Raw genomic sequence first — 55,199 nt, forward strand, 5'->3', positions numbered from 1 at the left:
GCGCTATTTGCACTGGGCCGGCGGCCTGCTCAGCCTCGATTTCGGCCGGTCCTACACCTATTCGGTGCCAGTCATCGATCTGGTGCGTGAACGGCTGGCCGTCTCACTGCCGCTGGCGTTGATCGCGCTTGCGCTCTCCACGATCATCGCCATTCCGGTCGGCCTGTTTTCCGCCAGCAGGCGCGGCCGGGCAGGCGACACGATTTCCATGGGCGCGGCACAGCTTGGCGTCGCCGTGCCCAATTTCTGGTTTGCGCTGATGCTGATTTATGTCTTCGCCGTCTGGCTGCGGCTGGTGCCGGCCGGCGGCTTTCCCGGCTGGAGCCCCGGCATCTGGCCAGCGCTGAAATCGCTGCTGCTGCCGGCGGTGGCGCTTGCCTTGCCGCAGGCGGCGATCCTGGCGCGCGTCACCCGCTCGGCGCTGATCGAGGTGCTGAACGAGGATTACATCCGCACCGCCCGCGCCAAGGGCCTGCCCTACCGCGCCGTGCTGTGGCGGCACGCGCTGCGCAACGCCATGATCCCGGTGCTGACCATCCTAGGCCTGCAATTCGCCTTCCTGCTTGCCGGCACCATCATCATCGAGAATGTTTTTTACCTCCCCGGCCTTGGCCGGCTGGTGTTCCAGGCGATCACCCAACGCGACCTGATCGTCGTCGAGAGCGTCGTCATGCTGCTGGTCGCCGCCGTCATTGCCGTCAACCTTATCGTCGACCTTTCCTATGCGGTCGTCGATCCGCGCCTGAGAGGCCGGCAATGACCCTGCACATCGACATCCCTGAAGAGACATTGAGTGGGATTCTGGCCAAGGCGTTCCGGAACACCGCTTTCGTCACCGGCTTCGCCATCACCGTGCTGATCCTGGCGATGGCGGTCGTCTCCTATGCCTGGACGCCCTACGATGTGACGAAGCTGGTCATATCAGACAAGACGCAAGGCCCCTCGCTCACGCACTGGTTCGGCACCGACCATTTTGGCCGCGATATCCTGTCGATGATCATGGTCGGCGCCCGCAATTCGATCGCCGTGGCGCTGGTCGCGGTCGGCATCGGCATGGGCGTCGGCGTGCCGCTCGGCGCCTTTGCCGCCGCGCGTGGCGGCCTCGTCGACGAAGCGCTGATGCGCGTCAACGATCTCGTCTTCGCCTTCCCCGCGCTGCTGTCGGCGATCATGATCACCGCCATCTTCGGGCCGGGCGCCGTCAACGCCATCATCGCCATCGGCATCTTCAACATCCCGGTGTTTGCCCGCGTCGCCCGCGCCGGCGCGCTGGCGATCTGGCCGCGCGAATTCATCCTGGCCGCGCGCGCCGCGGGAAAAAGCAGCACGCAGATATCGATCGAACATGTGCTGCCCAACATCGCCACGCTGCTCCTGGTGCAAGGCACAATCCAGTTCGCGCTGGGCATCCTGGCCGAAGCCGGGCTTTCCTATCTCGGCCTCGGCGCGCAGCCGCCAATGCCGAGCTGGGGCCGCATGCTGTTCGACGCGCAGACCCGCATGGTGGTCGCGCCCTGGATGGCGATCTTCCCCGGCATGGCGATCGTCATCACCGTGCTTGGCCTGAATCTCCTGGGCGACGGCATCGCCGACATTCTCGACCCCAAATCGCGGCGGCAGCGATGAGCCTGCTGGAAATCGACAAACTGTCGCTGACCATCGGCGACACGCCGATCCTGAGAGACATGGAGCTCTCCGTCGCGTCAGGCGAAGTGATGGGGCTGGTCGGCGAATCCGGCTCCGGCAAATCGATGACGGCGCTGACGGTGATGCGGCTTCTGCCGCATGCCGCGCGCGCCACCGGGCGCGTCACATTCGACGGCATCGACATCCTCGGAGCAACCGAGGACCAGATGTGCGCACTGCGCGGCGACGACATCGGCATGGTGTTCCAGGAACCGATGACGGCGCTCAACCCGGTCAAGACCATCGGCGAACAGGTCGCCGAAGGCATACGCTGGCACACCAAGGCCACGCGCGCCGCGGCTGAGGAACGGGCGCGCAAAATGCTCGACCGCGTCGGCCTGCCCTCGGCAAAATTCCCGCTGTCGCGCTATCCGCACGAACTGTCGGGTGGCCAGCGCCAGCGCGTCGTCATCGCCATCGCCTGCGCGCTGAAACCGAAGCTCTTGATCGCCGACGAGCCGACGACGGCGCTCGACGTGTTGCTGCAGGCGCAGATCCTCGACCTTCTGCGCGACCTCGTCGCGGAAAGCCGCATGGGCCTGCTCTTGATCTCCCACGATCTCGCCGTGGTGACCGAGATGGCCGATCGCATCACCATCCTGCGGCATGGCGAGGTGATGGAGGCCGGCGACACCGCCCGCACGCTGTCCGAACAGCTCCACCCCTACACGCGGCAGCTGGCGCAGGCCTCGATGCATGTGCCGGCGCGCGCCAGGGCGCACGATGCAAGCCAAAGCAAGCCCCTGCTTCAGGTCGAAAGCGTGACCCGCGACTATCCCGGCCGCCGGAGCTCCCTCTTCAAACGGGCGGCCCCTATCCGCGCCGTCGACGATGTCTCGCTGTCGATGTCGCCGGGCCAATCCGTGGCGCTGGTCGGCCGCTCCGGCTGCGGCAAGTCCACGCTCGCGCGCATGATCCTGGCGCTGGATCGGCCGAGTTCGGGCACGATCCGCTTTCGCGGCGAGACCATCACCGGCAAAAGCGAAGCCGAATTGAAGCCGGCCAGGCGCGACATGCAGGTCGTCTTCCAGGATCCCTACGGCTCTTTCGATCCGCGTCAGCAGGTGGAAAAACTGGTCGCCGAGCCCTTGCACGTGCTGGACAAGAAGCCGACGCGCGGCGAGCGCCGCGAGCTGGTGGCGCATGCGCTGCACGAGGTCGGCCTCGATATCAGAGACATGGACAAGTACCCGCACGAATTTTCCGGCGGCCAGCGCCAGCGCCTGTCGATCGCCCGCGCCATCATCACCAGGCCGAAACTGGTCGTCGCAGACGAGCCGGTTTCGGCGCTCGATGTGTCGATCCGCGCGCAGATCCTCGATCTGTTCGCCGAACTCAACCAGAAACTCGGCATCGCCTATCTCTTCATCACCCACGACCTGACCGTCGCCCGCGCCATATCGGACGAGGTCCTGGTCATGCATGAGGGCAGGATCGTCGAGCGCGGCAAGACGAACGAGGTGCTCGATCATCCGCAATCCGAAGCGGCCAAGGCACTTGTCAGAGCCGCGCCCGATTTGCATCGGGCGATCGCCCGGAAGATGCAGGAGCAAGGGTGAGCGACCGGTTCGCGAAGCGAATCCATCGTGCCAGTGGCACGATGGGAGGTCGCGAACCGTGGAGCTGCCGTAGGCAGCGGGCCCCCGGGCCCGCCCTACTCTTCCGGCTTCACCACATCGACCGGACTGATGTCGAGCAGGTCGAGCGTGCGGCGCAGCAGGCGCACCTCGCTCTCGGCCAGTTGCGAATCCGCCTTGGCGATTTCCGCCATGTGCTGGGCCAGTTGCTTGCGCCGTTCGACATCGAGATCGCGAAACAGCGCGATCGCCTGCGAGCCGTTGGTCTCGTAGCCGAACTCGTTGAGATATTCGATGACGGCGTCGATGCTGGTTTCCTGAATGCCGAAGGCGTCCTTGCAGATGCGCCGGAAGGCAACCATCTCGCTTTCGCTGACCGTCCCGTCAGCCAGGATCATGCGGAACAGCATCAGCAGTTCAGCCGACAGGACCGGATCGTCCGCGACCTTGCGCACGCCCGGATCGCCGTCGAAGATGGAGCGTATCTGGTCCAACAATGCGAATGCCATCGGGGCCTCTTTCCGGGTTAACCAATCCAAGCGCGGCGCGCTTGGATAGAGGTAGCGCGGAATCGGCCTTGCGCAAACAGGGCTGTCGTGATCGAACGCCGTTATCCCGCCGCCCGGACGTCTCCCGCATCAGATGATCGATCTCACCGCCCAGACAATCGCCATGCTCGCCGTCGCCGCCTTTGCCGCGGGCTTTGTCGATTCGATTGCCGGCGGCGGCGGGCTGATCACCATTCCGGCGCTTTTGCTTGCCGGGTTTTCGCCGGTCGAGGCGCTAGGGACCAACAAGCTGCAAGGCATGTTCGGCTCCGGCTCGGCGACCATCCACTACGCCTCCAAGGGCCATGTCGACCTGCGCCAGCAGTTGCCCTCGGCTCTGCTTGCGGCTGCCGGCGGTGTCGTTGGCGCCTTGCTGGCCACCATCGTTCCGGGCGATCTCCTGCGCGCCCTGCTGCCCCTGGTGCTGATCGCCATCGCGCTCTATTTCGCGCTCAAGCCCAACATGAACGATGTCGATCGGGCCGAGCGCCTGTCGCCCTTCCTGTTCGGACTGACCCTGGTACCGGCGATCGGCTTCTATGACGGCCTGTTCGGTCCCGGCGCCGGCTCCTTCTACATGCTGGCCTTCGTCGCCCTCGCCGGCTACGGCGTGCTCAAGGCGACGGCGCACACCAAGCTGCTCAACTTCGCCTCCAACATCGGCGGCTTCATCGTCTTCGCCGCGGTCGGCGTCATCTCCTGGAAGATCGGCCTGATGATGGGCGTCGCCCAGTTCGTCGGCGCCCGCGTCGGCGCCAGCCTCGCCATGCGCATCGGCGCCAGGCTGATCAAGCCACTGCTGGTGATCGTCTGCCTCGCGCTGGCGGTGAAACTGCTGGCCGACCCAGCCAACCCCCTGCGTGTCATGATTGGTGTATGATCACGCGCCTGTTACCATGGCGCTGTTCGAATCATGTTGGAGGAGCCACGCATGAATCTCAGCGCGCCTACCCAGATCGTTTTCATCATTTCCCTCATCATCGCCATCATCGGCATTCTCGCCGCGCTTGGCGTTCTCGCCTTTATCCCGCTCGCATCGGTGTGGATCGTTCTCATTGCCTACATCGTGCTCGCCGCCGGCTGCATGATGCGCGGGGCCTGACAAGTTCCCTTGAAGTGGGGACAGAGAGCGCCCGGCCAAAAGCCGGGCGCTTTTGATTCCGGCGCTCGGCTGATAGGCTCCTCTCGGCGGAAGGATGGCCAATGCCGATCAAGATGCAGTGCCGGAAGGAAGAGGACCGCTCTGTCGCGGGGCGCTTCGAGATGCGCCGGCGCCTTCCCGATCCTGCGCTTGATGGCATCGTGTCAGACATTTGCGGCTATCGCGAAACGGCTGCCGGTCATTTCCGCAATGTTGAATACGCTTCGTTGACCGTTCCGCTCGTCATCAGTTTCGCCGAGCCCTTCGCCATCGGCCTGGGCAAGGCGCCCGGCGACAATGACCGCTTTGCCAGTTTCGCTGCCGGCCTCTTTGCCGGACCGGTGATGATCGAATCCTTCGGTACCGCCTGCTGCGTGCAGATCAACTTCACGCCTCTCGGGGCGCGCCGTTTCTTCCGCCTGCCGATGAGCGAACTGACCGACAGTATGGTCGTCCTCGACGACGTGCTGGGCGCCGAGGGCATGGCGCTGCGCGAACAGCTTGGCAACGCGCCGGACTGGGCGTCGCGTTTCGACCTCGCCGAAACCTTCGTCACCACCCGTCTTGCCAGCGCCGCCGAAACGCCGCTGGAAATCGCCTGGGCCTATGACCGCATCATCGCATCGGGCGGCCGGACCCGCATTGCATCGATCGCCGAAAGACTGGGCTGGAGCCGAAAACATCTCGCCGGCAGCTTTTCCAATGCGATCGGCATCGGCCCCAAGACGCTGTCGCGCATCGTCCGCTTCAACCGGGCGCTCGGCCTGTCGCGGCGACAGACCGTCGATTGGGCCGATATCGCGGCCGATTGCGGTTACGCCGACCAGGCCCATCTGGTGCGCGAATTCCGCGACCTCGCCGGCGAGACGCCGACGGCGCTTGTCGACAGGTAACATTTCTTCAAGACGTTCGAACGGCCTTCGAACAGAGTGGGTTATCGACCAACCCAACGTCAGGAGATCGACATGCCCACCACCACCGAAGCCCCGCGCCTCTACCCTGCCCTGCGCTACAGGAACGCGGCAAAAATGATCGACTGGCTGTGCGAGGCCTTCGGCTTCAGCGTCCGTGCCCGCTATGGCGAAGGCGATGTCGTGCACCATGCCGAACTGGTCTTCGGCGCCTCGATGATCATGCTGGGCAGTGCGCGCGATGACAATTACGGCAAGATGGTCGGCGAACCCGGCACCGGCGGCGGGAAGTCGATCTATGTCGCCGTCGAGGATGCCGATGCCGCCTATGCGAGGGCGAAAAAGGCCGGCGCGACGATCATCCAGGAACTGACCGACCGTGACTATGGCAGCCGCGAATTCATCTGCCGCGATCCGGAAGGCAGTGTCTGGTCTTTTGGGACTTACTGGCCGAAGGCTGCGGAGAAGGGCTGAGTTATGGCGCTGCAGGTTCGGGATTGAGCGAAGCCTCCCCCAACTTCGTCATCCCTGGGCGGAGCAGCCGCGAAGCGGCGTCGCGGAGACCCTGGATCCATTCCGTGACCTCAGTCGTGGAGTGCAGCGGTGCAGAATTCTGCACCGTAGCAACGCTTCCGAGTCCCGGCATGGATTCTAGGGTCTGCGCCGCGTCGCTTCGCTCCTTGCTTCGCCCTAGAATGACGAAGCCAATGTGCGCTTCGGCCATCACCAGCGCCGCGAAATTACCGCGCCAACCCGAAGATCGCGTCACAGTCGAGGTGGCTCTCCAACTCGGCCGCGACGTCGTCCAGCGCCCGTTCGACTTCGGCGCGGTAGTCGATGCCGGCGCCCTTTATGCCGAGACTTTCCAGGAATTTTCCGCGAAACGCGTCGGCGCCGAACAGGCCGTGCATGTAGGTGCCCAAGACCTTGCCATCAGCCGAGATCGCGCCGTCTGCGACGCCATTGATGATCGCCGATGGCCGCATCGTGTCGGGGCCGGTGGTGCGGCCGAGATGGATTTCGTAGCCTTCGAGCGGCAGATCGAATTGCACCGAGCGGGCGCTGACATTGCGCACCGTCTTCTCCGGCTCCATCACCGTTTCAATATCGAGCAGACCGAGCCCTTTGGCGTCGGTGACGCTGCCTTCAATGCCGTCGGGATCGCGCACGCTGCGCCCAAGCATCTGATAGCCGCCGCAAATGCCGACGACATGGCCGCCGCGCTTGCGATGCGCGGCAATATCCCGGTCCCAGCCATTCTCGCGGAATCTCAGGAGATCGCCGATGGTCGACTTCGAACCTGGAATGACCACCAGCCCGGCATCGGCGGGCAGCGGCTTCCCAGGCGGCACGAACACGACCTCGACCTGGGGTTCGGCCTTGAGTGGATCGAGATCGTCGAAATTAGCGATGCGGCCAAGCATCGGCACCGCCACCTTCAGCGCGCGCGCCGCGCCGGACACCAGCCGTTCCAGCACCACGGAATCCTCCGAAGGCAGCCGGGCAGCAGCCTTCAGCCACGGCACGACGCCAAAGCAGCGCCATCCCGTGAATTTTTCGATTGCTTTGATACCATCGCCGAACAGCGAGACGTCGCCGCGGAACTTGTTGATGAGGTAGCCAACGATCATGCGCCGGTCTTCTTCCGGCAGGATCAGATGCGTGCCGGCGACGGAAGCGATGACGCCGCCACGATCGATGTCGCCGACCAGCACCACCGGCACATCAGCACGCGTGGCAAAACCCATATTGGCGATGTCGCGGCTTCTGAGGTTGATTTCAGCCGGCGAGCCGGCGCCCTCGACGATCACCAGATCGGCGCCCTCGCCGACCTTGCCCCAGGAATCCAGCACGGCGTCCATCAGCCGGCCCTTCAGCGCCTGGTAGTCGCGCGCCCGTGCCTCGCCGAACACCTTGCCCTGGACGATGACCTGCGCGCCGACATCGGTCTGCGGCTTGAGCAGCACCGGATTCATGTGCACCGATGGCGCGACGCCGCAAGCGATCGCCTGCAGCCACTGCGCGCGGCCGATCTCGCCGCCGCCACTTTTGTTGTCGCCGGGAATGTCGGCAACGGCGGCGTTGTTCGACATGTTCTGCGGCTTGAACGGCCGCACCTTGAGGCCGCGCTTCTTCGCGGCGCGGCACAGGCCGGCAACCAGAACCGTCTTGCCGACATCCGAACCCGTGCCTTGCAGCATGATCGCTTTGGCCATCAGCTTCGGCCCTGCGTCGCGGTTCTGGTGATCGTCGATTTCTGCGCCAGCGGCCCGCCGCGCCAGATGTAGAGCGCCAGGAGCGGCTCGTTGCCGGTTCGCATGGCGTGGTTGACATTCGAGGCGTGGTGGACGACCTCGCCAGCCTCCCGCTTGCGAAAACCGCCCTCGCCCATGCGCCATTCCGTGCCGCCGGTCAGCGGAATGTAGATTTCCTCGGCGACATGGTGGTGGTCGGGATAGACGATCCCGGGCCCGAGAATCAGCAGGCCGGCGGCCACCTCGTCATTGGCGAAATGGCCACGCGTGCCGAACACTTCCAGCCAGCCATAATTGTCGATGAAAGCCTTGCCGAAATCGGCCTCGGTGTACGTCTGCCCCCAGCGCAATCCATTTCGATGCTCTACCAGCCACTGCACCAGCGGTTGCGCAGCTATCGACGCCAGGTCCGCCGCGCGATCGAGATGGCGCAGGCAGCCGAGCGGATACGGCGCCAACGGGCGTGCCGGCATGTCCCAGCCGATGCGGGCCACGGCGTCGCGCACCAGCGCGTCGTCCACGCAAGTGAGATAAGCGTGGAATCGCCCCAGCAGTTCATCGAATTTTGTCGTCACATCTCGCTCCGGACATGCATTGGTGCACAGCCGCTCCTCAGCGGGTCGGGTTGCGCGGCGGCATCATTGGTCTAGATTGATGCGCGCGCAAAGCCAAAAACGACAGGCCAGCGGGCTAGCTGGCATATAGGGAGAGAACGCCATGGACGCCGCGGTCGATGCGAGCACCAGCCAGTTCGAACTCAACGAGGAACAGCGCGCCATCCAGGAGATGGCGCAGGCCTTCGCCGCCGACCGCGTCGCGCCGAACGCGCTCGACTGGGACCGCAGGAAGCATTTCCCGGCCGACGTGATCCGCGAGACCGGGCCGCTCGGCCTCGGCGGCATCTATGTCAGGGACGATGTCGGCGGCTCCGCGCTCGGCCGGCTCGACGCCGTGCTGATCTTCGAGGCGCTGTCGCATGCCGATCCGGGCTTTTCGTCTTTCATCTCGATCCACAACATGGTGGCCTCGATGATCGACCGCTTCGGCAATGAGGAACAGCGCCAGCGCTTCCTGCCGAAGCTCACCTCCATGGAATGGCTGGCCAGCTACTGCCTGACCGAGCCGGGCTCCGGCTCGGATGCCGCGGCGCTGAAGACACGCGCGGTGAAGAGCGGCGGCGATTATGTGCTCAACGGCGCCAAACAATTCATCTCGGGCGCCGGCGACAGCGATGTCTATGCCGTGATGGTGCGCACCGGCGCCGACGGGCCGAAGGGCATTTCCACCATCGTCGTGCCGAAAGACGCGCCCGGCCTTTCCTTCGGCGCCAACGAGCACAAGATGGGCTGGCATATGCAGTCGACGCGCCAGGTCATCTTCGAGGACTGCAAGGTGCCGGCGGAAAACCTCTTGTCGGGTGAAGGCGCCGGTTTCGGCATCGCCATGGCTGGGCTTGATGGCGGCCGGCTGAACATCGCTGCCTGTTCGCTGGGCGGCGCCCAGTCGGCGCTCGACAAGGCGCTGTCCTACACCGCCGAGCGCAAGGCCTTCGGCTCGAAGATCAACCAGTTCCAGGCGCTGCAGTTCAGGCTGGCCGACATGGAGACCGAGTTGCAGGCGTCGCGCATCTTCCTCTATGCCGCCGCCTCAAAGCTCGACCGCAAGGCGCCGGACGCCGGCAAATGGTCCGCCATGGCCAAGCGTTTCGTCACCGACACCGGCTTCAACGTCGCCAACAATGCGCTGCAACTGCTCGGCGGCTATGGCTACCTGCATGATTACGGCATCGAGAAACTGGTGCGCGATCTCAGGGTGCACCAGATCCTCGAAGGCACCAACGAGATCATGCGCGTCATCATCGCGCGGGCGCTGATTGGCCGCTGAAGCCAGCAAGAATTTGGGAGAGAGACAATGACGACGATCGCCTTCATCGGCCTTGGCAATATGGGCAATCCGATGGCTGCCAATCTGGTCAAGGCGGGCCATACGGTGCATGGTTTCGACCTCGTGCCGGAGAATCTCACCGTTGCACGCGACCACGGCATCGTCGTCATGGCCAATGCACCTGCCGCAGTGAAGGACGCGGACGTGGTGATCACCATGCTGCCCGCCGGCAAGCACGTGCTGTCAGTCTATGAGGACATCGCGCCCAAGGCCAAAAAAGGCGCGCTGTTCATCGATTCCTCGACGATCGACGTCGAGTCGGCGCGCAAGGCGCATGCGATTGCCGCCAAACACGGCCTGCTCTCCATCGATGCACCGGTCTCGGGCGGCACCGGCGGTGCCGCGGCCGGCACCCTGACCTTCATGGCCGGCGGCGCCAACGACGCCTTCGCCGCCGCCGAGCCGGTCCTGAAGCCGATGGCCGGGCGCATCGTGCATTGCGGCGGCGACGGCGCCGGCCAGGCGGCAAAGATCTGCAACAACATGATCCTCGGCATTTCGATGATCGGCGTTGCCGAGGCCTTCGTGCTGGCGGAAAAACTCGGCCTGTCGCATCAGGCGTTGTTCGACGTCGCCTCGACTTCTTCGGGCCAATGCTGGTCCTTGACCACCTATTGCCCGGTGCCCGGCCCGGTGCCGACCTCGCCCGCCAACAGGGATTACAGACCGGGCTTTGCCGCCGCCCTTATGCTGAAAGACCTGAAATTGTCCCAGGAAGCAGCCCAGGGCGCGGGCGCCGTGACCCCACTTGGCGCCGAGGCGGCGCAGCTCTATGCCCTGTTCAACGCCCAGGGGCATGGCGGCGCCGATTTCTCCGGCATAATTAATTTTCTCAGGGGTAACCCAGCGTAATCCACGGATTTCATAGGTTTTTTCCGGATCTGCCCGGCAGAAGAACCGTAAATTTAGATTTGCTTAAGCTCTCGATAACTCTGCGGTAACGATGTCCCTATAAAACGGACAGCGAGGCGGACATATCGCATCCGCCCGGCGCTCCGGATCAGGTCTCGCGTACCGGAGCCCTTAAGTTTCGACAAGTGCCCATAAGTTTCGCAAATTGTTTGAGTAGCGAAACGCCATGCGTATCTGGCAAAGCCGCGTTCCCGATGGAGCGCGGTTTTTGCATTTCTGCCGTGCCCGCTCCAGGCCCATGTCTATATTCCGATCGCCGCGTTCGGGATTGGCACGTGATCTTCGTTGGTCAGCACGATCGGCGCGTCCACCCCATCCACCCTGACCACGAGCAGGCGGATGCTCCAAATGCCGGCATTGCGGACCAGATGGGAAAACACGGTGGCTTTGCCCTTGGCGCCGTGGACGGGAATGCTGAACTGGGCGTCGCCGGTGCCATTGGCGCTGACGTTGAGATGGCCGCCGACCCAGAACTTGTCGGTCACGTCGTCTCCAATGGCAGCCTTCACGCGGGTGTCGGAACGCACGGCGTCCATGGTCATGTGGTAGGCATCACTGCCTTTGAACATGAAGGGGATGCTGCCGACTGCTGTCGCACAGCCCCCGATGCTGAGCACCCAGACGGCAAGGCCGGCGATTGCCCAGTTGCGCTGCGTCTTACGGAACTGCTCCGCGTCACGCCAGGCCCGGTTCTGCCAGGCCCAGCGGCTGCCGCGTGCGCCGAGCACGAAGATCATGACGAGGTTGACGACCGGGATCAGGGCCAACAGCGCGATGAACGTGCTGTTGCCGATGCCCCAGATCCAGTTGAGGAAAAACGCGCCCCAGTTCCAGCGATCGAGCTCGGCCGGAATTTCTGCCGGCTGGTTGAGCGGTTGTCCGGCCATCATGTCCCCCATCGGTGCGTATACCGATTGGTTCTAGCCCATGATCTCGCCGCTGAGCAAAATCAAAGTTCCGCAGGGCCTATTTCAAGCCTTTGACGAAAGCCGGCGAAAATTCGCCTTCACCGCGCGGCTGGCCGGCTTTAGCGCGGCGCTGATCGACCGTTCTGCCGCGACACCATTGAACAGTGACGGTGTGCGGCCGGAAAGGAGTTCTGGCCAGAACCGCGAAGCCGACTGCAGGAACGACATTTGCGCCGCGAACGCGCCCTCGGCGATTGCCGCGGTCTTCTCGTTCACCGCACGCACGGTTTCGGTCCCCCAGGGCTGGCTACTGCCGGCATCCATCGCCATCAAAGGCAGACGCATCATCGCCACCATCGGCGCGAGCATCAGGTCAGCGCCGATGCCGGCCGCTTCATGCGCGCGTCGGCTCTTGCCGGGTTTTCTCATGGAAATGAACCCCTTGTCGCAGCCGGATGGCGGCTGCCCCACACACTACGCGCGGAGGATGAAGTTTGTTCCCATCGCGGCAGTATGTTTGTCGAGGCCGGGCGTTCCCTCCAGGCCACACCCGGCCGAGGTTCGCCTTATCGCTTGCGCAGATCGGCCTGCGCCAGATCCAGCGCCTTGCCGATACGCTCGCAGGCCATGTCGATCGTATCGCGGGTCCAGATCAGCGGCGGCGACAGGATCATCGTGTCGCCGGTGGCGCGCAGCATCATGCCGTTGGCGATGGCATGGTCGCGCACCGTCACCGCCGCACTTCCCGATGGCAGGAAGCGTTCCTTGGTCGCCTTGTCCTTGACGATCTCGATCGCGCCCATCAACCCGATCGAACGCACCTCGCCGACCAGCTCATGCCCGGCGATGCGCTCCTGCAAGGCCTTGGCGAAATAAGGCCCGGTGTCGTTCCTGACGCGGTCGACCAGGCCTTCCTGCTCGATGATCTCCAGGTTCTTCAAGGCGACGGCACAAGCCACCGGATGCCCGGAATAGGTGTAGCCGTGGTTGAACTCGCCACCCTTCTCGACCAGCGTCGAGGTGATGCGGTCGCCGACCAGCAGTGCCGACAGCGGCTGGTAGCCCGAGGTCAGCGCCTTGGCCGTGGTGATGGTATCGGGCTCGATGCCGAAGGTCTGCGCGGCGAACCATTCGCCGGTGCGGCCATAGCCGGTGATGACCTCGTCCAGCATCAAAAGTACATTGTATTTGCGGCAAATGCGCTGCACTTCGGGCCAGTAGCTCGCCGGCGGGATCTTGACGCCGCCCGCGCCCATCACAGGCTCGCCGATGAAGGCCGCGACCTTGTCGGCGCCGGCCTCGAGGATGGCATCCTCGACCGACTTGGCCGCGCGCAGGCCGAAATCATGGTCGCTCTCGCCGGGCAGCGCCAGCTCATAGGCATAGGGCATCATCACATGGACGATGTTGGGCACTGCGCCATTGAGCTGCTTGTGCATGGCGTCCATGCCGCCGAGCGACGTGCCGGCGATGGTCGAGCCGTGATAGGCCATCTTGCGCGAGATGATGCGGTTCTTCTCCGGCTTGCCCTCGATCACCCAGTAGTGGCGGACAAGACGCAATGCCGTGTCGTTGGCCTCCGAGCCGGAGGAGCCGTAGAAAACCTGGTTGACGTTCTTCGGCGCGATCTCGGCCAGCTTCTTGGACAACAGCACCGGCGTCGGCGTCGAGCATTTGAAGAAGGAATTGTAGTAAGGCAGTTCCTTCATCTGGGCGTAGGCGGCCTCGGCCAGTTCGTCGCGGCCATAGCCGATGTTGACGCACCACAGGCCGGCCATGCCGTCGAGCAGCTCTGCCCCTTCGGAATCGTAGATGAACGGGCCCTTGGCGTGGGTGATGATGCGCGAACCCGCCTCGCGCAATTCCTTGTGGTCGGTGAAGGGATGGAGATGATGCGCGGCGTCGATCTGCTGAAGCTGCTTCAGCGAATAATTCTGATAGGTCATGTCTGGATCTTTCCTCTGGATTCAAGCCGGCAGGAGCCGGGGCGAATGCATCAGAGGCTGGCAGGCGGTGAATAACCGATGCGGGCGCACAGCCGCAAAAGCTCCGCGCGCAGCGTGCGCGGCGACGGTGTCACCGCGACCCCGAACGTGCAGACAAAGGTCATAGCAGGAGCCATGCAGGGCACCTTAGAGCAAAGGCTGGCCAAGGTGAACCACCCTTTGCCTGGCCCATGACAGAATCCTTCTAGGCCTTGGCGCCTAGCGCCCGCTGCAGGAAGACATATTTCATCGCCGTCTGCGCCGCCTGCGGCCGGCGGTCGCCGCGTCCGCCATGGCCGCCTTCGGTTTCCTCGAAGAACAATGTCCTGGCATGGCCGGCCTCCTGCAGGCGCGCGGCCATCTTGCGCGCATGGCCGGGATGGACGCGATCATCGGCGGTCGAGGTCGTCAGCAGCACCGGCGGATAGGCGCTATCCGCCTTGACGTGCTGGTAGGGCGAATAGGCGGACAGCCATTTCGCGTCTTCCGGCTGCGACGGATCGCCATATTCGGCCATCCACGAGGCGCCGGGCGGCAATTCGGTGTAGCGCAGCATGTCGAGCAGCGGCACCTCGATGATGACGGCGCCGAACAGCTCCGGGCGCTGTGTCAGCGAAGCGCCAGTCAGCAGGCCGCCATTCGAGCCGCCCTGGATGCCGAGTGAGCTTGCCGTCGCGATGCCGCGCCTGACGACGTCCTCGGCCACCGCGGCGAAATCGTCAAAACCATTCTGGCGATTGCCTTTCAGCGCCGCCTGGTGCCAGGCTGGCCCGAACTCGCCGCCGCCACGGATGCAGGCCTGCACATAGGCATTGCCCTTCTCCAGCCACAGCCTGCCGCGCACGCCGGCATAGCCGGGCAAGAGCGGCACTTCGAACCCGCCATAGCCGTAGAGCAGCGTCGGCACCGGCCCCTTCTGCTCGCGCCGTCTGACGACGAAATACGGGATCATCGTGCCGTCCTTCGAGCGCGCTTCGAACTGCTCCGAGATCAGCGGCGCGGCATCGAAGCGCGCCGGCTGCGACTTCACCGTCTCCAGCGTCTCGCCATCATCATCCGACCAGATGATCGAGCTCGGCGTCAGGAAATCGGTGAAGGAGAAGGAAACGCTCGAGCCGAAATGCTCGGCATGGCTGATGCCGACAGTGCCGTTCTCAGGCAGCGCGACGGGTTTCAGCGACCAGGCGCCATCCCTGCGCTCGCAGACGAGGACCTTGCCGCGCACATTATCCATCAGGCTGATGAACAGCCGGTCCTGCGTACGGGCAATGCCGGCGATCGAGACGCGATAGGCCGGCGCCAGCAAGGTTTCGATGGCGCCGAAACTGCCGGTTTCGATCCAGTGCGCGAAGTCGAGCGAATAGAGCCCGTCCGGCTGGCACACCGTGCCGTCCGGCGCCGTCCATGGCGTGCGCACCCCGAACACCAGCTGGTCCTTGAAAAGCGATGTGTCGGTGGCGTCATCGGGCAGCGGAATGCGCCGGTTTTCGCCGGATGGGAGATGCAGGAAGCTGTGCGATGCGAAGAAATTGATCGCCCGCGCCAGAAACACGTGGCGCTTGTCGCCGTCGAACTCGACGCCGGCTCCCGCCGCGAGGTCGTCTTTCTGCGCCTCGAAGATCGGCTTCGCTTCTTCCAGTGCCGTGCCGCGCTTCCAGAGCTTGACCACGCGCGGATAGCCGGACTCGGTCTTGTCAGCGTCCTCGAAGGCCGCCGAGACGATGACCGTGTCCTTGTCCAGCCAGCCAAAACCCGACTTCGAAGCCGGCGCGCTGAATCCACCCTCGACAAACGACCTGGTTTCGATGTCGAACTCGCGCATCTCGCTGGCGTCGCCGCCATCGGGCGACATCGACAGCAGGCAGCGGCTGAAATCCGGATAGAGCCGGCTGGCGCCGCTGAATACCCATTTTATCCCCTCCTTCGCCGCAAGCTGGTCGAAGTCGATGATCATTTCCCAGACCGGCTTCTCGGTCTTGTAGGAAGCGACCGTCGTGCGGCGCCACAGGCCGAGCGCATTGGTCTTGTCCTGCCAGAAATTATAGACATGGCCGGCGATTGCCGCGCCGACGGCGATGTTGTCCTCGGCCGTCATCAGGTCGAGCGCCGTCTGGAACGACGCCTCATAGGACGGATCGCCCTGCAATTGGCCTGTCGTGATTTCGTTCTGGCCGTGCACCCAGTCGAGAGACTGTTTGCTGGTCCTGTCCTCCAGCCAGAGGAACGGATCAGCGGCGCCGGCTTCTGGCTTGGCGATGGGCTTGGTCATGGAATCTCCAATAGGCATGCTTCGGCACGCAACATCGACATGCCGTGTCCGATATTCAATAGCCGCCACATCTCTGCAGAGGATTCAGGCCTTCGCGCGACCGGCGATGCTCGCGACCGCCAGTGCCAGGCACATCAGGCCAAGCGTGATCGGCAGGCCTCTTGCGCCCAGCAAGTCCATGGCGGTGCCGGCCAGGGGCGGCACGGCAATGCCGCCGACGCCCCACATCAGCGAAAAGGCGGCATTGCCGGCGACCAGCGTCGAGCCGGTGAAGCGCTCGCCGAGCTCGATGATCGACATCGTGTAGATGCCGTAGGATACCGCGCCCCAGACGAAGATCATCGGCCAGATCAGTGGCGTTTCGATGAGAAAAGGCAGCAGCAGGCATCCGAGCACAGTCAGGCAGACACAGGCAAGCCGCACCAGACGTGCCGTCAGCCTCTCCGCCAGCAGGCCGAGCGGCACCTGCATGGCGATGTTGCCGGCGATCATCATCGAGAGCAGCGCCGACATGCGGACTTCCGCAATGCCATAATGGGTGCCGTAGACCGGCAGAAGCGCCAGCGCTCCCTGCTCGAAACCAGCGGCCACGATGACCGCGAACAGAAGCAGCCACGCCATCGGCACGAAGCCCAGAACGGAAACCCGATGCCCGGCCTCGTCCACCTTCGGCAGGCGCGGCAGCACCGAGGCCAGGCAGATGCCGCACAGCACGAAGGCGCAGATGCCGACGAGGAAGGGCGCCCACCCCTGCGTGCCGACGGCAAGCAGGCAGAGCGGGCCGGCCGCGAATCCGGCCGAGATGATCGTCGAGTAGACGCCCATGATGCGGCCGCGCCGGGCCGGTGGCGCCAGTGCGATCACCCAGATTTCGCTCAACACATAGAGCGGGTTGGTCACCACGCCGATCAGGAAGCGCAGTGGAAACCAGAGATAGACATTCTGCGTCCAGCCGATCAGCGCCAGCACGATGGCCGAGAGCGCGGCGCAGGTGAGCGCGGTGCGCCCTGCCCCGAACCGCCGCGCCAGCCCCGGGATCAGCGGCGACGAGACGATGAAGCCGATCGGCGTCATAGCCGCCGACAGGCCTATCATCGCCGGGGAGACGCCCTGGCGTTGCAGGATGAAGCTCAACAGCGGATAGGACAGCCCCTGTGCGATGGCGAACACCGAGACCGTCGCGATCACGCCGGTGATCGCCGCCCATTGCATTGCTTCGCCAGTTTCCGAATCCGTCGCGGCCATGGTCCTACCGTTGGTGCCCGGCAGGATTAGCGGTTCGGCCAAACAGCGGTAAGCCCCGCCGGCGAAAAGCGCTTGCTCCAGCCATATCCATGTCAGGAAGCCCGGCGTTGCGAAGAGCGGTACAGAGCGAAGACGACCAGAATCGCATCGAGACCGGCGATCACCACGGGCAGGCCCAGCGGGCCGATGCCTTGCATCAAGAGGCCGGCGCCTGGCGGGCCGACAATGCCGCCAACGCCCCACAGCAAGGCGAAGGCCGCGTTGCCGGTGACGAGCAGCGTGCCTTTGAAGCGGCTGCCGAGTTCGACCAGCGCCATCGTATAGACGCCGTAGCCGACCGCGCCCATCACCAGCAGCACGCCCCATATCAGCGGCGTGGTGATCAGCAGCGGCAGCAGCGCCGCGCAAACCATTGTCGCGACCGCGCAGGCCACGATCATCGGGCGGCCGCAGAAGCGCTCCGCCAGCAGGCCAAGCGGAATCTGCAGCAGGATGTTGCCCAGCGACAGCGCCATCACCAGTGCGGCGAGCACGGCTTCCGGCAGGCCGTAGCCGGCGCCGAAGACCGGGACCAGTGCATAGGTGCTTTGCTGGACGGCGGCCGAGACCAGCACGGCCAGCAACAGCGCCGGCGCCAGCCGGGCAAAGCCGACAAAACTGCCGGCGGGCTGGCCGTCATCCTCGAACCCCGCAAGCTTCGAGGAGACAAGGCGCAGAATGACCGCGCAAAGCACGAAGCCGCCGATGCCGACGCTGAAGGGCGCCCAGCCCGACGTGCCGACGAAGGTCAAGGTGAAGGGTCCGGCCGCATAGCCGGCACCCATCAGCGTGTTAAACACGCCCATCACCCGGCCCCGCCGCGAAGGCGGCGCCAGCGACAGCGCCCAGACCTCGCCGAGGATATAGAGCGGGTTGATGACGACGCCGATGACGAAGCGGATGACGTACCAGGCCACCCAGTTCTGCAGATAGCCGATCGCCAGAAAGCACAGCGCACCGATCAGCGAGCATCCGACCGCCAGGTTGCGCGCGCCGACCAGCCGCACCGCCGCCGGCACGAACGAGGCCGACAGGATCAGCCCGAGCGGCATCATCGCCGCCGACAGGCCGATCAGCCCGGGCGACATGCCCTGCTTCTGCATCAGCAGCGTGAACAGCGGCGAACTCAGCCCTTGCGCGGCGCCGAACATGGCAAGTGCCGCGGTGACGCCGGCGAGCGCTGCCCACTGCGTTCCCGCTTCGCCTTCGCTCGAGCCGGTTGCCACCATTGCGTCATTCCAGGTGAGGTGCCGGCTGACCTTCCCGCCGGCAAGCGTCACTAGCTACGGGTTCAATCCCGGGAAAGAAAGGGCCGGCAAGCGAAATCCGCTTGCGCCAACACCACGGTGATCAGGTGATGTCGCGGCCACGCGGCTGCCGTTCCGGCATGTCGCTTCCCTCGCCCTAGTGGTCGCCGCCTCCGCAATGGCCGGCGGGCCGCCGGTCCATTATGCCGCCCGCTGTTCGCATCGTACGAGGACCATCATGACCGCCGCCCTACACCCCCTAGAACCGGCTTTGGCGCCCGACCGTGCCCGCCGTGGCGGCCGCGCCGGAAAACGCGCCGGAGGCTCGGCGGCTTTCGAGCAGCCAGCTTTCCGCCAGTTGAAGAATCCGCTGACGCCGACCAGGCTGGTGTCGGACGACGAGCTGGAATCGATCCACCTCGCTTCCTTGCGTGTGCTCAGGGAAATCGGCGTCGACGTTCTGCACGACGAGGCCCGCCGCATCATGAAGGCGCATGGCGCCGATGTCCGCGAAGGTTCGGAGCGGGTGCGCTTCGACAGCGACATGATCCTCGATCTGATCTCGAACTGCCCGTCGGAATTCACGCTGCATGCCCGCAACCCTGCACACAATGTCCGCTTCGGCGGCAACAATGTGATCCTGTCGATGATGGCGTCGGCGCCGAACTGCTCCGACATCGATCGCGGCCGCCGACCCGGCAACCAGGCTGACTACCGCAACTTCCTGCGCCTGGCGCAGATGCACAACATCCTGAACTGCACGGGTGGCTATCCGGTCGAGCCGACCGACATCCATCCGTCGGTCCGCCACCTCGAATGCATCCGCGACCTCGCCACGCTGACCGACAAGGTGTTCCACATCTATTCGCTCGGCAAGGAGCGCAATGTCGACGGCATCGAGATCGCCCGCATCGCGCGCGGCATCAGCCACGAGCAACTGCTCGAGGAGCCGTCCGTCTTCACAATCATCAACACCAATTCGCCGCTCAAGCTCGACGTACCGATGATGGAAGGCATCATCCAGATGTCGAGCAAGGGCCAGGTCGTTGTCGTCACGCCCTTCACCTTGTCGGGCGCCATGGCGCCGGTCACCATCGCCGGCGCGCTGGTGCAGCAGAATGCCGAGGCGCTGTCCGGCATCGCCTTCGCCCAGATGGTGCGCAAGGGCGCGCCGGTCGGCTATGGCGGCTTCACCTCCAATGTCGACATGAAGTCCGGCTCACCGGCCTTCGGCACGCCCGAATATATGAAGGCGCAGCTCGTCGGCGGCCAGCTTGCCCGCCGCTACAACATCCCCTACCGCACCTCCAACACCTGCGCCGCCAACACCGTCGATGCGCAGGCGGCCTATGAGAGCGTATTCTCGCTGTGGGGCGCCATCCAGGGCGGCGGCAATCTGATGATGCACGGCGCCGGCTGGCTCGAGGGCGGCCTGCGCTGCTCCTACGAGAAGACCATTCTCGACATCGACCTGTTGCAGATGGTGGCCGAATTCCTCACCCCGCTCGACCTGTCCGAAGAGGCGCTCGGTTTCGACGCCATCCAGTCGGTCGGCCCCGGCGGCCACTTCTTCGGCACCCAGCACACGCAAGACCGCTACAAGACCGCCTTCTACTCGCCGATCCTGTCCGACTGGCGCAATTTCGAGACCTGGGCGGAAGCCGGCTCGCCGACGGCGCTGGAAAAGGCCAACAAGGTGTGGAAGGAACGGCTGGCGTCCTATGACGAGCCCTACATGGACCCGGCGATCCGCGAGGAGCTCAACGATTTCGTCCAGAAGCGCACGGCCGAAGGCGGCGCGCCGACCGATTTTTGATCGTGCTTTGCGTGCGTCGTCGCGCCAGCAACCGAAAACCCTGATTCAGTTTACGCAAAAACGGACCTATCTTCATGAAATCCCATGTAAAAGCGGTTGTCATCGGCGGCGGCGTCGTCGGCTGCTCGGTGCTTTATCACCTGGCCAAGGCCGGCTGGACCGACATCATGCTGATCGAACGCTCGGAGCTGACCTCCGGCTCGTCCTGGCATGCGGCGGGCGGCTTCCATACGCTGAACGGCGACCCCAACGTTGCCAAGCTGCAGGCCTACACCGTGCAGCTCTACAAGGAGATCGAGGAAATCTCGGGCCAGTCCTGCTCGCTGCACCTGACCGGCGGCGTGATGATGGCCGATACGCCCGAGCGCATGGACTTCCTGCGCCTTGCCCACGCCAAGGGCCGCTATCTCGGCATGGACACCGAGCTGATCACGCCGTCCGAAGCCAAGGCGATGTTCCCGCTGATGGACGAGAAGAACTTCGTCGGCGCCATGTGGGATCCGGTCGAAGGCCATCTCGACCCATCCGGCACCACCATCGCCTACTCCAAGGCGGCCAAGAAGCTCGGCGCCGAGATCGTGCTGCGCAACCGCGTCGTTGATCTGACGCAACAGCCGGACGGCACCTGGAACGTCGTCACCGAGCAGGGCACGGTCCACGCCGAGCACGTCGTCAATTGCGGCGGCCTGTGGGCGCGCGAGATCGGCCGCATGGTCGGCGTCGAGCTGCCGGTGCTGGCCATGGAGCACATGTATCTCCTCACCGAGCCGATGCCGGAGGTCGAGGAGTTCAACAAGTCGACCGGCCGCGAAATGATCGGCGTGCTCGACTTCAAGGGCGAGATCTACACCCGCCAGGAACGCAACGGCATCCTGCTCGGCACCTATGAAAAGGCCTGCAAGCCATGGTCGCCGGTCAATACGCCCTGGGATTTCGGCCATGAATTGCTTCCCCCCGATCTCGACCGTATCGCGCCGTCGCTGGAAATCGGCTTCAAGCATTTCCCCGGCATCGAGAAGGCCGGCATCAAGCAGATCATCAACGGCCCCTTCACCTTCGCGCTCGACGGCAACCCGCTGGTCGGTCCGGTGCAGGGCCTGACCAACTTCTGGTGCGCCTGCGCCGTCATGGCCGGCTTCTCACAGGGTGGCGGCGTCGGCCTCGCTCTGTCCAACTGGATGGTGCATGGCGATCCCGGTTTCGACGTCTGGGGCATGGATGTCGCCCGCTTCGGCGAATGGGCCGGCCTGCGCTACACCAACGCCAAAGTCCGTGAAAATTATTCGCGCCGCTTCTCCATCCGCTTCCCCAATGAGGAACTGCCGGCCGCGCGCCCGGCGCAGACGACGCCACTCTACGACACGATGCTCGCCAACAACGCCGTCATGGGCGATAGCTGGGGTCTGGAAACCCCGCTGTGGTTCGCACCGAAGGGCAAAGAACCCAAGGACATCGTCTCCTTCCATCGCTCCAACGATTTCGGACCGATCGGCGAGGAAGTGCGCGCCACGCGCGAGCGCGTCGGCGTCACCGAGATCGCCAACTTCGCCAAGTACGAAGTGTCGGGACCGGGCGCGGAAGAGTTCCTCAACCGGCTGATGACCAACCGCATGCCGAAGACCGGGCGCATCGTGCTGACCCCGATGATCAACGAATTCGGCAAGCTGATCGGCGACTTCACCATCGCCAAGGCTGGCGAAGACCGCTTCATGATCTGGGGCTCTTCAGCCGCGCAGAAATACCATATGCGCTGGTTCGAGAAGCATCTGCCGAAGGACGGTTCGGTGCGCATCCACCGCTTCGACCAGACGCTGGTCGGCCTGTCCATCGCCGGACCGAAATCGCGAGACCTCTTGCAGAAGCTGGTCGATGTCGACATCTCGACCAAAGCCTTCCGCTTCATGGATTTCCGCGAAATGGCGGTCGGCGGCGCGCCCTGCATGGTCAACCGCATCACCTATACCGGCGATCTAGGCTACGAGATCTGGATGGCGCCGGCCTATCAGCGCCTGGTCTACAAGGCGATCAAGGACGCCGGCGAGGAGTTCGGCCTGGTCGATTTCGGCATGCGCGCTTTGCTGTCGATGCGCCTGGAAAAGAATTTCCCGACCTGGTTCCGCGAGTTGCGGCCGATCTACGGGCCTTTCGAAGGCTCGATGGACCGCTTCATCAAGCTCGAGAAGAACGACTTCATCGGCCGCGAGGCTGCCGCCAAGGAACAGGCGGAAGGGCCGAAACTGCGTCGCGTCTCCTTCATCGTCGACGCCGCCGATGCCGACGTGATGGGCGACGAGCCGATCTGGGCCAAGGTCAGCAAGGACTACGGCACGGTGGAAAAGCCGCATGGCTATGGCGCGCCGCGCTTCGATGACAAGGGCGCGGAAGTGCGTGGCTCCAAGGCCGCCGAAGGCGCGTCCGCCGTGCGCGGCATCGTCGATGGCGACTGGCGCGTGGTCGGTTGGGTGACGTCGGGCGGCTATGCCCACTATGTCCAGAAGTCGATGGCGCAGGGCTACGTGCCGGCGGCATTGGCCGAGGACGAAAGCGCCGGCCTGTTCGAGATCGAGATCCTCGGCCACCGGCGTCCGGCCCGCATCAATGTCGAGGCGCCTTTCGACCCGAGCGGCGAGAAGATGCGGACCTGAGGCTTAGCCATGGACAGCGCGGCGCCAAAGGGCAGTTTCGGCCGCCATCGCAAGATCATGCCTTTCGAGCCCGGCTCGATCGAGGAATTGCGCGAAGGCTCCCGCCAGAAGGCGGCGTCGCTCAACCAGCATGTGCTGGGCTATGGCGTTCAGGCTGAAGCGGAATGGGCGGCGGCAGGCATTGCCGCCCCCGATCTTCCGGCGATGCGCAAATACCGGCTGGAGCGCATCCGCGCGGAGCTGAAGCGGCGCGGCTATGCCGGCGCCCTGCTCTACGACCCCGTCAACATCCGCTACGCCACCGACTCGACCAACATGCAGCTGTGGGTGGCGCACAACCCGACGCGGCATTGCTTCGTCGCCACCGAAGGCCCGGTGGTGCTGTTCGATTATTTCTCCTGCGAGCACCTGTCCGACCATTCCGGCGTCGTCGACGAGGTGCGCCCGGCGGTCTCCTGGATGTACCTCTATGGCGGCGAACTCACGGACCAAAAGGTCCGCCGCTGGGCCGCCGGCATTGCCGATCTGGTGAGGGAGCATGGCGGCGGCAACAGCCGTATCGCCGTCGACCACCTCAATCCGGAAGGCGTCGAGGAACTGGCGCGCCTCGGCATCTCCATCGGCAATGGCGAAGCGGTGATGGAGAATGCGCGGCTGATCAAATCGCCGGACGAGATCCTCGCCATGCGCCGCGCCATCGTCGCTTGCGAGGCGGCGATGGGCGAGATGGAACAGGCGCTGAAGCCGGGCATCTCCGAAAACGAACTCTGGGCCGAACTGCATCGCGGCAACATTGCGCGCGGCGGCGAATGGATCGAAACGCGGCTGCTGGCGTCAGGCCCGCGCACCAATCCGTGGTTCCAGGAATGCTCGTCGCGCGTGATCGAGGCCGGCGACCTCGTCGCCTTCGACACCGACCTGATCGGCCCCTACGGCTTCTGCGCCGACCTGTCGCGCACCTGGCTGTGCGGCGACGCCAAGCCGACCAATGAGCAGCGTGACCTGTTCCGCATCGCCGCCGACCAGATCGAACACAACACGCAATTGATGCAGCCAGGCATCTCGTTCCGTGAGCTCGTCGAACGCTCGGTGGTGCCGCCGGGAGATTGCTTCCCGACACGCTACGGCGTGCTCTACCACGGCGTCGGGCTGGCCGACGAATACCCGACCCTGCCGCATGCCAGCGACTGGACGCCGGACACGCCCGACGGCGTGCTCGAAGCAGGGATGGTGCTGTGCGTGGAAAGCTATATCGGCAGGCTTGGCGGGCGCGAGGGCGTCAAGATCGAGGAGCAGATCCTGATCACCGAGACCGGCAACGAGCAGCTTTCAACCTACCCGTTGGACACGAGGCTGCTCGGCTAACCCGGCAAGGGCTTCGCGCATGGCCCGGACGCTCTTTTCCGGCGTCGTCCTGGCGGTGATGAACGGCAGGCCCTTGCGCCGTGCCGTCCAGCCGACGATCGCCACCTTGTGCGCCGCCGGCTCGAAACGCTGCGCCAGCGCCCAGCTCTCGCAATCGATCGCGGCTATGTCAGCCCTTCCCTCGGCGACGGCAACGATCGAGCCGCGATGGCCACCGCTTTCGCTGCGCGAGGAAAAGATATCGAGGCTCTCGCCGGCCGCCTGCAGATCGCGCGTCAGCCCGATGGTACCCGACATCGAATCCAGGCTGTTGAAGGTGAAGCGCTTACCCCGCATCAGGTCGAGCGGCAGCAAGGCCTTGCCGTCGGCGGGCGAGCGAACCTCCGGCCCCTCGCCCGTCCGCATCACCAGCGCGCTTGAATAAAGCTCGCCCTGCCCGCCTTCATAGGCGTCATAGCTTGGTTGGCCGACCACTTGCACATGGCTGGACAGGCCGAGTTCCATCGGCCCCCAGCAGGTCTGCGCGAACAGCAGCTCCGGATGCAGCCAGAGCTTGTGATAGTCGAGTTCGTCCGGCGGCAATGTCGCCGGGTCCGGAGCGATCAAGGCTCCCCCAACGTCGTGAATACCGCCCGGCACCGGCGGCAGGTCGCCATTGCGGCGCACGATGGTCTGCGGCGCGTCGATTCCCTTTTGCCGGAAGGCGTCCCGCAAGCCTGCCCATTGCGCGTCGACCTCGCCGCGCACTTCGGGCCAGTCATACATCGGCAGGGCCGCAATCAGTTCACTCATGCCGATATCAAATCATCACGTCTGGAGAAAGGATCGCAAAAACGCGGCGTCCAATCAGAATTGGCCGACACGGAACCGAGGGATACCCAAATTATTCCTTGGGTGGCTCGGCCGGCACCGGCGCGGTGCCGAGCCCATTGATGTTGCGCGCCCGGATCCGTGGCTTGAACGCCCGGCCGTGCTCGGGCGCGCGCCGCAGCACCGGATGCACGATCGGCTCCTTCGCCTTGAAGGCGTAGGCTTTGATCAGCGCGAAATAGTTCGGATAGGCGTAGCCATTGTTCATCCGCAGCCATTCGTCACGGCGCTCGCGAAACAGTTTCGGCAGCCTGTACCAGGCCACGGTCGGCGTCTTGTGATGGACAAAGTGCAGATTGTTGTTGAGGAACAGGAACGACAGCGGCGAGCGCTCGATGATCACCGTACGGCCTTCCGGATGTTCGGACCATTGATGCTCGGCAAAGGTGCGGATCGCGATCAGCGACTGGCCGAGCCAGACCGGCGCCAGAATGTAGAGCCACAGCGGAATGCCGAAGCCGAACTGCACGATCGGCGCCACGATGGCGAGGCCGATCGCATGCAGCAGCCAGGCTTTGCGGATCGCCTTGTCGCCGGCCATGATCTGCTTGAAATCGTCGATGAAGAAACCGACGCAGGACAGCCAGGGGCCGAGAAAGAAACGACCGGCCATGGTGTTGTTGATCTTGAGCAGGAACTTCATCGTCGGCGGCAAATCGTCATGATGCCACAGCGCCTTGTAGTAGCTTTCCGGATCGTCGAGCGGATCGGTCAGGCGCTCGTCGGCATGGTGGCGCAGATGCAGCGTCTTGAAGCGGCGGAACGGCCAGACGAGACCAACCGGCAGGAAGACGAAGGCCTCGTTGATCAACGCGCTGCGCGTCGGATGGCCATGCAGCACTTCGTGCATGATCGACGACTGCAAGGCCAGGACAAAGCCGAGGAGAGCGAGAGCCACGATGGGATAGGAAGGCCAGAGCAGGAAACCGGTGGCAAGCCATGTTCCGTAGCAGAAGAAAGCGAGAACCACGGTCGGCCACTCGATGGCCGGTGCTGCGTTGCGTCGCTTGATGCTCTTACCTGTCATGCTATCGACCACTGCCCCTCAGTCGCCGGAACCCCCAGTGGTTCCTGACAGCATAGTGTCAGGAGAAACGATTCCACTCAACGCGACAAAGTATACAAAATGTTGCGATTGCGCATTTCTGACCGCACATGTTACACATTGTAAACAGCCTTAGGGATTCATTTACGCCTCAGACGCCCCACCCGGCCGCTTCGGCGCAAATTTTTCCTCAAGATTCGGAGAACCGGGCGATGGACAAACGCGACCTGTCAGCAATCTTCCGGGAGCGTCTGAAGCTGCTCCTGACACGATCCGACCTCAACCAGTCGGCATTCGCGTCAGCAGTCGGCATCGACCGCTCGGCGCTGTCGCAGTTGATGTCGGGCGCCTCGACGCGCCTGCCGCGCGCCGAAACGCTGCTCAACATCGCCGCCGAATTCAAGGTGTCGCTGGACTGGCTGCTCGGCCTCAGCCAGGACGAAGGCGTCACCGGCGAAATCCGCGAAAGCCTGGAGATCGAGGAAGCACCCGACGGTTTCGACCGCACGCTGCTCGCCAAATGGTTCGCGGAGGCAGCCGGCACCAAGATCCGCTACGTGCCGGCCGGCATTCCCGACCTGCTACGCACCCGCGCGCTGGTCGACTATGAGGCAAACATCACCAACAGGAGCCGCCTGGCGCAGGCCAGCGAGACGCAATACCGCATCGAATACAACCGGCGCCCGGAAACCGACATGGAGGTCTGCATGCCGCGCCACACGCTGGAGATCTTTGCGCGCGGCCTTGGCGTGTGGGACCGCTTTCCCGAGTCCGACCGCAAGCAGCAGCTCGCCCATATGGCGACACTGCTCGACGATCTCTATCCGACCTTCCGGCTGTTCCTCTATGACGGCCGCATGCGCTATTCGATCCCGCTCACCATCTTCGGCCCCTACCGCGCCGCCATCTATGTCGGCGACATGTATGTCGTGCTGAATGCCACCCAGCCGGTCCAGGCGCTGACCCAGCATTTCGACAATCTGATCCGCGCCGCCGACGTCAACCCGCACGAGGCCGCCGCCTTCGCCCGAAATCTGGCCGGCATGTCGTTCCCGTCAGGCTCTGCCTGATCGGCGGCAATCGCGGTTATCAGCAGATCGCCGCTGCAAATCATTGACTGGACATAAAGACTTCTTTATATCCTTATTTGAATTCGAAACACGAAAGCCAATCCGATGACGACGACCAATCCGATCGATGCCCTGTTGGCTGAAAAGGGTGTGCTGCTGGCCGATGGCGCCACCGGCACCAATCTGTTCGCAATGGGTCTGGAGGCCGGCGAGGCGCCGGAGTTGCTGAACGAGACGGCGCCCGACACCATCACCAGCCTGCACCAGAACTTCGTCGATGCCGGCGCCGACATCATCCTGACCAACTCCTTCGGCGGCACCCGCCACCGGCTGAAGCTCCATCATGCGCAGGACCGCGTCCACGCGCTGAACAAGCGCGCCGCCGAGATTGCTCGGGCCGTTGCCGACAAGGCCGGCCGCAAGGTGATCGTTGCCGGCTCCGTCGGCCCGACCGGCGAATTGCTGGTGCCGCTTGGCGCCATGACCTATGACGAGGCGGTCGACGCCTTCGCCGAGCAGATCGAAGGTTTGAAGGAAGGCGGCGCCGAAGTCGCCTGGATCGAGACCATGTCGGCGCCCGACGAGATCCGCGCTGCCGCCGAAGCGGCGATCCGCGTCGGCCTCCCCTACACCTATACCGGCTCCTTCGACACCGCCGGCCGCACCATGATGGGCCTGCTGCCGAAAGACATCCATGGCGTCGCCGACGGGCTGTCGCAGGCACCGCTCGGCGTTGGCGCCAATTGCGGCGTCGGCGCCTCCGATATCCTCGCATCGCTGCTCGACATGACCGAGGCGAAGCCGCAGGCGACGGTGATCGTCAAGGGCAATTGCGGCATCCCCGAATTCCGCGGCACCGAGATCCATTATTCCGGCACGCCGGAACTGATGGCCGACTATGTGCGCCTCGCTGTCGATGCCGGCGCCAAGATCGTCGGCGGCTGCTGCGGCACGTCGTTCCAGCACCTCGCCGCCATGCGCAAGGCGCTCGATGCCCACACCAAGGCCGGCCGTCCGACGGTCGAGACGATCGTCGAGCGCATCGGTCCGATGCGCAACAAGGTGGCGACGGAAAACACCGCCGAGAGCAGCGAAGCCCGCCGCGAGCGTCGCCGCAGCCGGGCCTGAAGCGATAGTCTCAGCTTATTCGCTGTTGTCGGYGTAGCTCGACTGCGCCGACTTGAAATCGACCACATTGTCGCCGCGCATCGTCATCAACGCACCGGACGCAGCCGGATCGGTGATCTGTTCCAGCATGGCGCGGAAGCGGTCATTGGTCAGCGCCGACATGGCGGTATGACGCGCCTGCGCGACATCGTCACTGATACGTCTGGATTCGGCCGACGGGGCTGAAGAAACCGTCGAAGCGTCTCGCACCGGCGGCGGCGAGTTGGCGATAGTCCTGATCTGCAATTCCGGGCTCCCTCAAGCCAGTAGTCATGGCCGGTGTAGCAACAGGACATTGCGATCCGGTACCGGAAATCTAGCGAAGTTTAACGATCTGAAAATTCCGAAAAAAGGCCGGCAAGGGAATGACCCCTCGCCGGCCTGCCTCACCCGCCCGTGGGCCGGTTTCCTCGTATCAGAACGATCCCATCTGAAGGAAACCGGCCGTCATCGCCACTACCGGTTACCGCCCAGCGCCGAGGCAAGGCGCACGAGTGAGAGGAACTCTGACCTGTACCCAAACGGGTCGGCTCCTCGGGCGGCAGTGGCAATCTCCATGATCTTGTCGTAACCGAACTTCGCGGTGGCATCCTCGTCGCGCAGCTTCTGGCCGAACGCCGCGACCGCGACGGAGAAGCGCTGGTCGGTGCTGGCCTGGTCGAAGGACGCCACCTCGTTGGCCGAGGTCACCGGCGTGGTGATCAGCTTCGAAACGTCCTCGTTGGGCAGCTTGTAGCGGATCTTGACGAAGGCATATTCGTCCGCGTTGGCGACGCCTCCATTGTTGACCGTGGCCTGGCCATAGCGCAGCGGATCGATCTGCTCGCCGCCGCTGCCTTTCGGCGTGATCTCGTAGATCGCGGTGACCGAATGGCCCGAGCCGATATCGCCGGCATCGACGCGGTCGTTGTTGAAGTCCTCGCGGTTGAGCGCCCTGGTCTCGTAGCCGATCAGGCGATATTCCGAGACCTTGTTCGGGTTGAACTCGACCTGGATCTTCACGTCCTTGGCGATCGGGAACAGCGTCGAGGAGGCGTCCTCGACCAGCACCTTTTCCGCCTCGGCCAGCGTGTCGATATAGGCGGCGGTGCCGTTGCCGTTCTGGGCGATGGTCTGCATCATCTGGTCGTTCAGATTGTCGTGGCCGAAACCGAACACCGACAGGAAGACCCCGCTCTTGCGCTCCTGCTCGATCAGGCGCTTCAGATCATCGTCATCGCTCTGGCCGACATTGAAGTCGCCATCGGTCGCCAGCATCACCCGGTTGACGCCGTCCTTGACGAAGGATTGCTGGGCAAGTTTGTAGGCTTCCTTGATGCCGGCCTCGCCGGCGGTCGAGCCGCCGGGCGTGAGATTGTCGATGGCATTGAGGATCTTGTCCTTTTCGGCAGCCCTGGTGGGCATCAGCACTGTGCCGGCTTCACCGGCATAGGTGACGATGGAGATCGTGTCGTCAGCCCTGAGCTTGCTGACCAGCAGCCGGAATGCCGACTTGAGCAGCGGCAGCTTGTCGGGCTCGTCCATCGAGCCCGAGACGTCGATCAGGAAGACCAGATTGGCCTTCGGCTGCTCGGTCGACTTGATGTCGAAGCCCTTGATGGCGACGTGCATCAGCTTGGTGTGCTCGTTCCATGGCGTCGGCATGACGCTGACGGTCGAGTTGAACGGTGTCGACGCCGAGTCCGGCCCCTTCCAGTCATAGGGGAAGTAATTGATCATCTCCTCGACACGCACCGTGTCGGCCTGCGGCACGGAGCCTTCCTTCAGCGAACGGCGCACGAAGGAATAGGAGGCGGTGTCGACATCGATCGAGAAGGTCGAGACCGGATCCTCGAGCGCGGCATGCACCGGATTGGTCTTGAAATCCTGGACGCGGTTGCGGTTCTCCTCCTGCGGTGCGACCTGATCCGCCGGCGCGATGGTCGGCTGAGGTGCCATCAATTTGGAGTCGGCTCCCGGCACGCGAGCGACCCGTGACGCGTAGGGCGCGGTCCTGGTGCTACCATCCAACGCGAATTCACCTGTTGGTGCAGGTGCCGGCTTGTAAGCCTTCAAAGTGCCCGCCTCGGTTTCGTTGATTGTTGCCGGAGCATCAGCCGGCACACCACGCCCCAGTGCATTCTGCCCTGCCGCGCCGCCAACCGCGGTCGATTCGGATTTCGGTGGCGAGGCCGGCGCCACAAGCGCGTCGGTCGCGTCGCGGCTTTCCACATCCGCGTCGGCCTTCTTGTCCTTCTCCAACCCGGTTGGAGCCTGCTTCGGCTCGGCCGGCTTCAGGGTCGCCGGCTTGTCGGCCAGCGTCTCGGTAATCTTTTCGTCGCCGCCGAATTTGGACGGCTGTTCCCTCAGCATATGGAAGGTGGCGTATCCGGCGATCGGCAGGGCGACGAGCCCGGCAATGGCCGGCGTGGCAATGAGTTTCTTTTGCATGATCTCGCTCCAGAGCTTTTGTGCTCGCTCTGTGAGACGAAGGCCGCCGACCGATCCTTGGGTGACGGCAGAAATATTTTCCTGGTCGTAGGCACGCATGGCGGCTTCGAAGGCGCGCGCCTTCGCGCTCTCGCCCGGCGCCGGTGCTGCGATATCGTGCAGCCTGTTGAGTTCGTTGTCGTCGACCATGGTCACACTTCCCCGGCTGAACGCATCAGCGTCTTCAGCCGTTTCTTCGCTTCATGGATGTGCCAGGAAACCGTCGTCTCCGAGATCGCCATGGCCTCGGCGGCTGCCGCGTGGCTCAAGCCCTCGCCATAGACCAGCAGCACCGCATCGCGCTGCTTGTCCGGAAGCTGCCGCACGGCGGCCCACAACGCCTCGGCCGGATCCTCCGGTTCGGCGGGGGCCTCGCCCGAAATCAGCGCATGGACGCCATAGGCTTCGGTCTTGACCATGTCGCGGGCAGACTTGCGCATCATGTCGCGCGCGGCGTTCATCGTCACGGAATAGAGCCATGTCGTGAAGGCGGCGCCGCCACGATAATCGCGGATCGCCTTGCCGAGCCGGACGCAGACTTCCTGGGCGATGTCTTCGGCATCGGCCTTCTTGCCGCACCAGCGATAGGCGGCGCGATAGACGAAGTCGTAGTGGCGCTCCAGCAATTTGCCGAAGGCCCCCCTGTCTCCGCCCTTCGCCCGCCCGATCAGTTCGGCGTCGGAGGCTTCGCTCTCATCCAGCATCATCGCCATCATTTGCCTGTTGGACGAAGGCTAATGGCTAATCCTTGGGATGATGGAAAGATTTTTTTGGCAGGCGCCCTCTTCCTTCTGCTGAAGCGCTACCCCAGCGTTTCCGCAAACAGCGTGATCAGCCTTTGCCAATGCCGCTCGGCGCCGGCTTCGTTGTAGACGCTGTGGTCCGGCACGCACCAGCCATGCGCCATGCCGACATAGTTCTCGATCGCGTGGTCGACTTCGGCATTGCGCAGGGCTTCCGCCAGCCGCGTCGATTGTTCCGGCGGGAAACTCCGGTCGACGCCGGCCATGCCGACATAGACGCGTGCCTTGATGGAGGCCGCCTTGCGGTGCGGGCTGTCGGCGGCGTCGCTGGCGAGATTGCCGCCGTGGAAACTGGCGGCGGCCCTGATCCTGTCCGGGTAGGCCGCGGCGGCGTTGAGCGCCCGCGCGCCGCCCATGCAATAGCCGACAGTGCCGATGGGACCCGTAACGCCTTCGCCGGCGAGGGCATCGAGAAAGGCGGCGCTGTCGCTGATGGTCATGTCCTGCGTCGTACCGGTGACCAGCGCCATCAGCGCCGTCTTGGTGTTTTCCTCGACAAAGGCCGTCTTGGCATCGAACGGACCATAAGGCGCATTGCGATGGAAGAGGTCAGGCACCAGCACCGCATAGCCCTCGCCCGCCAGCCGCTCGGCCATGCCGTCCAGCGCCGGACGCGGACCGAAGGCGTCCTGGTATAGAACGACGCCGGCCTTGGCCGGAGATGTCTTGCCCGAGCGGAACAGGCCCGCCTTCGCCACGCCGTCACGGGTCTTGATCCTGAGGTCTTGCTTGGCCATTGGCTGCTCCGTTGGTTCGATGGGCGATACATATCCGCACGAACTGCCACGGCAAGGCATTCCCTGAGCCTGGTGGTCAACATGTCGTGCAGCCTCGCGTGACAACTACAGGCCGGCGAATGCCGCCATATGGAAGGCCTGGACCTCAGGCGGATAGCGATAATCCGTGCCATAGGGACAGGCATTGCGATCGAGGCAGCCGCCACTCCGGCACGGTTCGCCATTCCCTCCCCGCACATGCGCCAGGCAGGACTGGTAGGCGAAACCTTCCGTGGAATAGGCATCGACCGGACAGGATTTCAGGCAAGGTTTCTCGACGCAGGCGTCGCAAAGGTGGACTGCCGCGCCCTGTTCCGGAAGCGCGATCTCGTCCTCGAACAGCAAGGCGCCGCGATAGGCATGCCAAAGCCCGTATCGCGGATGCATGAGGATGCCGAGCGGCGACGGCTTTAGCCCCTCAGCCCGGACAGCCCATTGCTGGAACGGCAGATAAGGTTTGTCGGAGGGCGAAACCGCGCGTGCGCCAAATGCCTTGGCCACATCGCCGATGACCTGCCGCGACCAATTGTCGAGCGGATTAGCGGTTTGCTGTGGCTGCTGCTCCCACCAACGCAGGAAATGCGGCCAGGGTGCCGCACCCGCCTGTCCCACCAACAGCAAGGACCTTGCCGGCGCAGCCGAGGGGCCATGAGGGGCATCCTCGTCGCCAGGAAAAACAAAGCCGCCACGCAGGATGAGACCGTTGGCGCCAAGCGCGGCCGTGATCGCTTCGATCATGCCGCGCACAAAATCATCCCTTCTTGTCCGGATCGGAGAAAGCGCTCCGCCAGACTTCCTTGTGGATGATGTTGGCGACTTTAGCCCCGCCTGACTCGGGCTCCTTTCAAGTGAAGGCGTCGGGCATCGACCCCTTCTTCTTGGCGATGAACTCCTTCAGCGCTTCGTCGATGCTCGGATCGAGATGCGGCGCTTCGTAGCTTTCCAGCCAGCGGCGGGCGAGCTCGTTGGCGCGCTGCGGCGCGGTCTTCTCGCCTTCGGCCAGCCACTGCTCGTAGGAATTGTTGTCGGCGATGCTGGAGCGATAGAATGCCGTCTGGAAATTGGCCTGGGTGTGGTCGCAGCCGAGATAGTGGCTGCCTGGGCCGACCTGGCGGATGGCATCCATCGCCTGGCCGTTCTCCGACAGGTCGACGCCTTCGGCGAATTTCTGCTGCATGCCGAGCTGGTCGATGTCCATCATGAATTTTTCATAGCAGGACGCCAGCCCGCCCTCGAGCCAGCCGGCCGAGTGGAGGACGAAGTTGGTGCCGGCAAGGATCGTCGAGTTCAGCGTGTTGGCGCTCTCATAGGCGGCCTGCGCATCCGGAACCTTGGAGGCGCAGAGCGAACCGCCGGTGCGGAACGGCAGGCCGAGACGGCGCGCCAGCTGGGCCGCGCCATAGGACACCAGCGACGGTTCCGGCGTGCCGAAGGTCGGCGCGCCCGACTGCATCGAGATCGACGAGGCGAAGGTGCCGAACAGCACCGGCGCGCCCGGGCGGATCAGCTGCGTAAACGATGCGCCGGCCAGCACCTCGGCCAGAACCTGGGTCAGCGTGCCGGCGACCGTCACCGGGCTCATCGCGCCGGCAAGGATGAACGGCGTGACGATGCAGGCCTGGTTGTGGCGCGAATAGACTTTCAGGGCGCCGAGCATGGTCTCGTCGAACACCATCGGCGAGTTGGCGTTGATCAGGCTGGTCAGCACCGTGTTGTTCTCGACGAAATCGTCGCCGAAGACGAGCTTCGCCATCGCCACCGTGTCCTCGGCGCGCTCCGGCGCCGTCACCGAGCCCATGAACGGCTTGTCCGAATATTTTATGTGCGAGTAGATCATGTCGAGGTGGCGCTTGTTGACCGGCACGTCGACCGGCTCGCACACCGTGCCGCCCGAATGGTGGATCGAAGGCGCCATATAGGCGAGCTTCACGAAATTCTGGAAATCCTCGATCGTGGCATAGCGCCTGACGCCGTTGAGGTCGCGCACGAAGGGCGGGCCGTAGACCGGCGCGAAGACGGTGGCGTTGCCGCCGATCTGCACCGAGCGCTCGGAATTACGGGCGTGCTGGGTATAGACGGACGGTGCGGTCTTCAGCAGCGAACGGCAAAGCCCCTTGGGGAAATGCACGCGCTCGCCCTTGACGTCGGCGCCGGCCTCTTTCCACAGCTGCAGCGCTTCGGCGTCATCGCGAAAGATGATGCCGATCTCTTCCAGCACCGTATCGGTGTTCTTCTCGATCAGGGCGAGCCCTTCCTCGTCGAGCACCTCATAGATGTTGATCTTGCGCTTGATGTAGGTGAGCTGGGTGCCTGGTCCGCCGCCGGAACGCGCGGCGCGCCTGGCCGCCGCTCCGCCGCTCGCACCGCGCCCACGCCGCGCGTTTGACGCTTCCTGGTCGACTGCCGCGTGTTCGCTCATGATCGCTCTTCCCTGAATATGGCCTGGCCTGACGATGGCTGGTCCGTAACCGTTGCGGCCGCATGGCGCGGCTTTCGCCGGATCGTAGCCATGCACCCTATTCGAAACGGCCCGTCCGCGCCAACGCCTGTCGCAAAATCGACAAGAAAACCAATAGATTTTCCAGTCGCTTTCCTTTTGCGGGAAGTCGCAAATCAGCTATGGATACCCGCCCGTTGCGGGTTAGGTATGAACGCCAATATTTTGTGCCTTGCGACACAGTCGCGATGCCGTGAGGAGCTGGATAAAAATGTCCGACGACGAGATCATCCTTTCTGAACTTTCTGACGATGAGTTGGTGCAGCAAATGCACGACGATCTCTATGACGGGTTGAAGGAAGAGATCGAGGAAGGCACGCGCATCCTGCTCGAGCGCGGCTGGGCGCCCTACAAGGTTCTGACCGAGGCGCTGGTCGAGGGCATGCGCATCGTCGGCGAGGATTTTCGCGACGGCATCCTGTTCGTTCCCGAAGTGCTGCTGTCCGCCAACGCCATGAAGGCCGGCATGTTCATTCTGCGCCCGCTGCTCGCCGCCACCGGCGCGCCCAAGCAGGGCAAGATGGTCATCGGCACCGTCAAGGGCGACATCCACGACATCGGCAAGAACCTGGTGGGCATGATGATGGAAGGTGCCGGCTTCGACGTCATCGACCTCGGCATCAACAATGCGGTCGAAAAATATCTCGATGCGATCGAGCAGCATCAGCCCGACATCATCGGTATGTCGGCGCTTTTGACCACGACCATGCCCTACATGAAGGTTGTCATCGACACGATGAAGGAAAAGGGCATCCGCGACGATTATGTCGTGCTGGTCGGCGGTGCGCCGCTCAACGAGGAATTCGGCAAGGCCGTCGGCGCCGACGCCTATTGCCGCGATGCCGCGGTGGCGGTCGAGACCGCCAAGGACTTCATGAAGCGCAAGCACAACGTGCGCGCTTCCGCCTGATCCAAGGCATCAGGATGGACAGACAGGAAAAGCCGCGCCTTGCAGCGCGGCTTTTTTGTACCCAGATGATGGACGACGAGGCTGCCGATCAGTTGGCGACAGTGTCTTTGACCGCCTTCGCCGTCGATTTGACATCCTTGCCGACACCCCGAATGGTGTTAGCGCAGGCCGTGAGTGCAAGTGCGCAGGCAAGGATGGCCATCGGCGCGACGCGTAGCAGTTTCATGGATGGTGTCTCCCTCGACAGATAAATTAGCCCCGCAGCGAAAGCCGGCTCGACTTGGTCAAGACGCAAAAAACGAAACCGAATCAAACCGACAGGCTGCTTGTCATCGCCTGCGGGATGATTGCGCGCGAGGTATTGGCCGTCAAGGAACAGCTCGGGCTCACTCATCTGGAACTCACCTGCCTGCCGGCGGAGTTTCATTTTTATCCCGACCGCATCGCGCCCGCCATGGACAAGGCGATCGAGAAGGCCAAGGCGGAGGGATACGAGCACATCTTTGTCGGCTATGCCGATTGCGGTACCGGTGGCCTGCTCGACCGCGTCATCGAGAAGCATGGTGTCGAGCGCATGGCCGGCCCGCACTGCTTCGCCTTCTATCAAGGCATGGAGGCCTATGCGAAGGTCGCTGACGACGACATGATGTCCTTCTACATGACGGATTTCCTGTGCCGCCAGTTCGACGCTTTCTTCATGAAGCCGCTCGGCCTCGACAAGCACCCGGAGCTGATCAAGGACTATTTCGGCAATTACGAGAAGCTGGTCTATCTCGCCCAGACCGACGACCCGGAACTCGACAAGGTCGCGGAAAAGGCCGCCGCCCTGCTCAGCCTCGCCTATGAGCGGCGCCCGACCGGCTATGGCGACCTGTCGGCGGAGATGGCGCGAGCAGCGAAGGTCGCCTGAGGACACTCTAGGCGGCCGCCTCCTCCGCCCTCAGCGCCGCCAGCACATCGGCAAAGCTCGTCTTGCAAACAAAGCCCAGCCTGTCTCTGGCCCGCGATGCGTCATAGACGCGGTCGATGGAAGAAAACATCGTCCAGCCTTTTTGCGCGTAGAGCGCCGCAAAATCCGGGAAATAGTGCGCGACCACCGATGGCGCGTCCCTGATCAGCGCGTCGCAGTCGTCGGGCCGAAACGGCGTCGGCGCGCAGACGATAAAGATGTCAAAGCCCAGCTGCGGCGCCTTCTCCAACGCGGCGACATGAGCCTCCGCCGCATCTTCCACGGTCAGCCGGCGGAACAGCAATTCGTTCGCCTTGGTGTTGGCATCGGACTGCTCGATCGCATGCGCCATGTCGTCGGCTTCGGGAAAGAAGCGGGCCGTGCGCAGCACGACCACCGGCAGGCCATGCTGCAGATGGTAGAGGCGGCAAAGATGTTCGGCCGAAAGCTTGGTCACGCCATAGATGTTGCGCGGTTCGGGCGACATCGCCTCGGTCAGCCAGGCGGCCGTGCGCGCGCCGCCCTTGAAGCCGTCGCGTATCGCCTGCGAGATCATCAGCGATGTGGTCGAGGTGAAGACGAAGCGCTGCACGCCGCTCGCCACCGCGGCGTCGAGAAGGTTCAGCGTGCCTTGCACATTGGTGGCGACGAAATCGCTGTTCGTGCGGCTCTCTATATTCGGCTTGTGCAGCGAGCCGCTGTGAATGATGGCTTCGATTCCAGCGCCCCCGACCGACCGCATCACCAGATCGCGATCGGCGATCGAACCGATCACCTGCGTTTCCACAGAAGGAACCGGGTCGAGGCCGATCACCTCATGGCCGAGCGCGCGCAGGCGCGGCGCCAGCGCGCTGCCCAGCCAACCCGACGATCCCGTGAGCAAGATTCGCATGCGTCACACCATGATTTCTGACGGCGACGCTGTTAAGCACGGATGACAGGCGCGGGCGACCCGATAAGATCAGCCAATGGCGCCGCTCCAGACATCAACTGCCATTTCTATAGACAGCCATTTTAGAGACTCAGGGAGTTCCAGATGATCCTTCGTCCGCTTTTCGCCGCCATCGGCCTGCTCTGCTGCACCCTGCCCGCCCTCGCCGATGGCCAGGTGCAGAAGCTGATCACGCCTGCCGACAAGGTTCGCCTCGACAAATATGGCGAGACGCGCAAGGCGGCACTCGCCGAGGCGAAAGCGGGCAGCCCGGCCGAGGTCAAGCAGCTCGATGCCTTGCTGGCCAAGCCGCTGGTGTCGTTCTCCGACAAGGACCTGACCGGCAACTGGAAGTGCCGCACCATCAAGGCGGGCGGTTTGAGCCCGCTCGTCATCTATGGCTGGTTCAAGTGCAAGGTGACCGACGATGGTTCCGGCTGGCGGCTTGAAAAGATCAGCGGCTCACAGCGAACCCAGGGCCGTTTTTTCGACGATGGCGAGAAGCGCGCCATCTATCTCGGCTCCGGCTCCGTCAACAACGACCGCGCAAAACCTTATGGCAGCGGTCCGCAGACCGACCAGGTCGGCTATGCCTTCCGCACCGGTGCCGGCGAATGGCGCATCGAACTTCCCGCCCCCTACTACGAATCGAAACTCGACATCATCGAGTTCAAGCGTTGAGCGTGGTCATCAAGATTTAACCCGATTCCGGCACAAAATCCGGCCAGCATGCGGCAGCCGCCGCGTGCGAGGCAGGAAAGCGGGCTATGTCTTCACCGGTTGGAACCAGCGCGCCGATCGTCGTCGTGACCGGCGGCGGCCAGCATGTCTGGGCCATGATCAACGCAATCGCCGATCGCGTTGGTCCTGTCAGCGTCATCCTCGAAACCCCTGAATCCAAAAAGCAATTGCTGCGTGGCCGAGCCCGCCGCCAGGGCTGGGTCTCTGCCATGGGCCAGCTTGGCACGATGGTGCTGAGCCGGTTGGGCAAGCGGCTCCTGGCAGGTCATGGCGCGCGATTGATCGCCGAGGAGAAACTGGAGGTTGAGCCGCGACCCGGCCAGGAGATCATCCAGGTGGCCTCGGCCAATGGGCCTGAGTGCCTGCAGGCGATCCAGAAGATCCAGCCAGGCGTCGTCCTCCTCAACGGTTGTCGGCTGATCTCGGCCGAGATGCTGCGCAAAATGCCCTGTCCGGTGCTCAACTACCATGCGGGCATCACGCCGAAATATCGCGGCATGAATGGCGGCTATTGGGCCCTGGTATCAGGTGATGCGCAGAATTTCGGCACGACTGTCCATCTCGTCGACGCTGGCGTCGACACTGGCGGCATCCTGAAGCAGGCGCGCGGCAGACCGAAAAAAGGCGACACCATCTCAACTCACGCGCTGCGCCAGACGGCATTCTCGCTCGACATCTGCATCGAGGCCGTCAGCGATGCGCTGGCCGGAAAACTCACGACCTTTGATCCGGGCCTGCCTTCGAAACAGTGGTATCATCCGACGATCTGGTTCTACGTCTGGACCGGCCTCAGAACCGGAATCTGGTAGGTTTCGCTAGCCCGAGCAGAACAAGGTCGGACGGCTTTTCGGCACGCCGACCCTGCCGCCTAGGCGCGCCGCGAACGAATAAACACGCTTTTCATTTTACGACATTGAAATGCGTCGCTTTTGAATGCGCGCGCGTCGTCCCATAACAAGCGGCCCCACCGCGCATGCGGCAATGCTCGATAGTTCGAGGAGCGAGAATTCATGGCCGATCTTATCGTCGTCTACTGGCGCGACATTCCTGCCCAGGTCATCGTCAAGAAGGGTCGGCAGAATGCAAAGCGCGAACTGCCGCTGCGCTTCACCGAGGCCATCGACATGTGCGCCATGCGCACCGGCGCCGGCGGCACCGACGACTATCTGGCCGAATGGCGCAAGGCCGATCCCGTTCCGGTCGGCGACGATCTCGAAGCCGAGGTCGAGAAGGCTTTCCAGGACCTCGACACGAAATATGACCGCGAGCGGCTGGTCGCTCTGGTCAAGGCGGGYGGCAAAGAAAATGTCTGAGACCACTCCTGTCAAAAACGATGGGCCGACGGTTACCCAGGCCACGCTGATGAAGAAGGCGGCGCCGAAATCGGACTACAAACCCGCCGACGTGTCGCCGCAGCGGCGCGTGCAGCGCTCCTTCGCGGTGAGATTGTGGTCGATCCGGCATTCGCGCCTGCTCGAATGGTTCTATTCCCGTTTCGCCGACATGTTCCTGCTCCTCCATCCCCTGTGGAAGGGCATCGGCTACGGCCGCGTCGAGACCCCGATCAAATTCGTCGAGAAGCGCGTCAAGGGTTTCATGTTCGACTGCCGCATGTGCGGCCAGTGCATCCTGTCCTCGACCGGCATGTCATGCCCGATGAATTGCCCCAAGCAACTGCGCAACGGCCCTTGCGGCGGCGTGCGCGCCAACGGCAATTGCGAGGTCGAGCCCGATATGCCCTGCGTCTGGGTCAAGGCCTGGGAAGGTTCGCAGAACATGGTCAACTCCGACAAGATCCTGACCGTACAGAAGCCGGTCGACCAGTCGCTGCGCGAAACCTCGGCCTGGCTGCGGGTCACCGCGCAGGCGGCGGCAGCCCGTGAAGCCGCGGCTGCCCCAAAGACCGGAGCCGCCGCATGAGCGCCCGTCAGCGCGACGAGAACCCGGCCGGCATTCACCTGCCGCTCGATCCCTTGCCCGGCCATTCGTCCCGCGGCCGGCTGGAGCGTGTGCTGCGGCGCGGTGAATTCGCCGTGACGACCGAACTCAATCCTCCCGACAGCGCCGATCCCGAGGACGTCTACAACAGGGCCAAGATCTTCGACGGCTGGGTCGACGCCATCAACGCCGTCGATGCCTCCGGCGCCAACTGCCACATGTCCTCGGTCGGCATCTGCGCGCTTTTGACCCGCATGGGCTATGCCCCGATCATGCAAATCGCCTGCCGCGACAAGAACCGCATCGCCATCCAGGGCGACGTGCTGGGTGGTGCTGCCATGGGTGTCGCCAACATGCTGTGCCTGACGGGCGACGGCGTCCAGGCCGGCGACCAACCCGGCGCCAAGCCGGTGTTCGATCTCGATTCCATGTCGCTGCTCGAAACCTGCCGCATCATGCGCGACAACGGCAAGTTCCTGTCCGGCCGCAAGCTGACGACGCCGCCGCAGATTTTCCTTGGCGCCGCGGTCAATCCGTTCGCGCCGCCCTTCGACTTCCGCCCGATCCACCTCGGCAAGAAGATCGCCGCCGGCGCGCAGTTCGTGCAGACGCAATATTGTTTCGACGTGCCGATGTTCAGGACCTTCATGCAGAAGGCGCGCGATCTCGGCCACACCGAAAAGGTCTTCATCCTGTGCGGCGTCGGCCCGCTCGCCTCCGCCAAGACCGCCAAGTGGATCCGCTCCAACGTGCCGGGCATCCACATCCCGGACGCCATCATCAAGCGGCTGGAAGGCGCGCAGGATCAGAAGAAGGAAGGCAAGCAGCTCTGCATCGACATCATCAACGAGGTGAAGGAAATCCCCGGCATCTCGGGCATCCATGTGATGGCCTACCGCCAGGAGGAATATGTCGCCGAGATCGTCGATGAATCGGGTGTGCTCAAAGGCCGTCAGCCCTGGAAGCGCGAAATCCGTCGCGACGACCAGATGGTTGCCGACCGGCTCGACCACATCCTGCACGACGAGATTACCGAAACCCAGGTGGATATGGTGAAGACCGCGCATTGACCCGCGCGGAGGGCCACCATTCGCTTGATCGAGAAGAGATAACGATATAAAGAACTCTTTATATCACGACGGAGAGATTTCATGACCCGGACCATCGTTGCCTCGGCGACACGAGAAATCATCATCGGCTTCGACCAGCCCTTCTGCGTGATTGGCGAGCGCATCAACCCGACGGGCCGCAAAAAGCTCGCCGCCGAGATGGTGGCTGGCAATTTCGAGACCGTCATCAAGGACGCGCTGGAGCAGGCCGCCTGCGGCGCCACCATGCTCGACGTCAATGCCGGCGTCACCGCGGTCGACCCCAACGCCACCGAGCCGGCGCTGCTGGTGCAGACGCTGGAGATCGTCCAGGGTCTCGTCGACCTGCCGCTGTCGATCGACAGCTCGGTCACCGCCGCGATCGAGGCGGCACTCAAGGTCGCCAAGGGCCGCCCGCTGGTCAACTCCGTCACCGGCGAGGAAGAAAAGCTCGAAGCCATCCTGCCGCTGGTCAAGAAATACAACGTGCCGGTCGTCGCCATCTCCAATGACGAGACCGGTATTTCGATGGATCCGGACGTGCGCTTCGCCGTCGCCAAGAAGATCGTGCAGCGCTGCGCCGATTTCGGCATTCCCGCCCATGATGTCGTCGTCGACCCGCTGGTCATGCCGATCGGCGCGCTGGGTGACGCCGGCCGCCAGGTCTTCGCGCTGCTGCGTCGGCTCCGCGAAGAGCTCAAGGTCAACACCACCTGCGGCCTGTCCAACATTTCCTTCGGCCTGCCGCATCGCCATGGCATCAACGCCGCCTTCATCCCGATGGTGATCGGCGCCGGCATGACCTCGGCGATCATGAACCCGGTGCGGCCGCAGGAAATGGAAGCCGTGCGCGGCGCCAATGTGCTCAACGGCACCGACGAGAACTGCACCAACTGGATCAGGACCTACAAGGACTACAAGCCGGCCGAAGGCGGCCATGCGGTTGCGGCACCGACGGCGGTCAACGCCCCTGGCGAGGGCAGCGGCAATGGCGGTCGCCGCCGCGGCGGCCGTGAAGCCCGCATGGGCCGGGGATAAGCGCGCAATCGTGAACCGGACTGCAAACCACGCTGGACCGATCGCATCACCGATGCGGTCGGACGCGTCTGCTTTGCGGTCAGGCGACGCCCAATATGGCGTCGAACAGCGCCATTCCCGCCCACGAGCCGAATATGCCGGTCACGCCGCCTATGACGAAATCGTCGTCATAGGCAGGCCAAAGCCCGTTGAGCAGCAGCACCGCGACAATCGCGCCGAGAATTCCAGTCGCCAGATATTGCGGATTGCGCAGCCACGGCCCCTTCACCACCCGCACCATGGTAAAAGCGGTGAATATGCTGGACAGCAGGAGATCGGACATGATTGGCCTCTGGACCATCAGACACTCCGCCCAATAATGAAACGATCCGTTAAACGGTATCGACAATCCCTTCCGAGACACGTGTACGCATGAACTCGCCTGCCAACATCACCGATCCACTCGTGCTGTTCATGCCGTCGGGCAAGCGCGGGCGGTTTCCTGTCGGCACGCCGGTGCTCGATGCCGCGCGCCAGCTCGGCGTCTATGTCGAGAGCGTGTGCGGCGGCCGCGCCACGTGCGGGCGCTGCCAGATCGAGGTGCAGGAAGGCAATTTCGCCAAGCACAAGATCGTCTCCTCCAACGACCACATTTCGCCCAAGGGACCCAAGGAGGAGCGCTACGAGCGCGTGCGCGGCCTGCCAGAGCGGCGGCGCCTCTCCTGCTCGGCGCAGATCCTCGGCGATCTCGTCATCGACGTGCCGCAGGATACGGTCATCAATGCGCAGACCATCCGCAAGGATGCCGATACCAGGGTGATCGCCCGCGATGCGGCGATCCGCATGTGCTATGTCGAGATCGAAGAGCCCGACATGCACAAGCCGCTTGGCGACCTCGACCGCCTCAAGATCGCGCTGATGAAGGATTGGGGTTTCAAGAACCTCGAATTCGACTTCTACCTGCTGCCGCAGGTGCAGGGCATATTGCGCAAGGGCAATTGGACCGCCACCGCCGCCATCCACAAGGATGCCGACAGCGACATCGCGCGCGTCATCGCCCTGTGGCCGGGCCTCAAGAACGAGGCCTATGGGCTGGCCTGCGATATCGGCTCGACCACCATCGCCATGCATCTGGTGTCGCTGCTGTCGGGCCGCGTCGCCGCATCGTCCGGCACCTCGAACCCGCAGATCCGCTTCGGCGAGGATCTGATGAGCCGCGTCTCCTATGTGATGATGAATCCTGACGGCCGCGAAGGCATGACGGTGGCCGTCCGCGAGGCGATCTCCAGCCTTGTCGACAAGGTCTGCGCGGAAGGCAATGTCCAGCGCAACGACATCCTGGATTCCGTCTTCGTCGGCAATCCGATCATGCACCATCTATTCCTCGGCATCGATCCGACCGAACTCGGCGGCGCGCCTTTCGCGCTCGCCGTCTCGGGTGCGGTGCGTATCAAGGCCTCCGACATCGGCCTCAAGCTCAACCAGGGTGCGCGCCTCTATATGCTGCCCTGCATCGCCGGCCATGTCGGCGCCGACGCGGCGGCGGTGACGCTGTCGGAAGGCCCGCATCGCCAGGACGAGATGATGCTGATCGTCGACGTCGGCACCAATGCCGAGATCGTGCTCGGCAACCGTGCGCGGGTCGTGGCAGCCTCCTCGCCGACCGGTCCGGCTTTCGAGGGCGCCGAAATCTCCGGCGGCCAGCGTGCCGCGCCCGGCGCCATCGAGCGCGTGCGCATCGACCCCGATACGCTGGAACCCAAATACCGCGTCATCGGCTCGGAACTGTGGTCCGACGAACCCGGCTTCCTCGACAGCGTGCAGGCGACCGGCGTCACCGGCATCTGCGGCTCCGGCATCATCGAGATCGTGGCGGAAATGTATCTTGCCGGCATCATCTCGGAGGATGGCGTCGTCGACGGATCGCTGGTTGCGCGCTCGCCGCGGGTCATCGCCAACGGCCGCACCTTCTCCTATGTGCTGAAGGAAGGCGAGCCGAAGATCACCATCACCCAGACCGACGTGCGCGCCATCCAGCTCGCCAAGGCAGCCCTCTATGCCGGCACCAAGCTTCTGATGGAAAAGCAGAATACCGAGCATGTCGACCGCATCCATTTCGCCGGCGCGTTCGGCTCCTTCATCGATCCGAAATACGCCATGGTGCTGGGCCTGATCCCCGATTGCGACCTCGACAAGGTCTCGGCCGTCGGCAACGCCGCCGGTGCCGGTGCGCGCATGGCGCTCTTGAACCGCGGCTATCGCCGCGAGATCGAGGAGACGGTGAGCCAGATCGAGAAGATCGAGACCGCGCTGGAACCGAAATTCCAGGAGCATTTCGTCTACGCCATGGCGCTGCCCAACAAGGTCGACCCGTTCCCGAAACTGTCGGCTGCCGTGAAACTACCGCCGCGCAAGACGGTGAGCGAGGACGGCATCGCCGGCGACGCCACTCCGCGCCGGCGCTCGCGCGAAGGCCACGCGGCACGGCGCAGCCGCGACTAGACGCGACCTTCGCAGGCCGTCTCAAACCTCAAACTCATTTGCATGCAAATGTTTCCGGATCGAACGATCCGGAAACCAAAACGCTGTTTTCGCGAAATCCATCCGATACATGGCAGGCGCATTTAACCCGCATCGAACGGCGGCCGAAGACAATCCTCGGTCGTGGCCGTTCTTCAAGGGAGATGAAAATGTCGATGTTCGAAAATCTCGGCCGCTTCGGTGTGACCATCCGGCAGCACCATGCAAGGACCAAGGCGATCCGCGCGCTGAACAGCCTGCCGGCGCATGTCCAGAAGGACATTGGCTGGCCGGCATCGCCGCCCAGCGATCCGCAGGCCGCGCTCACGTCGCTGCTTCTGGGCACGGCGCGCTGATGACCTTCGCCGACAAATGCAAATTGCTCGGCAGCCGCCGGGGATCTCGCACATCCCCGGCGGCTACCAGCAACCGGCTGCGCGCGGCGCTTCTGCCGCGCCGCTGACCGTGGCGGCGTGGCTCACAGAGCCGTGTGGACACTGCGTAAATCTTGACATTTTCGGCCAAGGTACGATCTTCGCCAGAGAGGGGAATTCTCTTAGTCGGCTGCCGCCGAAGTTCGTGTATCCGCATGCCAAGCTTTAAAAGCCACTTTGTGTCGTTCGTGCTCAGGTACAGCCGAAAGCAGGCGTTTTCCAGCCCGGAAAACCTGCAGCGCTGGATCGCCGCCGCGCGCAAGACCGAGGATCACCATCCGCCGGCCTCGCTGCATCAGCGCCTCAACATCCAGACACGCACCGTCGACGGCTTTCCGGTCTACGAAATCGCCCCAAGAGCCGGCGAGCGGACGCGGATTCTCTACCTGCATGGCGGTGCTTATGTCTTTGAGATCACGCCCTACCACTGGCACCTGATCGCCGAGATGGCCGACCGGCTGGGCTATGGCATCACCGTGCCGATCTATCCGATCGCCCCGGAACACGATTTCCACGCCATGTTCGGCATGGTCGGTAACGTCTATCGCCAGATGCTCGACGAGATGGAGGCGGAGGACATCGTCTTCATGGGCGATTCCGCCGGCGGCAACATGGCCGTGGTGCTCACCATGATGGCTGCGGAAGAAGGCTTGTCCCTGCCCTCGCGCCACGTGCTGATCTCGCCCGGCCTCGACATGTCGCTTTCCAACCCCGCGCTGTTCGAGGCCGAGCGAAACGACCCCTGGCTCGGCATCCCCGGCGGCCTCGAAGCGATCCGGATGTACAGCGCCGGCATCGATCGCAGCGACTGGCACATCAGCCCGATCTATGGCGATCTGTCGGTGCTGCCGAAAACGCTGCTTCTGACCGGCTCGCACGATCTCTTGACGCCCGACAATCTGATCTTCGCGCAAAAGGCGCGGGACGCCGGTGTCGAGGTTGATGTCGTCCACGAGGAAGGCATGTTCCACGCGTGGCCGTTGATCGACATGCCGGAAGCACGACGCGCGCGCCAGCACATCGTCACGTTCCTCAACGAAAGTCGCTCACCGGTCAGGCAAGACAGGAAAACGAGGTTTCAAGCGCCCTCCGCCGAGGCGGCGGAATAGCGCTTTCGATCCGGTGGCGGATCAGAACTTGCCGGTTTCCCGGAACACTTCGAAGGTCGCGCGGATATGGTCGGCAACGGCCTTGACCGGCGCGCTGGCGTCCGGCGCCACCACCATGGCCAGATTGTAGGTGCCGATATCGGGCATGCCGTCCTTCGGGCAGAGCTCGACCATGTCGTTGCCGAGGAATGACCGCGGCAGCGGCGCAACCGCGAGGTCGGCCATGATCGCGGCACGCTGGCCGGCCGTGTGCGCGCTCATATAGGCGACGCGGTAGTTGCGGCCCTCGCGCCCCAGCGCTTCGAGCGCGCCGGCCCGCCAGGCGCAGCCCTCTTCCCAAAGCGATACCGGCAAGGGTTCGCGCAGATGCGCGCAGCCGCCCTTGGCGCCGGCCCACACGATCGGCTCGGTCAAAAGCACCTCGGCGCCGAGCGCGCTGGTCTTGTAGGAGTTGGTCAGAAGCGTGATGTCGAGCGCGCGATCGTCCATGCGCCGGCGCAGATTGCTGCTCTGGTCGATGGTGACGTCGACGGCGATCGAGGGGTGCGACTGCGCGAAACGCTTCAGCACATGCGGCAGCACGCGCTCGCCATAATCATCCGGCGAACCCAACCGCACCACCCCGACGATCTCGGGAATGATGAACTTCGACACCACCTCGCGGTTGATCGACAGCAGCCGCCGGGCGTAGCCGAGCAGCATCTCGCCGTCCGTGGTCAGCGACACGGAACGAGCGTCGCGCGCGAACACCGAACGGCCGAGAATGTCCTCCAGCTTCTTGATCTGCATGGAGACCGCCGATGGTGTGCGGAAGACGGCATTGGCGGCGGTGGTGAAGCTGCCGGTCTCGGCAATCGCCACGAACGTGCGCAAAACGTCGAGATCGAGCAAAGGCAGTGGATGATTGAGCGGGGCGTTCATGGGAAGCGACCTTCAATTTTTCTGATACAAAGCATCATTCCATTTCGTTTGATTGAACACCGGATCAGGAGGATAGTCAACTCCATCGATTGAGGTTGCTGCCACAAGCAGCCACGAAACGACCACGACACAGACCTGCAATCGACATGAAATGCGGTTGAAACACGCCGCGTGTAAGACCCACGCATCGAAGGTCGGAATGTCTCCGGCCCGTCACCAAAGGAGAATGAAATGTCTATCCTGTCGTCCCTTGGTCGCATCGCGACTGAATTCAGCGCGGCACGCGCCCGCTACCAGACCGAACGCGCCATCCGCTCGCTGCCGATCGAACTGCAGAAGGATATCGGCTGGCCTGAGGCTTCCGACACCAAGACCAGCACTCGCAACGGCGTTGGATCCTGGGCTGGAGCAAAGTAGATCGTGTGTACCAAGTGCTGAAGGCCTGCCGCGCGCACCCAGCCCGGCAGGCCTTTCCATTTTATTTGCATTCAAATGAGTTTTGAAGCCATGTCGCCAACGCATGGCGCATATGAGCAAGCCGCATAGCAGCTCTGATTTCGATTTAATGCCTTGTAAACAATCACAAATTTAGAGCAGATTGCCCAAATTTGTCGCATTCGGTGTCGCATTTCATATCAAGCGCTTCGTTTTTGCGATTTAGTTTTACGCAGCACAAGCCTATATCAGCGCCAGCAAACGAGCTGCCCCACTCCATCAAGCGAAGGCGACCCGTCTGAGCAACCGATAGGAGATGATGATGAAGCTTTTTGCCCGCCTCTTTGCCCGCCGCGAAATGAACCTGACCACCGCTCTCGAGCGTCAGCGCCTTGCCAACACCATGCCCGGCCAGACCGGTGCGGTGGCAGCGGCACGCCTCGGCTTCGTCGCCTAAGCATTTTCCAGGCAGCGTGTCCCTGCCGCTGCTTCAAGACTGTAACGCCGCCTGGCTCTGCCACGGCGGCGTTTTTGTTTTGCCTTTGCGCATTTTGCCTGTCGCGTGGACAGGGTGATGCCGCTCGCCGTTGCATTGCCGCACAGCAATTGCCCATTTGCGACCCATGTCGCAAATTTTGTCTCGCTAATGCAGCGTAGCCAATTGACAGCCAAGGTTTTTCCTGATGTCGCTATGCTATTCGCGACATCCTGTTCGCGCCATGGCCAGATGAGGTTCCCGTGAACGCCATCAAGCATCCGATCAAGCGATCGTTTGTCTTCTTCCTTATTCCCGATTTCACCATGATCGCTTTTGCGACCGCGCTCGACCCGCTCCGCTCCGCCAACCGCATGCTCGGCTACGAGGCCTATCGCTGGCGCCTCGCCAGCATCGATGGCAAGCCGGTGCGCGCCTCGAACGGCGTCGAATGCGCGGTCAACACCTCGCTGGAGGAAGAGCGCAAGAAAATGGCGGGCCCCGACCGGCCCAATATGGCCATCGTCTGCAGCGGCATCAATGTCGAGCGTTACCAGAACAAATCGGCCTTCGCCTGGCTGCGCGAGGAGTATAATCGTGGCGTCGCCGTTGGCGGCCTGTGCACCGGCGCGCACATCCTGGCCGCCGCCGGCCTCTTGTCCAACAAGCGCTGCGCCATCCATTGGGAAAACCTGCCGGGCTTTTCCGAGGCGTTCCCGAAGGCCAATGTCTTTGCCGACCTCTTCGAGGTCGACCAGAACATCTATACCTGCGCAGGCGGCACCGCCGCGCTCGACATGATGCTGAAGCTGATCGGCGACGATTTCGATGAGAGCCTCGTCAACCGGGTGTGCGAACAGGTGCTGACCGATCGCGTGCGCAGCCCGACCGACCGCCAGCGTCTGCCGCTGCGCGCCCGTCTCGGCGTGCAGAACTCGAAAGTGCTGACCATCATCGAACTGATGGAAGGCAATCTCTCCGAGCCGCTGTCGCTGATCGAGATCGCCGACCATGTCGACTTGTCACGCCGCCAGATCGAACGGCTGTTCCGCACCGAAATGGGCCGCTCCCCTGCCCGCTACTATCTGGAAATCCGCCTCGACCGCGCCCGGCATCTGCTGATCCAGTCGTCGATGCCGGTGGTCGAAGTGGCGGTTGCCTGCGGCTTCGTCTCGGCTTCGCATTTCTCCAAATGCTACCGCGAACTCTATGCCCGTTCGCCGCAGCAGGAGCGCGTCGACCGCAAGCAGCTGCTGGCGGCCTGAGCCGACATATCAAAGGACATTGTGAATTGTCATGACATTGTCTGGCAAAGCGTGATATCGTTGTGCCGAAAGGTGTCCCATGACCACTAGAACGACTCGATCCGAAAAACTGGACTTGCGTCTTACCGCCGAGGCAAAGCGTACGCTCGCGACCGCAGCGGCCGTTGAGCGCCGTTCGCTGAGTGACTTCGTCCTCGAAAGTGCACTTGGACGTGCCGAGGAAACGCTCGCCGACCGACGCAGCTTCCCCCTCAACGCAGAAAAATGGGCTGCGTTCATGGCGGCGCTGGATGCTCCAACGCGAGATCTGCCGCGCCTGAAGCGTTTGCTGAGCGAGCCGAGCATCTTTTCCGGTCACGATCCAGCGTGAGCCAGCTTCGTATCGAGAAACTGGCTCGCACGCATCTTGTCGATATGTTCGACTGTGGAGAGGAACCGCTCAATCGATTTCTCTCCCGCTACGCATTTCAAAATCAGCAAGCAAATGCCTCGCAGACCTATATTGGTCTCTCCGGCGAAGACGTAATCGGCTTTTATACGCTGGTCGTTGGAGAAGTCCCTTACGATGGCGCACCAGAGCGACTGAAGAAGGGGTTTGCACGCCATCCGGTTCCGATAATGCTGCTGGCGCGTCTCGCAGTCAGCTTGAGTTGGCAAGGCAAAGGCGTTGGCAGCGGAATGCTTCGCGATGCCATCCTGCGAAGCCTGCAGGCAGCTGACATTGCGGGTATCCGTGCAGTGACCGTACATGCCAAGGATCACAATGCCCGCGCCTTTTACGAGCGCTATGGATTCATTCAATCTCCGACCGACCCCCTACATCTCTACGTGCTTGTAAAGGATTTACGAAATCTCTGAGGCACCGGAGGCAGTGTCTGACTGCCCCTGTGCCGTGCGCATCGCCTCGACGCGGATGTCCTCGGTCAGTCGCGCCTTGAGCGCCGAGAATTCGGGACTGGTCTTCAGCGTGTAGTGGCGCGGATGCGGCAGGTCGATGGCGACGTCCGACTTGATGCTGCCGGGCCGTGCGGTCATCACGACGACGCGCGAGGCCATGAAGATCGCCTCCTCGATATCGTGGGTGACGAACACCACGGTCTTTTTGCGCCGCTCCCAGATGCCGAGAAGCAGCTCCTGCATCAGCCCGCGTGTCTGGTTGTCGAGCGCACCGAACGGCTCGTCCAGCAACAGGATCTCGGGATCGTTGGCGAGCGCCCGGGCGATCGCGGTGCGCTGCTGCATGCCGCCGGACAGCTGCTTAGGCCAATGGTTCACGAAGCCTTTCAGGCCGACGAGGTCGATATAGGACGCGACCAGACCGTCCCGCTCCTTTGGCGCCATGCCGCGCTCGCGCAGGCCGAAGGCGATGTTTTCGGCGACCGTCAGCCACGGGAACAGCGTGTAGGACTGGAAGACCATGCCGCGATCCGGCCCCGGTCGGGTCACCGCCTTGCCGTCAAGCAGCACGCGCCCTTCGCTCGGCGCCTCAAGACCGGCGACGATCCTGAGCAGCGTCGACTTTCCGCAGCCGGACGGCCCCAGAATGGTGATGAAGTCTTTGGCGGCGACCGCCAGGTCGATCGGCATCAGCGCCTTGACCGGCGGTCCGCCGCGCACGCCGGCAAAGGTGCGCGAGACGCCCTCGATGAGAAGCTTGCTCACGCCAGACTCCATGGAAAGAGCCAGCGGTTGAACGCCTTGAAAGCGAAATCGGACAACAGCCCGATCAGCCCGATGACGATGATACCGAAGATGATCTGTCCGGTCGCCAGCCGCGACTGGCTGTTGATGATCATGTAGCCGATGCCGGAGGACGAGCCGATCAGTTCGGCGACGATGACATAGGTCCATGCCCAGCCGAGCACCAGCCGCAGCGTCTCGGCGATTTCGGGCGCATTGGCCGGCATAATCACCCGCTTGACGATGCCGTTGTTGGTCGAGCCCAGCGTATAGGCCGCCTCGACGAGATCACGCCGTGTCGAGCCGACCTTGACGGCGACGATCAGGATGATCTGGAACACCGAACCGACGAAGATGACCAGCAGCTTTTCCAACTCACCGATGCCGGCCCACAGGATGAGCAGCGGAATGAAGGCCGAGGCCGGCAGATAGCGGGCGAAGGAGACGAAGGGCTCCAGGAACGCTTCCACCGGCTTCCAGGCGCCCATGGCGATGCCGATCGGCACGGCAACGACCGAGGCCAGCACGAAGCCGCCGAAGACGCGCCAGATGGTGATCAATATGTCCAGCCAGAAACGGTCCTCGACCAGCAGCCGCCAACCGTCCTTGAGCATCGACAGCGGATCGGCGAGGAAGATGCGGTTGACGTGGCCGCCAAGCGTGATCCAGGCCCAGAAGGCAATGAACAGCACGAAGAAGGAGATGCCGAGCACGGTTGGCAAGCCCGGCGAGACTGGATGCAAGGGGCGCATCTTCACATCGTCCCCATCAAATGGTTACGTGTCCAGGAGAGAGCGGCGGCGCCAGGCGCCGCCGCAGGATGGGCAAAGGCCGGACGGTCAGTTGGACACCGCGCTGGTATCGGCCAGCGTGGCGACGTCTGGCGCTTCCTTGATCAGGCCCATCTGCAGCAGCAGATCACCCGCGGTCTTGGAAAAATCCTGGAATTCCTTTGTGAAGAACTCTTTGTTCTCGGCCCTGTCGGCCCATTTCAGATACTTCGCCGAATCCTCGAATTCCTTGGCCGACTGTTTCACATCGGCCCCCATGATCTCGTAGGATTTCTGCGGATCCTTCTTGATCAGGTCGAGCGCGTCGAAATAGCTGTCGGCCAGCGCCTTGGCGGCGTCGGGATTGGCCTTGAGGAATTCGGGCGTGCAGCCGACCGTGTCGAGCACCATCGGATAGTCGAGCGTGGTCGCCAGTATGTGGCCCTGGTCGGCCTTGTCGCGAACCGCCGAGATGAACGGCTCATAGGTGACGGCGGCATCGTTCTGGCCGGCAAGGAAGGCCTGCGCGGCCGCGTCCGGCTCCAGATTGACGACCGTCACATCCTTGGTCGACATGCCGTTCTTGTTCAGCACCCAGGCGAGCAGGAAATAGGGCGACGTGCCCGGCGCCGAGGACGCGACATTCTTGCCCTTGAGATCGGCGACCGTCTTGATGTCGTTGCGCACGACAATGCCATCGGCGCCATAGGATTTGTCGAGCTGGAAGATTTGCTTGGTGGTCACCCCGCTGGCGTTCCACACCAGCCAGGTCTCGACTGTGGTGGCCGCGCATTGCAGGTCGCCGCTGGCGATGGCGAGCGGACGGCTGGCCTGCGGCACTTTCTTCAAGGTCACATCGAGGCCGTGCTTCTCGAAGAGGCCTGCCTGCTTGGCAAGCGTCAGCGGCGCGAAGCCTGTCCAGCCGCTAATGCCGATGGTGACCGATGTGGCGGCCATCACTGGCGCGCACAGACCGGCGGCAAGCGTCAAAGTCGCGGCGAAAACGGCGATCCTGTTCATGTCAGTTCCCCTTTTGTTTCTCTGGTCGAAAATGTTCACAGACGCCTATCGGCTTGTCAATCAACAGGAACGTGTTCGGCTGCCAGCGGGCTCACCTCACCACCCGCGCTAGGCGGATTGAAGCCCTGCCCCATGAACCGTCGCCGCCACGGCGCGCGGTCGATGAGATGCGGTCGTGCCAGCCGCCACCGCGGGGTGGCTCGGACTGCTCAGCGGCTGTCCAGCATCCAGTTGCGGTTGCGCCACATTTTCTCGCCGATCTGGCAGTCGGCGGCGGGTCTGTCCTGCGCGAGCACCACCGGCGGAAGATCCGCCTCCTCCGCCGCCCATTGCGGTGAGGCCGGACCAGCGAGCTCCAGCACCAGCTTGCGGCGGATGGCTTCGGGAAATTGCGTCCAGTCATTGACCGGGATCATGAAGGCTCCGGGCCCGCCAATGACGCAGTCGCTGTAGTAGCGGTCGAGATCGTTGACGTCGTAGGCGCCGGAAAATCCGCCCCGGGTCATCAGCGGCAGGCCGTTGATCACGATGCCTTGCCTGACCACGCCGTCGCGGGTGAGGTTGACCGGCGCGCCCTGGTTGTTGGGGCCATCGCCGGAAATGTCGATGACCCGCTTGGTTCCCTGGTAGCCGCTTTCGGCGAAAAGGTCGCTGCCAAACTCCAGCGCGCCGGAGATCGAGGTGCGCCGCGCGCTGTTGGGCGGCTGCGCGGACAATTGCGCGACCACCCGCTCGGCGTCGGCACGGCTGGCGATGACAGTCCACGGCACGATGACGCGCTGCCATGTGGTGCCGGCCCATTCGACATAGGTGACGGCGATCTTGCCATGGGCGCCGTCGGCGATCGCCTGCAGCACATTGTCATGCGTCAGCGCCGCCGCGTAGCCATGACGCTGGATCTCGAGCTCATCCGTCGACATCGACAGCGAAACGTCGACCGCCAGCACCAACTCGACATCGACCGGCTCGTCCGCGCGGGATCCCGGCGCCAGCCAGAGCATCAGCGCCAGCGCGGCACAGCCGGAAAGGAGATGTCTTGCGCGCGATAAAGCAGACATGCCGCGAGGGTAAGCGAAAACCGCCAGCTTAAAAAGACAAAAGCCCGGCTCGAAGCCGGGCTTTTGCGATCAGTCCGTTGCTCCAGTCGAACCTCAGCTCCTCGGCTTGAGGTTCTCCGGGTCGTAGAGCGGCTTGTAGCCGACGCCGGCGACTTCGACCGGATAGGTCTCGCCGAAATACTCGACCTTGAGCTTGCGGCCTTCCTGCGCATACGAATGCGGAAGATAGGCAAGCGCGATGTTCTTGCCGATGGTCGGGCCATAGGCGACCGATGTGGTGAAGGAGCGGCGGCCGAGTTCGTCGACCAGCGTCTCGCCGGTGGCCGGATCCAGCACCGGCATTATGCCCACGGGATAACGCGCCACGCCTTTCGAATCGACATTCTCCGTCATCACCAGCGTGCACAAAGTCGCCGGCTGGTGCTCGCGGGCGCGATACTCCAAATGCTTGGCCTTGCCGCAGAAATCGTTCTCCTTGACCTTCGGACGGGCGAGATCGGCTTCAAGCAGATTGTACTCGGTCAGAAGGTCGGCATTCTGCAGGCGCAGGCTCTTTTCCATGCGGCGCGTATTGGCATAGGTCTCGACACCGAACGGCATGACACCGGTCGAGCGCAGCGCGTCCCAGACGGCGAGACCATCCTCGTAGCGCATATGCAGTTCCCAGCCCTGCTCGCCGACATAGGAGATGCGGAACGCGGTGACATCCTTGCCGCCGATGCGGACCGGCTTGATCGCCGCGAACGGG

The 55,199-nt window shown here is 63.5% G+C and carries 57 protein-coding genes (2 of these 57 only partly in view); 30 read left to right on the forward strand and 27 right to left on the reverse strand.

All coding sequences use genetic code 11. The features are described from left to right. The 3 genes in view from AC1DPX_RS09375 to AC1DPX_RS09385 are tightly spaced (each overlapping or abutting the next) and all read left to right on the forward strand, a layout consistent with a single transcriptional unit that may run on beyond the window. On the forward strand, positions 1 to 760 hold the 3' portion of the coding sequence (locus AC1DPX_RS09375; RefSeq protein ID WP_477236098.1) for an ABC transporter permease. 188 nt of this gene lie to the left of the window's left edge; 760 of the gene's 948 nt are visible here — the last part of the coding sequence; its start codon lies beyond the left edge, outside the window; it ends in the stop codon at positions 758 to 760. Beyond that, positions 757 to 1,626 (forward strand): ABC transporter permease, encoded by an 870-nt coding sequence (locus tag AC1DPX_RS09380; protein ID WP_477236100.1) that lies wholly within the window; start codon positions 757 to 759, stop codon positions 1,624 to 1,626. The genes AC1DPX_RS09375 and AC1DPX_RS09380 overlap by 4 nt, the downstream gene beginning before the upstream one ends. Further along, entirely contained in the window at positions 1,623 to 3,245 is a 1,623-nt protein-coding gene (locus tag AC1DPX_RS09385; protein WP_477236102.1) for an ABC transporter ATP-binding protein, read from the forward strand. Before AC1DPX_RS09380 ends, AC1DPX_RS09385 begins: the two co-directional genes overlap by 4 nt. A 95-nt stretch (positions 3,246 to 3,340) precedes the next feature. Here the strand turns inward: AC1DPX_RS09385 and AC1DPX_RS09390 are convergent, their stop codons facing one another. Continuing rightward, on the reverse strand, positions 3,341 to 3,772 hold the full coding sequence (locus AC1DPX_RS09390) for a TerB family tellurite resistance protein (RefSeq protein ID WP_027046940.1): 432 nt from the start codon (positions 3,770 to 3,772) through the stop codon (positions 3,341 to 3,343). 133 nt (positions 3,773 to 3,905) lie between these two features. Between AC1DPX_RS09390 and AC1DPX_RS09395 the strand changes: the two genes are divergently transcribed. From AC1DPX_RS09395 to AC1DPX_RS09410, 4 genes are all read left to right on the forward strand, one after another. Further along, positions 3,906 to 4,691 (forward strand): TSUP family transporter, encoded by a 786-nt coding sequence (locus tag AC1DPX_RS09395; RefSeq protein WP_477236104.1) that lies wholly within the window; start codon positions 3,906 to 3,908, stop codon positions 4,689 to 4,691. 51 nt (positions 4,692 to 4,742) lie between these two features. After that, positions 4,743 to 4,913: a hypothetical protein gene (locus tag AC1DPX_RS09400; RefSeq protein ID WP_202353998.1), complete on the forward strand. Its 171-nt coding sequence runs from the start codon at positions 4,743 to 4,745 to the stop codon at positions 4,911 to 4,913. Positions 4,914 to 5,014: 101 nt separating this feature from the next. Next, the gene (locus AC1DPX_RS09405; protein WP_477236106.1) at positions 5,015 to 5,845 is read left to right on the forward strand and encodes a helix-turn-helix domain-containing protein; all 831 of its coding nucleotides are present in this window, start codon (positions 5,015 to 5,017) and stop codon (positions 5,843 to 5,845) included. A gap of 72 nt (positions 5,846 to 5,917) precedes the next feature. Next, positions 5,918 to 6,337 carry a VOC family protein gene (locus AC1DPX_RS09410; RefSeq protein ID WP_477236108.1) on the forward strand — a complete coding sequence of 140 codons (420 nt, stop codon included), beginning with the start codon at positions 5,918 to 5,920 and terminating at the stop codon, positions 6,335 to 6,337. Positions 6,338 to 6,603: 266 nt separating this feature from the next. Here AC1DPX_RS09410 and AC1DPX_RS09415 read toward each other — a convergent pair whose 3' ends face one another. After that, complete coding sequence (locus tag AC1DPX_RS09415; RefSeq protein ID WP_477236110.1) at positions 6,604 to 8,079, reverse strand: cobyric acid synthase; 1,476 nt, start codon at positions 8,077 to 8,079, stop codon at positions 6,604 to 6,606. Next, a complete protein-coding gene (locus AC1DPX_RS09420; protein WP_477236112.1) occupies positions 8,079 to 8,693 on the reverse strand; it encodes a dimethylsulfonioproprionate lyase family protein in 615 nt (204 codons plus the stop codon). Before AC1DPX_RS09420 ends, AC1DPX_RS09415 begins: the two co-directional genes overlap by 1 nt. A 142-nt stretch (positions 8,694 to 8,835) precedes the next feature. Here AC1DPX_RS09420 and AC1DPX_RS09425 point away from each other — a divergent pair, with 142 nt between their 5' ends. Beyond that, entirely contained in the window at positions 8,836 to 10,002 is a 1,167-nt protein-coding gene (locus AC1DPX_RS09425) for an isobutyryl-CoA dehydrogenase (protein WP_477236114.1), read from the forward strand. A gap of 27 nt (positions 10,003 to 10,029) precedes the next feature. Further along, positions 10,030 to 10,914 carry a 3-hydroxyisobutyrate dehydrogenase gene (mmsB, locus tag AC1DPX_RS09430; RefSeq protein ID WP_477236116.1) on the forward strand — a complete coding sequence of 295 codons (885 nt, stop codon included), beginning with the start codon at positions 10,030 to 10,032 and terminating at the stop codon, positions 10,912 to 10,914. A 302-nt stretch (positions 10,915 to 11,216) separates the two neighbouring features. Here mmsB and AC1DPX_RS09435 read toward each other — a convergent pair whose 3' ends face one another. The 7 genes from AC1DPX_RS09435 to AC1DPX_RS09465 all read right to left on the reverse strand — a co-directional run bounded on the left by AC1DPX_RS09435 (position 11,217) and on the right by AC1DPX_RS09465 (position 18,649). Beyond that, a complete protein-coding gene (locus AC1DPX_RS09435) occupies positions 11,217 to 11,861 on the reverse strand; it encodes a cytochrome c oxidase assembly factor Coa1 family protein (RefSeq protein WP_202353991.1) in 645 nt (214 codons plus the stop codon). Positions 11,862 to 11,945: 84 nt separating this feature from the next. Beyond that, entirely contained in the window at positions 11,946 to 12,251 is a 306-nt protein-coding gene (locus tag AC1DPX_RS09440; protein ID WP_477236118.1) for a hypothetical protein, read from the reverse strand. 197 nt (positions 12,252 to 12,448) lie between these two features. Next, the gene (locus AC1DPX_RS09445) at positions 12,449 to 13,828 is read right to left on the reverse strand and encodes an aspartate aminotransferase family protein (protein WP_477236120.1); all 1,380 of its coding nucleotides are present in this window, start codon (positions 13,826 to 13,828) and stop codon (positions 12,449 to 12,451) included. 50 nt (positions 13,829 to 13,878) lie between these two features. Next, the gene (locus AC1DPX_RS09450; protein ID WP_081293941.1) at positions 13,879 to 14,004 is read right to left on the reverse strand and encodes a capsid protein; all 126 of its coding nucleotides are present in this window, start codon (positions 14,002 to 14,004) and stop codon (positions 13,879 to 13,881) included. Positions 14,005 to 14,072: 68 nt separating this feature from the next. Then, on the reverse strand, positions 14,073 to 16,136 hold the full coding sequence (locus tag AC1DPX_RS09455; protein WP_477236122.1) for a prolyl oligopeptidase family serine peptidase: 2,064 nt from the start codon (positions 16,134 to 16,136) through the stop codon (positions 14,073 to 14,075). 84 nt (positions 16,137 to 16,220) lie between these two features. Beyond that, complete coding sequence (locus AC1DPX_RS09460; protein WP_477236124.1) at positions 16,221 to 17,381, reverse strand: MFS transporter; 1,161 nt, start codon at positions 17,379 to 17,381, stop codon at positions 16,221 to 16,223. Between the two features lie 92 nt (positions 17,382 to 17,473). Next, the gene (locus tag AC1DPX_RS09465) at positions 17,474 to 18,649 is read right to left on the reverse strand and encodes an MFS transporter (protein WP_477236126.1); all 1,176 of its coding nucleotides are present in this window, start codon (positions 18,647 to 18,649) and stop codon (positions 17,474 to 17,476) included. 256 nt (positions 18,650 to 18,905) lie between these two features. Between AC1DPX_RS09465 and AC1DPX_RS09470 the strand changes: the two genes are divergently transcribed. The 3 genes from AC1DPX_RS09470 (at position 18,906) to AC1DPX_RS09480 (ending at position 24,493) form a co-directional block, all read left to right on the forward strand. Beyond that, positions 18,906 to 20,483, forward strand: coding sequence for a trimethylamine methyltransferase family protein (locus tag AC1DPX_RS09470; RefSeq protein ID WP_202353985.1), 1,578 nt, complete (start codon positions 18,906 to 18,908; stop codon positions 20,481 to 20,483). A 74-nt stretch (positions 20,484 to 20,557) separates the two neighbouring features. After that, positions 20,558 to 23,128, forward strand: a complete 2,571-nt coding sequence (locus AC1DPX_RS09475; protein ID WP_202353983.1) for a GcvT family protein — start codon at positions 20,558 to 20,560, stop codon at positions 23,126 to 23,128. A 9-nt stretch (positions 23,129 to 23,137) separates the two neighbouring features. After that, positions 23,138 to 24,493, forward strand: a complete 1,356-nt coding sequence (locus AC1DPX_RS09480) for a M24 family metallopeptidase (protein WP_477236128.1) — start codon at positions 23,138 to 23,140, stop codon at positions 24,491 to 24,493. Here AC1DPX_RS09480 and AC1DPX_RS09485 read toward each other — a convergent pair. Both AC1DPX_RS09485 and AC1DPX_RS09490 read right to left on the reverse strand, forming a co-directional pair. Continuing rightward, positions 24,458 to 25,285: a phosphate/phosphite/phosphonate ABC transporter substrate-binding protein gene (locus AC1DPX_RS09485; protein WP_477236130.1), complete on the reverse strand. Its 828-nt coding sequence runs from the start codon at positions 25,283 to 25,285 to the stop codon at positions 24,458 to 24,460. The two genes, AC1DPX_RS09480 and AC1DPX_RS09485, sit on opposite strands and share 36 nt — an antisense overlap. 91 nt (positions 25,286 to 25,376) lie before the next feature. Further along, positions 25,377 to 26,390: a fatty acid desaturase gene (locus tag AC1DPX_RS09490; RefSeq protein ID WP_477236132.1), complete on the reverse strand. Its 1,014-nt coding sequence runs from the start codon at positions 26,388 to 26,390 to the stop codon at positions 25,377 to 25,379. Positions 26,391 to 26,620: 230 nt separating this feature from the next. On the opposite strand from AC1DPX_RS09490, the gene AC1DPX_RS09495 reads away from it, so the two are divergent. Beyond that, positions 26,621 to 27,478, forward strand: coding sequence for a helix-turn-helix domain-containing protein (locus AC1DPX_RS09495; RefSeq protein WP_477236134.1), 858 nt, complete (start codon positions 26,621 to 26,623; stop codon positions 27,476 to 27,478). A 105-nt stretch (positions 27,479 to 27,583) separates the two neighbouring features. After that, entirely contained in the window at positions 27,584 to 28,606 is a 1,023-nt protein-coding gene (gene bmt / locus AC1DPX_RS09500; RefSeq protein ID WP_477236136.1) for a betaine--homocysteine S-methyltransferase, read from the forward strand. A gap of 15 nt (positions 28,607 to 28,621) precedes the next feature. Here the strand turns inward: bmt and AC1DPX_RS09505 are convergent, their stop codons facing one another. The 6 genes from AC1DPX_RS09505 to AC1DPX_RS09530 form a co-directional block, all read right to left on the reverse strand. Then, the gene (locus AC1DPX_RS09505) at positions 28,622 to 28,891 is read right to left on the reverse strand and encodes a hypothetical protein (protein WP_477236137.1); all 270 of its coding nucleotides are present in this window, start codon (positions 28,889 to 28,891) and stop codon (positions 28,622 to 28,624) included. Between the two features lie 210 nt (positions 28,892 to 29,101). Continuing rightward, a complete protein-coding gene (locus AC1DPX_RS09510; protein WP_477236139.1) occupies positions 29,102 to 31,264 on the reverse strand; it encodes a vWA domain-containing protein in 2,163 nt (720 codons plus the stop codon). A gap of 2 nt (positions 31,265 to 31,266) precedes the next feature. Next, on the reverse strand, positions 31,267 to 31,827 hold the full coding sequence (locus AC1DPX_RS09515) for an RNA polymerase sigma factor (protein ID WP_202353976.1): 561 nt from the start codon (positions 31,825 to 31,827) through the stop codon (positions 31,267 to 31,269). A gap of 89 nt (positions 31,828 to 31,916) precedes the next feature. Beyond that, entirely contained in the window at positions 31,917 to 32,654 is a 738-nt protein-coding gene (locus AC1DPX_RS09520; RefSeq protein ID WP_202353975.1) for a dienelactone hydrolase family protein, read from the reverse strand. 105 nt (positions 32,655 to 32,759) lie between these two features. After that, the gene (locus tag AC1DPX_RS09525) at positions 32,760 to 33,440 is read right to left on the reverse strand and encodes a hypothetical protein (RefSeq protein ID WP_477236141.1); all 681 of its coding nucleotides are present in this window, start codon (positions 33,438 to 33,440) and stop codon (positions 32,760 to 32,762) included. A 97-nt stretch (positions 33,441 to 33,537) separates the two neighbouring features. Further along, positions 33,538 to 35,112 carry a trimethylamine methyltransferase family protein gene (locus tag AC1DPX_RS09530; protein WP_202353973.1) on the reverse strand — a complete coding sequence of 525 codons (1,575 nt, stop codon included), beginning with the start codon at positions 35,110 to 35,112 and terminating at the stop codon, positions 33,538 to 33,540. 289 nt (positions 35,113 to 35,401) lie between these two features. Between AC1DPX_RS09530 and AC1DPX_RS09535 the strand changes: the two genes are divergently transcribed. Continuing rightward, on the forward strand, positions 35,402 to 36,100 hold the full coding sequence (locus AC1DPX_RS09535) for a corrinoid protein (protein ID WP_032930649.1): 699 nt from the start codon (positions 35,402 to 35,404) through the stop codon (positions 36,098 to 36,100). Between the two features lie 88 nt (positions 36,101 to 36,188). Here the strand turns inward: AC1DPX_RS09535 and AC1DPX_RS09540 are convergent, their stop codons facing one another. Beyond that, entirely contained in the window at positions 36,189 to 36,494 is a 306-nt protein-coding gene (locus AC1DPX_RS09540; RefSeq protein WP_477236143.1) for a hypothetical protein, read from the reverse strand. Between AC1DPX_RS09540 and AC1DPX_RS09545 the strand changes: the two genes are divergently transcribed. Further along, positions 36,381 to 37,010: a DUF1638 domain-containing protein gene (locus AC1DPX_RS09545; RefSeq protein ID WP_477236145.1), complete on the forward strand. Its 630-nt coding sequence runs from the start codon at positions 36,381 to 36,383 to the stop codon at positions 37,008 to 37,010. The two genes, AC1DPX_RS09540 and AC1DPX_RS09545, sit on opposite strands and share 114 nt — an antisense overlap. Positions 37,011 to 37,017: 7 nt before the next feature. Here the strand turns inward: AC1DPX_RS09545 and AC1DPX_RS09550 are convergent, their stop codons facing one another. Further along, positions 37,018 to 37,941 carry an NAD-dependent epimerase/dehydratase family protein gene (locus AC1DPX_RS09550; RefSeq protein ID WP_477236147.1) on the reverse strand — a complete coding sequence of 308 codons (924 nt, stop codon included), beginning with the start codon at positions 37,939 to 37,941 and terminating at the stop codon, positions 37,018 to 37,020. Between the two features lie 144 nt (positions 37,942 to 38,085). Between AC1DPX_RS09550 and AC1DPX_RS09555 the strand changes: the two genes are divergently transcribed. The 6 genes from AC1DPX_RS09555 to AC1DPX_RS09580 all read left to right on the forward strand — a co-directional run bounded on the left by AC1DPX_RS09555 (position 38,086) and on the right by AC1DPX_RS09580 (position 42,785). Further along, positions 38,086 to 38,661 carry a DUF4893 domain-containing protein gene (locus AC1DPX_RS09555; protein WP_202353969.1) on the forward strand — a complete coding sequence of 192 codons (576 nt, stop codon included), beginning with the start codon at positions 38,086 to 38,088 and terminating at the stop codon, positions 38,659 to 38,661. 86 nt (positions 38,662 to 38,747) lie between these two features. After that, on the forward strand, positions 38,748 to 39,530 hold the full coding sequence (locus AC1DPX_RS09560; protein ID WP_202353968.1) for a formyl transferase: 783 nt from the start codon (positions 38,748 to 38,750) through the stop codon (positions 39,528 to 39,530). Positions 39,531 to 39,731: 201 nt separating this feature from the next. Beyond that, complete coding sequence (locus tag AC1DPX_RS09565; RefSeq protein ID WP_091575482.1) at positions 39,732 to 40,034, forward strand: virulence factor; 303 nt, start codon at positions 39,732 to 39,734, stop codon at positions 40,032 to 40,034. Then, complete coding sequence (locus AC1DPX_RS09570) at positions 40,027 to 40,641, forward strand: methylenetetrahydrofolate reductase C-terminal domain-containing protein (protein WP_202353967.1); 615 nt, start codon at positions 40,027 to 40,029, stop codon at positions 40,639 to 40,641. Before AC1DPX_RS09565 ends, AC1DPX_RS09570 begins: the two co-directional genes overlap by 8 nt. Next, complete coding sequence (locus tag AC1DPX_RS09575) at positions 40,638 to 41,729, forward strand: methylenetetrahydrofolate reductase (RefSeq protein WP_202353966.1); 1,092 nt, start codon at positions 40,638 to 40,640, stop codon at positions 41,727 to 41,729. Before AC1DPX_RS09570 ends, AC1DPX_RS09575 begins: the two co-directional genes overlap by 4 nt. An 81-nt stretch (positions 41,730 to 41,810) precedes the next feature. Further along, positions 41,811 to 42,785 (forward strand): methyltetrahydrofolate cobalamin methyltransferase, encoded by a 975-nt coding sequence (locus AC1DPX_RS09580; protein ID WP_477236149.1) that lies wholly within the window; start codon positions 41,811 to 41,813, stop codon positions 42,783 to 42,785. 79 nt (positions 42,786 to 42,864) lie between these two features. On the opposite strand, the gene AC1DPX_RS09585 is transcribed toward AC1DPX_RS09580, so the two are convergent. After that, positions 42,865 to 43,125, reverse strand: a complete 261-nt coding sequence (locus AC1DPX_RS09585) for a hypothetical protein (protein WP_202353964.1) — start codon at positions 43,123 to 43,125, stop codon at positions 42,865 to 42,867. 71 nt (positions 43,126 to 43,196) lie between these two features. On the opposite strand from AC1DPX_RS09585, the gene AC1DPX_RS09590 reads away from it, so the two are divergent. From AC1DPX_RS09590 to AC1DPX_RS09600, 3 genes are all read left to right on the forward strand, one after another. Next, on the forward strand, positions 43,197 to 45,266 hold the full coding sequence (locus AC1DPX_RS09590; RefSeq protein WP_477236151.1) for an ASKHA domain-containing protein: 2,070 nt from the start codon (positions 43,197 to 43,199) through the stop codon (positions 45,264 to 45,266). A gap of 188 nt (positions 45,267 to 45,454) precedes the next feature. Beyond that, a complete protein-coding gene (locus tag AC1DPX_RS09595) occupies positions 45,455 to 45,640 on the forward strand; it encodes a hypothetical protein (RefSeq protein ID WP_477236153.1) in 186 nt (61 codons plus the stop codon). A 233-nt stretch (positions 45,641 to 45,873) separates the two neighbouring features. Further along, positions 45,874 to 46,827: an alpha/beta hydrolase gene (locus tag AC1DPX_RS09600; RefSeq protein ID WP_477236154.1), complete on the forward strand. Its 954-nt coding sequence runs from the start codon at positions 45,874 to 45,876 to the stop codon at positions 46,825 to 46,827. Between the two features lie 21 nt (positions 46,828 to 46,848). Here the strand turns inward: AC1DPX_RS09600 and AC1DPX_RS09605 are convergent, their stop codons facing one another. Beyond that, on the reverse strand, positions 46,849 to 47,748 hold the full coding sequence (locus tag AC1DPX_RS09605; RefSeq protein WP_010910020.1) for a LysR substrate-binding domain-containing protein: 900 nt from the start codon (positions 47,746 to 47,748) through the stop codon (positions 46,849 to 46,851). 231 nt (positions 47,749 to 47,979) lie between these two features. On the opposite strand from AC1DPX_RS09605, the gene AC1DPX_RS09610 reads away from it, so the two are divergent. From AC1DPX_RS09610 to AC1DPX_RS09630, 5 genes are all read left to right on the forward strand, one after another. Beyond that, complete coding sequence (locus AC1DPX_RS09610; RefSeq protein ID WP_202353961.1) at positions 47,980 to 48,165, forward strand: hypothetical protein; 186 nt, start codon at positions 47,980 to 47,982, stop codon at positions 48,163 to 48,165. A 340-nt stretch (positions 48,166 to 48,505) separates the two neighbouring features. Then, the gene (locus AC1DPX_RS09615) at positions 48,506 to 48,640 is read left to right on the forward strand and encodes a hypothetical protein (RefSeq protein WP_123152082.1); all 135 of its coding nucleotides are present in this window, start codon (positions 48,506 to 48,508) and stop codon (positions 48,638 to 48,640) included. Positions 48,641 to 48,984: 344 nt separating this feature from the next. Beyond that, complete coding sequence (locus AC1DPX_RS09620; protein WP_446721212.1) at positions 48,985 to 49,923, forward strand: GlxA family transcriptional regulator; 939 nt, start codon at positions 48,985 to 48,987, stop codon at positions 49,921 to 49,923. Between the two features lie 79 nt (positions 49,924 to 50,002). After that, positions 50,003 to 50,293 (forward strand): type II toxin-antitoxin system TacA family antitoxin, encoded by a 291-nt coding sequence (locus AC1DPX_RS09625; protein WP_202353959.1) that lies wholly within the window; start codon positions 50,003 to 50,005, stop codon positions 50,291 to 50,293. Next, complete coding sequence (locus AC1DPX_RS09630) at positions 50,290 to 50,781, forward strand: GNAT family N-acetyltransferase (protein WP_477236156.1); 492 nt, start codon at positions 50,290 to 50,292, stop codon at positions 50,779 to 50,781. The genes AC1DPX_RS09625 and AC1DPX_RS09630 overlap by 4 nt, the downstream gene beginning before the upstream one ends. Here AC1DPX_RS09630 and AC1DPX_RS09635 read toward each other — a convergent pair. From AC1DPX_RS09635 to AC1DPX_RS09655, 5 genes are all read right to left on the reverse strand, one after another. After that, entirely contained in the window at positions 50,767 to 51,585 is an 819-nt protein-coding gene (locus AC1DPX_RS09635; RefSeq protein WP_477236158.1) for an ABC transporter ATP-binding protein, read from the reverse strand. The two genes, AC1DPX_RS09630 and AC1DPX_RS09635, sit on opposite strands and share 15 nt — an antisense overlap. Next, positions 51,582 to 52,355, reverse strand: coding sequence for an ABC transporter permease (locus AC1DPX_RS09640; protein ID WP_477236160.1), 774 nt, complete (start codon positions 52,353 to 52,355; stop codon positions 51,582 to 51,584). Before AC1DPX_RS09640 ends, AC1DPX_RS09635 begins: the two co-directional genes overlap by 4 nt. 87 nt (positions 52,356 to 52,442) lie before the next feature. After that, a complete protein-coding gene (locus AC1DPX_RS09645) occupies positions 52,443 to 53,393 on the reverse strand; it encodes an ABC transporter substrate-binding protein (RefSeq protein WP_202353956.1) in 951 nt (316 codons plus the stop codon). A gap of 209 nt (positions 53,394 to 53,602) precedes the next feature. Beyond that, positions 53,603 to 54,451 (reverse strand): DUF1194 domain-containing protein, encoded by an 849-nt coding sequence (locus AC1DPX_RS09650; protein ID WP_477236161.1) that lies wholly within the window; start codon positions 54,449 to 54,451, stop codon positions 53,603 to 53,605. A 93-nt stretch (positions 54,452 to 54,544) separates the two neighbouring features. Next, on the reverse strand, positions 54,545 to 55,199 hold the end of the coding sequence (locus tag AC1DPX_RS09655; RefSeq protein WP_477236163.1) for a GcvT family protein. Its footprint extends 1,907 nt past the window's final position; 655 of the gene's 2,562 nt are visible here — the last part of the coding sequence; its start codon lies off the right edge, out of view; the stop codon is at positions 54,545 to 54,547.

Source organism: Mesorhizobium sp. 01N446 (assembly GCF_056399285.1).

Excerpts from the sequence above, each read along its gene's own strand:
- AC1DPX_RS09380 (WP_477236100.1), top strand. The coding sequence starts at position 757 with ATGACCCTGCACATCGACATCCCTGAAGAGACATTGAGTGGGATTCTG.
- AC1DPX_RS09385 (WP_477236102.1), top strand. The coding sequence starts at position 1,623 with ATGAGCCTGCTGGAAATCGACAAACTGTCGCTGACCATCGGCGACACG.
- AC1DPX_RS09390 (WP_027046940.1), bottom strand. The coding sequence starts at position 3,772 with ATGGCATTCGCATTGTTGGACCAGATACGCTCCATCTTCGACGGCGAT.
- AC1DPX_RS09395 (WP_477236104.1), top strand. The coding sequence starts at position 3,906 with ATGATCGATCTCACCGCCCAGACAATCGCCATGCTCGCCGTCGCCGCC.
- AC1DPX_RS09400 (WP_202353998.1), top strand. The coding sequence starts at position 4,743 with ATGAATCTCAGCGCGCCTACCCAGATCGTTTTCATCATTTCCCTCATC.
- AC1DPX_RS09405 (WP_477236106.1), top strand. The coding sequence starts at position 5,015 with ATGCCGATCAAGATGCAGTGCCGGAAGGAAGAGGACCGCTCTGTCGCG.
- AC1DPX_RS09410 (WP_477236108.1), top strand. The coding sequence starts at position 5,918 with ATGCCCACCACCACCGAAGCCCCGCGCCTCTACCCTGCCCTGCGCTAC.
- AC1DPX_RS09415 (WP_477236110.1), bottom strand. The coding sequence starts at position 8,079 with ATGGCCAAAGCGATCATGCTGCAAGGCACGGGTTCGGATGTCGGCAAG.
- AC1DPX_RS09425 (WP_477236114.1), top strand. The coding sequence starts at position 8,836 with ATGGACGCCGCGGTCGATGCGAGCACCAGCCAGTTCGAACTCAACGAG.
- mmsB (WP_477236116.1), top strand. The coding sequence starts at position 10,030 with ATGACGACGATCGCCTTCATCGGCCTTGGCAATATGGGCAATCCGATG.
- AC1DPX_RS09435 (WP_202353991.1), bottom strand. The coding sequence starts at position 11,861 with ATGGCCGGACAACCGCTCAACCAGCCGGCAGAAATTCCGGCCGAGCTC.
- AC1DPX_RS09440 (WP_477236118.1), bottom strand. The coding sequence starts at position 12,251 with ATGCTCGCGCCGATGGTGGCGATGATGCGTCTGCCTTTGATGGCGATG.
- AC1DPX_RS09445 (WP_477236120.1), bottom strand. The coding sequence starts at position 13,828 with ATGACCTATCAGAATTATTCGCTGAAGCAGCTTCAGCAGATCGACGCC.
- AC1DPX_RS09450 (WP_081293941.1), bottom strand. The coding sequence starts at position 14,004 with ATGGCTCCTGCTATGACCTTTGTCTGCACGTTCGGGGTCGCGGTGACA.
- AC1DPX_RS09455 (WP_477236122.1), bottom strand. The coding sequence starts at position 16,136 with ATGACCAAGCCCATCGCCAAGCCAGAAGCCGGCGCCGCTGATCCGTTC.
- AC1DPX_RS09460 (WP_477236124.1), bottom strand. The coding sequence starts at position 17,381 with ATGGCCGCGACGGATTCGGAAACTGGCGAAGCAATGCAATGGGCGGCG.
- AC1DPX_RS09465 (WP_477236126.1), bottom strand. The coding sequence starts at position 18,649 with ATGGTGGCAACCGGCTCGAGCGAAGGCGAAGCGGGAACGCAGTGGGCA.
- AC1DPX_RS09470 (WP_202353985.1), top strand. The coding sequence starts at position 18,906 with ATGACCGCCGCCCTACACCCCCTAGAACCGGCTTTGGCGCCCGACCGT.
- AC1DPX_RS09475 (WP_202353983.1), top strand. The coding sequence starts at position 20,558 with ATGAAATCCCATGTAAAAGCGGTTGTCATCGGCGGCGGCGTCGTCGGC.
- AC1DPX_RS09480 (WP_477236128.1), top strand. The coding sequence starts at position 23,138 with ATGGACAGCGCGGCGCCAAAGGGCAGTTTCGGCCGCCATCGCAAGATC.
- AC1DPX_RS09485 (WP_477236130.1), bottom strand. The coding sequence starts at position 25,285 with ATGAGTGAACTGATTGCGGCCCTGCCGATGTATGACTGGCCCGAAGTG.
- AC1DPX_RS09490 (WP_477236132.1), bottom strand. The coding sequence starts at position 26,390 with ATGACAGGTAAGAGCATCAAGCGACGCAACGCAGCACCGGCCATCGAG.
- AC1DPX_RS09495 (WP_477236134.1), top strand. The coding sequence starts at position 26,621 with ATGGACAAACGCGACCTGTCAGCAATCTTCCGGGAGCGTCTGAAGCTG.
- bmt (WP_477236136.1), top strand. The coding sequence starts at position 27,584 with ATGACGACGACCAATCCGATCGATGCCCTGTTGGCTGAAAAGGGTGTG.
- AC1DPX_RS09510 (WP_477236139.1), bottom strand. The coding sequence starts at position 31,264 with ATGGTCGACGACAACGAACTCAACAGGCTGCACGATATCGCAGCACCG.
- AC1DPX_RS09515 (WP_202353976.1), bottom strand. The coding sequence starts at position 31,827 with ATGGCGATGATGCTGGATGAGAGCGAAGCCTCCGACGCCGAACTGATC.
- AC1DPX_RS09520 (WP_202353975.1), bottom strand. The coding sequence starts at position 32,654 with ATGGCCAAGCAAGACCTCAGGATCAAGACCCGTGACGGCGTGGCGAAG.
- AC1DPX_RS09530 (WP_202353973.1), bottom strand. The coding sequence starts at position 35,112 with ATGAGCGAACACGCGGCAGTCGACCAGGAAGCGTCAAACGCGCGGCGT.
- AC1DPX_RS09535 (WP_032930649.1), top strand. The coding sequence starts at position 35,402 with ATGTCCGACGACGAGATCATCCTTTCTGAACTTTCTGACGATGAGTTG.
- AC1DPX_RS09540 (WP_477236143.1), bottom strand. The coding sequence starts at position 36,494 with ATGAGTGAGCCCGAGCTGTTCCTTGACGGCCAATACCTCGCGCGCAAT.
- AC1DPX_RS09550 (WP_477236147.1), bottom strand. The coding sequence starts at position 37,941 with ATGCGAATCTTGCTCACGGGATCGTCGGGTTGGCTGGGCAGCGCGCTG.
- AC1DPX_RS09555 (WP_202353969.1), top strand. The coding sequence starts at position 38,086 with ATGATCCTTCGTCCGCTTTTCGCCGCCATCGGCCTGCTCTGCTGCACC.
- AC1DPX_RS09560 (WP_202353968.1), top strand. The coding sequence starts at position 38,748 with ATGTCTTCACCGGTTGGAACCAGCGCGCCGATCGTCGTCGTGACCGGC.
- AC1DPX_RS09570 (WP_202353967.1), top strand. The coding sequence starts at position 40,027 with ATGTCTGAGACCACTCCTGTCAAAAACGATGGGCCGACGGTTACCCAG.
- AC1DPX_RS09575 (WP_202353966.1), top strand. The coding sequence starts at position 40,638 with ATGAGCGCCCGTCAGCGCGACGAGAACCCGGCCGGCATTCACCTGCCG.
- AC1DPX_RS09580 (WP_477236149.1), top strand. The coding sequence starts at position 41,811 with ATGACCCGGACCATCGTTGCCTCGGCGACACGAGAAATCATCATCGGC.
- AC1DPX_RS09585 (WP_202353964.1), bottom strand. The coding sequence starts at position 43,125 with ATGGTCCAGAGGCCAATCATGTCCGATCTCCTGCTGTCCAGCATATTC.
- AC1DPX_RS09590 (WP_477236151.1), top strand. The coding sequence starts at position 43,197 with ATGAACTCGCCTGCCAACATCACCGATCCACTCGTGCTGTTCATGCCG.
- AC1DPX_RS09595 (WP_477236153.1), top strand. The coding sequence starts at position 45,455 with ATGTCGATGTTCGAAAATCTCGGCCGCTTCGGTGTGACCATCCGGCAG.
- AC1DPX_RS09600 (WP_477236154.1), top strand. The coding sequence starts at position 45,874 with ATGCCAAGCTTTAAAAGCCACTTTGTGTCGTTCGTGCTCAGGTACAGC.
- AC1DPX_RS09605 (WP_010910020.1), bottom strand. The coding sequence starts at position 47,748 with ATGAACGCCCCGCTCAATCATCCACTGCCTTTGCTCGATCTCGACGTT.
- AC1DPX_RS09610 (WP_202353961.1), top strand. The coding sequence starts at position 47,980 with ATGTCTATCCTGTCGTCCCTTGGTCGCATCGCGACTGAATTCAGCGCG.
- AC1DPX_RS09615 (WP_123152082.1), top strand. The coding sequence starts at position 48,506 with ATGAAGCTTTTTGCCCGCCTCTTTGCCCGCCGCGAAATGAACCTGACC.
- AC1DPX_RS09620 (WP_446721212.1), top strand. The coding sequence starts at position 48,985 with ATGATCGCTTTTGCGACCGCGCTCGACCCGCTCCGCTCCGCCAACCGC.
- AC1DPX_RS09625 (WP_202353959.1), top strand. The coding sequence starts at position 50,003 with ATGACCACTAGAACGACTCGATCCGAAAAACTGGACTTGCGTCTTACC.
- AC1DPX_RS09640 (WP_477236160.1), bottom strand. The coding sequence starts at position 52,355 with ATGCGCCCCTTGCATCCAGTCTCGCCGGGCTTGCCAACCGTGCTCGGC.
- AC1DPX_RS09645 (WP_202353956.1), bottom strand. The coding sequence starts at position 53,393 with ATGAACAGGATCGCCGTTTTCGCCGCGACTTTGACGCTTGCCGCCGGT.
- AC1DPX_RS09650 (WP_477236161.1), bottom strand. The coding sequence starts at position 54,451 with ATGTCTGCTTTATCGCGCGCAAGACATCTCCTTTCCGGCTGTGCCGCG.